Raw genomic sequence first — 57,671 nt, forward strand, 5'->3', positions numbered from 1 at the left:
GCCGTCAGCCCGGCGACGCCCGTCCCGACCACCACGAGGTCGGCTCTCGCCTCCCACTCGGGGTTCACTCGGCACCGCCGGGCTTGCCGATCTCGATCATCCGCTGCACGGCGCCGCGCGCCCGCGCCGCGGTCTCCGGGTCGACGTGGACCTCGTCGAGGCCGTCGCGCAGGCAGCGCAGCAGCGCGGCCGGGGTGATCATCTTCATGTACCGGCACGACGCCCGGTCGTTCACCGCGCGGAAGTCGATCTCGGGCGCGGCCCTGCGGAGCTGGTGCAGCATCCCGATCTCGGTGGCGACGAGGACGGTCGTGGCCCTCGTGTCGCGGGCGGCGGTGATCATGTCACCGGTGGAGAGGATCTTCACCTGGTCCGCCGGGACGGTGCCCTCGCCCGCGAGGTAGAGCGCGGAGGTCGCGCAGCCGCACTCGGGGTGGATGAACAGGTCGGCGCCGGGGTTGTCCGCGGCGCGCTGCGCCAGCTCGGGGCCGTTGATGCCCGCGTGCACGTGGCACTCCCCCGCCCACACGTGCACGTTCTCCCGCCCGGTCTCGCGCTTCACGTGCGCGCCGAGGAACTGGTCGGGCAGGAAGAGGACCTCGCGGTCGGCCGGGATCGAGGCGACGACGTCGACGGCGTTGGAGGAGGTGCAGCAGATGTCGGTCTCCGCCTTGACCTCCGCCGTCGTGTTCACGTAGGACACGACGACCGCGCCGGGGTGCTCCGCCTTCCACGCGCGCAGCTCCGCGCCGGTGATCGAGTCGGCCAGGGAGCAGCCCGCGCGCTCGTCGGGGATGAGCACGGTCTTCTGCGGCGCCAGGATCTTCGCGGTCTCCGCCATGAAGTGCACGCCGCAGAACACGATCGTCGAGGCGTCGCTCGCCGCGGCGATCCGGCTCAGCGCCAGCGAGTCCCCGGTGTGGTGCGCGATGTCCTGGATCTCGGGGACCTGGTAGTTGTGCGCGAGGATCACGGCGTCGCGCTCCTCGGCCAGCCGGAGGACCTCGTCGCGCCACGCGGCGTCCGGCGCCACACCGTCGTACGCCCCGTCCGAGATCCGCTCCACGAATGCGGTAGCGACCATGAGGTCTTCCTCCAGATCTCCGAAACAGGTTTTCGCCTATAGGTCGAAAACAGGGTGGATAGTATCAGCCGATGGGGCTGGCGGGGAACGAGGTACTGGCGGCGGTGCTCCAGGTGAGATCCGGATCACTGCGCGTGCTGCTGTGGCAGCGCGCTCGGGAACCGCACGCTCACCGGTGGTCGCTGCCGGGCGGCGGCCTGGGCTCGCGCGAGGACGTGCAGGAGTCGATCCGGCGTCAGCTCGCGGAGAAGGTCGACGTGCGGCAGCTCTCCCACGTCGAGCAGCTGTCGGTCTTCAGCGCGCCGGACCGGGTGCCGGGACAGCGCGTGGTCGCCACGGCGTTCCTCGGCCTCGTGCCCTCCGACGTCGATCCCGAGGTCCCCGCCGACACGGCCTGGCACGCGGTCGACTCGTTGCCCGACACCGCCTTCGACCACGAGGCCATCGTGCGGCGGGCGCGCGACCGGCTGGCCGCCAAGCTGTCGTACACGAACCTCGGCTTCGCCCTCGCGCCACCGCACTTCACCATCTCCGCGCTGCGCGAGCTGTACTCCGCGGCGCTGGGGTACCGGGTGTCCGCGACGAACCTGCAACGGGTCCTGTCGCGCCGCGGCCTGCTGGAACCGACCGGCGACACCGCGCCCCCCGGCCCCTCCGGCGGGCGTCCGGCGGCCCTGTTCCGTTTCAGCGCAAGAGGAATCCTGGTGACCGACCCGTTCGCCGTGCTCAAACCCCCCGGCGGCGGCCGACCAGCAGGGGTCGGCTCCACGCCGTAACGTGTTCGCCGTGGCCGAGACGCTCCCCCTGTTCCCCCTGGGCACGGTACTGCTGCCCGGAGCGTCGTTGCCCCTGCACGTGTTCGAGCCGCGCTACCGGCAGCTGACGGTCGACCTGGTCACCGGGGCGCTGCCGGACCGCTGCTTCGGCGTGGTGTCCATCAAGCAGGGCTGGGCGCCGGGCGACGACGACGTCGACTCCCTCCACCAGGTCGGTTGCTCCGCGCTGCTGCGCGAGGCCAGACGCCTGCCCGACGGGCGGTTCGACGTCGTCACCAGGGGCGAACGGCGCTTCCGGCTGCTGGAGGTGGACGACACCAGCGCGCCGTACCTCGTCGGCTCGGTGGAGTGGCTGCCGGACAGCACCCTCCCCCCGCGGGCGGTCGAGGTGATGCCGTCGCTGGCCGACGCCGCGCGCGCGGCCCACCGCCGCTACTGCGGCGCGGCCTGGCAGCGCGAGGACTGGTCGTCGCCCCCGGACGAGACGACGCTGGAAGAGCTGTCCTACGTGCTGGCGAGCGACTGCCTGCTGTCCCTGGAAGACCGTCAGCGGCTGCTGGAGGACACCTCCCCCGCCCGCCGGCTGCGCGAGGTGCGCCGGATGCTGAACCGCGAGGCGGGCATCCTCACCTCGCTGCGCGCCGTGCCCGCGCCGCTGTCGGAGTACGGGTACACCCCCCACCAGAACTAGACCGGCGCACGTCGCGAGGCCCGTCCCCGAATCCGGGGGCGGGCCTCGCGGCGTTGCTCCGGCCGGGGGAACCAGGAGATCGCCCTCTTGAAGGATTGTTCAACAATCCTCTACGGTGACGCACGACACAGTTCCCGCCACCCACACTGCGAGGTGCGACGTGAGCACCACACCGGCCACACCCGTTCCAGCGGTTCCGGACACCGGTCCGCTCGCCTGGTTCCGCGCGCTGGGCCGCGACGGACGACGCGCCTTCGTCGGCGCGTTCGGCGGCTACGGGCTCGACTCCTACGACTACCAGGTGCTCCCGCTCGGCCTGGTCGCGATCACGGCGTACTTCGGCATCACCACGGCCCAGGCCGGACTGCTCGCCACGACCACGCTGGTGGTGTCCGCGCTGGGCGGCGCCATCGCCGGAGTGCTGTCCGACCGGATCGGCCGGGTGCGCACGCTCCTCCTCACGGTCATCACCTACGCGGTGTTCACCGTGCTGTGCGGCTTCGCCACGAGCTACGAGACGCTGCTGGTGTTCCGGGCGCTCCAGGGCCTGGGCTTCGGCGGCGAGTGGGCGGCGGGCGCGGTCCTCGTCGCCGAGTACTGCGCGCCCCGCCACCGGGGCAGGACGCTGGCGTTCGTGCAGAGCGCGTGGGCCGTGGGCTGGGCGCTGTCGGTGCTCGTCTCGACCGCCGTGTTCGCGTTCGTGCCGCAGGACCTGGCGTGGCGGGTGCTGTTCTGGACCGGGGCGCTGCCCGCGGTGCTGATCCTCTACGTCCGGCGGGCCGTGCGGGACGCCCCGCACGCCGCCGAGCAGCGCGCGAACAGCGAGCGGCGCGGGTCGTTCGGCGCGATCTTCCGCGGCGGGCTGGGCCGCACCACGTTCTTCGCCGCCCTGCTCGCGACGGGCGTGCAGGGCGGCTACTACTCGCTGTTCACCTGGGTGCCGACCTACCTCAAGACCGAGCGCGGACTGACCGTCGTCGGCACCGGCGGGTACCTGACCCTCCTGATCTCCGGTGCGTTCGCGGGGTACGTCACCGGAGGCCACGTCACCGACCGGCTGGGGCGCAAGAAGACGTTCGCGCTGTTCTCCGTCCTGTCCGCGGCGCTGGTCGTGATCTACACGCAGGTCCCGGCCGGCGCGAACACCGCCGTGCTGTTCCTCGGCTTCCCGCTCGGGTTCTGCTCCTCCGCGATCTTCAGCGGGTTCGGCTCGTTCCTGGCCGAGCTGTACCCCGCCGACCTGCGCGGCACCGGCCAGGGCTTCACCTACAACTTCGGTCGCGGGGTGGGGGCGCTGTTCCCCGCCGCCGTCGGGTTCGCCGCCACGAGCTGGGGCGTCGGTGGCGCGATGGTGTTCGCGGCGCTCGCCTACGGCATCGCCGTGGTGTCGCTGACCGGACTTCCCGAGACCCTCGGCGAGGAGCTGCCGTGACGACCGTCCACGATCCGGCCGCGCCGGCGGCGTCCCGGCCGCCGTTCGCGACCACCCGCGCGCCGGGTCACGTGGTCGTCTCCGACGTCCCGGACGCCACCTGCCGCATCGACCGGGAAAGGGACTTTTCCGGCTGCACCGGTCTCCCGCGGGCCGGTGCGGCCTGGCTAGGCTCCCGTCGCATGGAACGCGACGACGCAGCCCTCACCGGCCAGGGCATCGACCTCGACCGGCCCAACCCCGCCCGGATGTACGACTACTACCTCGGCGGTGCGCACAACTTCGCGCCCGACCGCGCCCTCGCGGAGCAGGCCCTCTCGGTGATGCCGTGGATGCGGGAGGCCGTGCGGGCCAACCGCGCGTTCCTCGGCAGAGCCGTGCGGTACTGCTTCGACCAGGGCATCCGCCAGTTCCTCGACCTCGGCTCCGGCATCCCCACCGTCGGCAACGTGCACGAGATCGCGCAGACCCTCGACCCGCGCTCCCGCGTGGCCTACGTCGACAACGAGGCCGTCGCCGTCGCGCACAGCACGCAGATCCTGCGCGACAACCCCAACGCCAGCATCACCAGGGCCGACCTGACCGACTCGGCGACCGTGCTGTCCGCGCCGACGGTCACCGAGCTGATCGACTTCTCGCAGCCGGTCGCCGTGCTCGCCGTGGCCGTGCTGCACTTCCTGCCCGACGAGCGCGACCCGGCCTCGGTGGTCCAGGCCTACCGGGCGGCGATGGCGCCGGGCAGCTACGTCGTGCTCTCGCACGTCACCTCCGACCACGACCCGGAGGAGGCGGCGAACGCGAAGAACGTCTACCAGCGCTCGGCGAACCCGGTCCACACCCGCACCCACGCCGAGATCACCGCGCTGCTGCGCGGTTTCGACCTCGTCGAGCCCGGTCTCGTGGACGCCACCCGGTGGCGCCCGGACGAGTCGGCGGAGTTCGGCGAGAACATCGAGCACGCCGGTTTCTACGCCGCCGTGGGCAAGATCGGCTAACCCAGCCGCCTGCCGAGGTCGTCGAGACCGTTCCACGCCGCGCTGCACCCGTAGGCCAGCGCGGCGCCGAGCGGCCACCCCAGCACGGCCCACCACGTCTCCAGCTCGGGCGCCTGCACGATCACGTCGCCCACCCGCGCGGACTCCGGCAGCACGTGGGCGGAGGCGGCCAGGCCGAGCCCGACCCGCTGGGCCAGCAGGGCGGCGGCCAGCGACCCGAGGACCGCGGCCAGCACGACCACCGGGCCGCGGCGCTCGCGCAGCATCCACACCGCGACACCGGTGACGACACCGGCGGCCAGCCCCAGCAGCAGGAAGATCATCAGCGCGTCGAGCCGGTGGTAGCTCTCCCCCAGCACGGGCCGCGCGTCACCGCTCTCGACGACCACGGCGGTGCGCACGGGGGCCAGCGCCGCCCACAACCAGCCCACCGGCAGGCCCAGCACCGCCACGGTGCTCAGCACGTACACGGCGGGCAGCAGGTCCCGCCGCACGACGACGCGCGGGCGCGGGCGGGGGAAGTGCTCCACGAACACGGGGGCCGGGACGGCCGCGTCCTCGGTCACCGGAGCCACCCGTTCCACGGGCACCTCCACCGGTTGCTCCGCCACCCGACCTCCTCCACCCGTCGACGGGACGCACAGTACCGCTCACGGTGCCCGGACCTCCGGAGCCGGTGTCCGCGCCCGACATCCGCTCCCCGCCCGGTGTTCACCGGGATCTCCCACCGGGGCAACCGGGGAGAACTAGACAGTGCCGATGAGCGGAACCTCCTCCGGCGACCTCGGTCGTCGTCGTTTCCTCGGCGCCGTCTCCGCGGTCGCGAGCGCCGCCGCGCTGGCGCAGCTGCCCGTCGGCCGGGCCGAGGCCACCACGAGACCGGGCGGCGGCGAGTACCCCTTCCGGCTCGGCGTCGCGAGCGGCGACCCGACCTCGTCGGGCGTCGTGCTGTGGACCAGGCTCGTGCCGGACCCGTTCGCGCCCGGTGGCGGGATGCAGCCGCGCAAGGTGCCCGTGGAGTGGCAGATCGCCCGTGACGAGCGGTTCCGCCGGATCGTGGCCGCCGGATCGGCGTGGGCGCTGCCCGAACTGGCCCACTCGGTGCACGTCGAGGTGAACGGCCTCGCCCCGGACCAGGAGTGGTTCTACCGCTTCCGCTACCGCCAGGACGTCTCCCCCGTCGGCCGCACCAGGACCGCGCCCCGGCCCGGCGCCCGCGGCGGGTCGCTGGCCTTCGCGTTCGCCTCCTGCCAGGACTGGGCCAGCGGGTACTACCCGTCCTACCGGCACATGGCGCAGGAAGACCTGGACCTCGTGCTGCACCTGGGCGACTACGTCTACGAGGGCGCGATCCCCGCCGACGGCGGCTTCCGCGGCGTCACCACGCCGGACGTGCTGCGGACCGCGCCGCTGGACCTGGAGCGCTGGCGGATGCAGTACGCCCTCTACAAGAGCGATCCGGAGCTCCAGCTCGCGCACGCGCGCTTCCCCTGGATGGTCACCTGGGACGACCACGAGGTGCGCAACGACTACGCGGGCACCCGGCAGGAGGACGCCGGGGACATCGGCGAACTGCGCGCCGCCGCCTACCGGGCCTGGTACGAGCACCAGCCCGTGCGGCCACCGGCGGGACCGGGCCGCGCCGGCGGGCCGCGGGTGTACCGGCGGCTGGAGTGGGGCCGCCTCGCGCAGCTCGACCTCCTCGACGGCAGGCAGTACCGCAGCGTGCCGCCGTGCGGCTGGGGCGAGGCCGACGCCTGCCCCGCCGCGTACGCGCCCGACGTGACCATGCTGGGCTTCGAGCAGGAGAAGTGGCTGTACTCGGGCTTCGCCGCCTCCTCCGCGACGTGGAACGTCCTGGGCAGCAACGTGATGCTCTCCCGGCTCGACCACGACGGTCCCGACGGGCAGCGGCTGTGGCACGACGCGTGGGACGGCTACCCCGCCGCGCGCAAGCGCCTCACCGACGCGTGGCAGCGGCACGGCGTCCGCAACCCGGTGGTCGTCACCGGTGACTGGCACTCCACGTTCGTCAACGACGTGCACGGCGACTTCGACGCGCCGTCCTCACCCGTCGTGGCGACCGAGTTCGTCGGCACGTCGATCTCCTCCAACGGCGACCGCTCGGTCTACGGCCCGTACTACGGTCCGATGATCGAGCACAACCCGCACATCACGTTCTTCGACGGCGACCGCCGCGGCTACGTCCGCTGCCAGGTCGACGAGGCGCGCTTCCGGACCGAACTGCGGATGGTGAGCACCGTCAGCCGCGCCGACGCCCCCGAGTCGACCCTCGCGTCCTTCGTCGTGGAGCAGGGCCGCCCCGGAGCCCAGCGGGCCTGAGCGGAAGCGCGGCGGGGGTGCTCCCCCCGCCGCGCCCCTAGGTGGAGCTGATCTCGCCGTGACGGCTGCACCGCGCGGTCCAGCCCGCCGGGGTCACCTGGACCACCATGCGGCGCGCGCACTGCGCGCAGAACCGCGGCGGGTCGATCAGCTGGAGGCGGCGGGCGCACGCGGTGTGGTCCGCGGCGTCCGTCTCCCGGCCGCAGAACGAGCAGAAGGCGTTCACGGTGGCGGTTCCTAGAGGGTCTGGCTCAGGGCCTTGATCGGCATCTTCAGGTCGTCGAGCATCTCCAGGTCCTGCGCCGCGGGACGGCCCAGGTTGGTGAGGTAGTTGCCGACGATGATCGCGTTGATGCCGCCGAGCATCCCCTGCTTCGCCCCCAGGTCGCCGAACGTCAGCTCCCGGCCGCCCGCGAAGCGCAGGATCGTGCGGGGCAGCGCCAGCCGGAACGCCCCGACCGCGCGCAGCGCGTCCGGTCCCTCCACGACGGGGTAGTTCTCGTACGGCGTTCCGGGGTTGGGGATGAGGAAGTTCATCGGCACCTCGTCGGGCGACAGCGACGCGAGCTGCACCGCGAACTCGGCGCGCTGCTCCAGCGTCTCGCCCATGCCGATGATGCCGCCGCAGCAGACCTCCATGCCCGCGTCGCGCACCATCCGCAGCGTGTCCCAGCGCTCCTCCCAGGAGTGCGTGGTGACGACCTGCGGGAAGTGCGACCGCGCGGTCTCCAGGTTGTGGTTGTAGCGGTGCACGCCCATCTCGACCAGCTCGTCGACCTGCGCCTGCGTGAGCATGCCCAGCGAGCAGGCGATCTGGATGTCGTTGCCGTCCGCGCGGATGGCCGCGATGCCCTCGCGCACCTGCGACAGCAGCCGCGCGTCCGGCCCGCGCACCGCGGCGACGATGCAGAACTCCGTCGCGCCGGTCTCGGCGGTCTGCCGGGCGGCGCGCACCAGGCCGGGGACGTCCAGCCACGCCGACCGCACGGGCGAGGGGAACTGCCCGGACTGCGAGCAGAAGTGGCAGTCCTCGGGGCAGCCGCCGGTCTTGAGGCTCACGATGCCCTCGACCTCGACCTCGGGGCCGCACCAGCGCATCCGCACCTCGTGGGCCAGCGCGAGGAGGTCGGAGACGCGCTCGTCGGGGAGCTGGAGCACCCGGAGCACCTGCTCCTCGGTCAGTCCCTCGCCGCGCTCCAGGACCTGTTCCCGTGCCACCTCCAGCACGTCCTCCAGCACGTCACCGTCGGTATGCCGGTCGGTCCGTTCGGGCGCTGCGGTCAACGTCGTCTCCTTCGACTCCGGCTGCTGCTCGTCCGGGGGCAAGTCTGCCTCACCACCGGCGCGGCGGAAGACGAGAAATGTCACTGGATCGTCGCGAGCCCCGGTCAGCAGGCGTGCTGCGCCGCGAACGTCTCGGGGTCGAACGTGCCGCCGAACCACGGCGAGAGCGACTCGCGGGCCACGGCGGCGAAGTCGGCGGACGGCAGCGTCCCGGCCCCGCTCGGCAGGACGCCCAGCAGCGGTGCGCCAGCGGCTTCCGGCAGGTCGGCGAGGTTGCAGCGGGCCGCCAGGTCGGGATGCTCCGGCCAGCTGCCCACGACCACGCCCACGGTCTCCAGCCCGCGACGCAGGACGGCCTCCGCGGTCAGCGCGGTCGCGTTGAGGGTGCCGAGCCCGGCCTGCGCGACGATCAGCACGGGCGCGTTCACCGCCCAGGCCACGTCGGCGATGGTCGAGCCGGCGTCGTCGAAGCGCACCAGCAGCCCTCCGGCGCCCTCCACCAGGACCAGGTCGTGCGTCTCGTCCAGGAGCACGACCTCGGCGGCGATCTGGGCGGGGCTGAGCACCGGCAGCCCGGCGCGGCGCGCGGCGGTCGCGGGGGCCAGCGGGTCGGGGTAGCGGACCAGCTCGCGCGCGGTGACGTCCCCGGCGAGCCGCACCACCTCGTCCACGTCGCCCGGCTCTCCCGGCAGCAACCCCGTCTGCGCCGGTTTGAGCACGGCGACGCGACTGCCCCGCGCCGCGGCGACGGCGGCCAGCGCCGCCGTGACGACGGTCTTGCCGACCTCGGTGCCGGTACCGGTGATCACGAGAACGCCCACGACCGACGAGCGTACGGCGACACGCAGCGTGGCCGACGGCAGCTATCGTCACCGGCATGGGTGAGCAGGACATCATCGTCTACGGGGCCGACTGGTGCGGCGACTGCCGCCGCGCGAAGGCGTGGCTGCGCGAGCACTCCGTCCCCTTCACGGACGTGGACGTGGAGCACGACGACGCGGCGCGCGACCGGGCGGTCGAGCTGGCCGACGGCCGCAAGAACATCCCCGTCGTGGTGCTGTCGGACGCGGTGGTCCCCGGCGGGGCCGTGCTGGTGGAGCCGACGAACGTGCAGCTCGCGGAGCTGATCGGGCCCAGGTGATCAAGACCGGATGATCGGGCCCGGATGATCGGACCCGGCTGATCAGGACCGGCTGATCACCCGGCAGCGGCGGCGGCCACCACACCGGCGGTGACGGCGGCGACGTCGGCGTCGGTGCTGACGAACGGCGGCATCGTGTAGACGAGGTCGCGGAACGGCCGCAGCCACACCCCGGCCTCGACCGCGGCGGCCGTCGCGGCGGCCACGTCGACCTCGTGGTCGAGCTGCACCACGCCGATCGCGCCGAGGACGCGCACGTCGGCCACGCCGGGCAGGTCGGCGGCGGCCGCCAGCCCGGCGCGCAGCCCGGACTCGACGCGCCGCACCTCGGCGCGCCAGTCCTGGCCCAGCAGCAGGTCGATCGAGGCGTTCGCGACGGCCGAGGCGAGCGGGTTGCCCATGAACGTGGGCCCGTGCGCGAGGACGGGCACCTCGCCCCGGCTGATGCCGTCGGCGACCTCGGCCGTGCACAGCGCGGCTGCCATCGTGAGGTACCCGCCGGTCATGGCCTTGCCGAGACACATCACGTCCGGGCTGATCCCGGCGTGGTCAGCGGCGAACAGCTCGCCGGTGCGGCCGAAACCGGTGGCGATCTCGTCGAAGATCAGCAGCACGTCGTGCGCCAGGGTCAGCTCGCGCAGCACGTGCAGGTAGCGCGGGTCGTGGAAGCGCATCCCGCCCGCGCCCTGCACGACGGGCTCCACGATCACCGCCGCCAGCTCGTCGGCGTGCTGTTCGACCAGGTCGGCCAGGTGCTGCACGTGGGCGGTGTCCAGCTCGGCCGGGGGCGCGTCGGCGAACACCTGCTCGGGCAGGACGCCCCGCCACAGCGAGTGCATCCCGCCCTCGGGGTCGCACACGGACATCGGCTGGAACGTGTCGCCGTGGTAGCCGCCGCGCCACGTCAGCAGGCGCCGCTTTCCCGGCTTGCCGCGCGAGCGCTGGTACTGCAGGCACATCTTGACCGCGACCTCGACGGACACCGAGCCCGAGTCGCACAGGAACACGTGCCGCAGCGGCTCCGGCGTGATCTCGACCAGCCTGGACGCCAGCCGCACGGCCGGTTCGTGGGTGAGGCCGCCGAACATGACGTGGCTCATCCGGCCGAGCTGGGCGGTGACCGCCGCGTCCAGCGCGGGGTGCCGGTAGCCGTGGATCGCGGCCCACCAGGAGGACATGCCGTCGACCAGCTCGCGGCCGTCGTCCAGGCGCAGCCGCACGCCGCGCGCGGACTCCACGACGAGCGGGCTCGCCGTGCCGGGCATCGGCCCGTAGGGGTGCCAGACGTGCGCCCGGTCCAGCGCGAGCAGTGCGTCGTGATCCACGCGCGCCACTGTAGGCCGGACCCGGCGGGGCCCGGCCCACGGCGTGCGTCAGGACAGGCGGACCGGGAGGGTGTGCAGCCCGCGGATCAGGGTGCTCTCCCGCCAGCGCAGGGTCTCCGGCTCGGCGGCCAGCGCCAGGTCGGGGAAGCGCTTCAGCAGCGTGCCGACCGCGATCTCCCCCTCCAGCCGGGCCAGCGGGGCGCCCAGGCAGAAGTGGATGCCGTGGCCGAAGGCGACGTGGCCGCCCGGCTGCCTGGTGATGTCCAGCCGGTCGGGGTCGGCGAAGCGCGCCGCGTCGCGGTTGGCGCCCATCAGCGACACCACCACGATCTCACCGGCGGGGATCAGCACACCGCCCAGCTCGACGTCCTCGGTGGTGTAGCGCAGCGTCGCCTGGTTCAGCGGCCCCTCGTAGCGCAGGAACTCCTCGATCGCGTTGTGCAGCAGGCCGGGGTCCTCGCGCAGCAGACGCAGCTGGTCGGGGTTGCGCAGCAGCGCGAGCACGCCGTTGCCGATCAGGTTGACCGTCGTCTCGTGCCCGGCGACGAGCAGCAGGAACGCCATGGAGATGAGCTCGGTGCGGTCGAGGTTGTCGCCGTCGTCCTCGGCGTGGATCAGCGCCGAGAGCATGTCCTCACCGGGGTTCGCGCGCTTGTGCTCCACCAGGTCCGCGAGGTACACCGCCATGGCCTGCGACGCAGCTCCGGCCTCCTCCGCGGTGCTGGAGCTGGACAGCAGCGTGTTGGACCACGTGCGGAACTCGTCGCGCTGGTCCAGCGGCACGTCCAGCAGCTCGCAGATGACCGTGATGGGCAGCGGGAACGCCAGCGCGTCCAGCAGGTCCACCTCGTCCCGTTCCGCGACGGAGTCGAGCAGCTCCTCGGTGATCTGCTGGATGCGCGGGCGCATCAGCTCGACCCGGCGCGAGGTGAACGCCTTGGTGACCAGCTTGCGCAGCCGGGTGTGCTGGGGCGGGTCGCTGTTGAGCATGTGGGCCGACAGCGACTGGTCGAAGTCGCGCTGTTCCGCGCCGGGCGGGGAGTGCCGCTCGAACAGCTCCGCCGCCTCGGGCTTCTGCATGTCCTTGCCGAAGCGCGGGTCGGCCAGCGCCGTGCGGGCCTCGTCGTACCGGGTGACGAGCCAGGCCCTCAGCCCGCGCGGCAGCACCACCTCGGACACCGGCGCCTGCTCCCGCAACCGGTCGTGCACCGGGTACGGGTCCTTCAGGTACTCCAGGTCGAGACTCTCCACCCGAGCGGACGGTGCCCCCATGGGCGGTTCCTCCTCGCACGTTGTTCGGTTAACCCTGTTAACCGAACAACGGCCACGCCTGCGCGATGGTCCCCGGAAGCAGCGATCGCCACCCGATCGGAGCATCCGGACGGGGCGGACTACCCCAGGCAACCGGGACCGAGGAGCGCCTTCAGATCGCCCATGAGCGACGGCGACGGACTGACCCGCAGCGCGTCGTCCAGCTTCAGCGCGATCTTGCGGTTGCCGTTGACGAGGTTCAGGTGGACCTCGGTCGTGCCGGGGTGCGCCGCGAGCACCTCCTTGAGGGAGGTGACGATCTTCGGCGTGCACTTCGCGCCGAACATCTTCAGCTTCAGCGCCGCCGCGCCGATCTCGCTCAGGTCCGGCACCACGAGGTCGTTCGCGATGAGCGAGATGCGGTCGTCGCGCTTGGCGACCCGTGCCTTGACCAGCACGATCGCGTCCTCGATGACCGACATGCCGTGCACCACGAAGCTCTTCGGGAAGAACAGCACCTCGATGCCGCCGGCCAGGTCCTCCAGCATCGCCGAGGCCCAGGGCTCGCCGTTCTTGTTCACCCGCCGGGTGACCGTCGCGAGGATGCCGCCCAGGGTGATCTGCGTGCCGTCCGGCACGTCGCCCTCCAGGATGCGGGCGATCGTCGTGTCGGAGTAGGACTCCAGCACGTGCTCCACACCGTTGAGCGGGTGCCCGGAGACGTAGAGGCCCAGCATCTCCCGCTCCAGCGCGAGCTGGTGCTTGGGCTCCCAGAACTCCTGGGGGATCTTCACGTCGAACGCGCCGGAGGTGTCCTCGGCGCCGTCGCCGCCGCCGAACAGGTCGAACTGCCCGCGCGCCTCGGCCTTCTTCGTGTCCATGATCGCGTCGACGGCCTCGACGTGGATCATGTGCAGGCCCTTGCGCGGGTGGCCCAGCGAGTCGAACGCCCCCGCCTTGATCAGGGACTCGACCACCTTCTTGTTGCACGCCTGGACGTCGATCTTGCGCAGGAAGTCGGAGAAGTCGGCGAACTTCCCCTTCTCCTTGCGCGCCCGGATGATCGAGTCCACGACGTTCGCGCCGACGTTGCGGATCGCGCCCAGGCCGAAGCGGATGTCCTGCCCGATGGCGGCGAACTCGCGCTCCGACTCGTTGACGTCCGGCGGGAGCACCGTGATGCCCATGCGGCGGCACTCGGCCAGGTAGATGGCCGACTTGTCCTTGTTGTCGGAGTTCGTCGTGAGCAGCGCGGCCATGAACTCGGCCGGGTGGTTCGCCTTGAGGTAGGCCGTCCAGTAGGAGACCAGGCCGTACGCGGCGGAGTGCGCCTTGTTGAACGCGTAGTCCGCGAACGGGACGAGGATGTCCCACAGCGTCTTGACGGCGTCCGGCGGGAAGCCGTTGGCCTTCATGCCCGCCGCGAAGCCCTCGTACTCCTTGTCGAGGATCTCCTTCTTCTTCTTGCCCATCGCGCGCCGCAGCAGGTCCGCCTGGCCCAGCGTGTACCCGGCGAGCTTCTGCGCGATCGCCATGACCTGCTCCTGGTACACGATCAACCCGTAGGTCGTGCCCAGGATGTCCTCCAGCGCGTCCGCGAGCGCCGGGTGGATCGGGGTGATCTCCTGCTGCTTGTTCTTGCGCAGCGCGTAGTTCGTGTGCGAGTTCGCGCCCATCGGGCCCGGCCGGTACAGCGCGCCGACCGCCGAGATGTCCTCGAAGTTGTCGGGGCGCATCAGGCGCAGCAGGTCCCGCATGGGACCGCCGTCCAGCTGGAACACGCCCAGGGTCTCGCCCTTGGACAGCAGGGCGTAGGTCTTCTTGTCGGTCAGCTCCAGCGTGTCGAGGTCGACCGGGTCCTTGCCGTTGAGCACGATGTTGCGCAGCGTGTCGTCGATCGTGGTCAGGTTGCTCAGGCCCAGGAAGTCCATCTTCAGCAGGCCGAGCGTCTCGCACGTCGGGTAGTCGAACTGCGTGATGATCGACCCGTCCTGCGGGCGCATCCAGACCGGGATGTGGTCCATCAGCGGCTCCGCGGACATGATGACCGCGCAGGCGTGCACACCGGCGTTGCGGATCAGGCCCTCCAGGCCGCGCCCGGTGTCGATGATCTCCTTGACCTGCGGGTCGCTGTCGTAGAGCGCCCTGACCTCCGCCGCCTCCGAGTAGCGCTTGTGGGCCGGGTCGAACACCCCGGACAGCGGGATGTCCTTGCCCATCACGGCGGGCGGCATGGCCTTGGAGATCCGGTCGGCCACGGCGTAGCCGGGCTGGCCGTAGAGCACGCGGGCCGAGTCCTTGATCGCGGCCTTGGCCTTGATGGTGCCGAACGTGATGACCTGGGCGACCTTGTCGGAGCCCCACTTGTCGGTCACGTACCGGATGACGTCGCCGCGCCTGCGCTCGTCGAAGTCGATGTCGATGTCGGGCGGGCTGACGCGGTCGGGGTTCAGGAACCGCTCGAAGATCAGGCCGTGGGCCAGCGGGTCGAGGTCGGTGATGCCCATCGCGTAGGCGATCAGCGCGCCCGCGGCCGACCCGCGGCCGGGACCGACCCGGATGCCGTTGGCCTTCGCCCAGTTGATGAAGTCCGCGACCACCAGGAAGTACGACGGGAAGCCCATCTGGAGGATGACGCCGATCTCGAACTCGACCTGCTGGCGGTGCACCTCGTCCACGCCGCCGGGGAAGCGGCGCTTCATGCCCTCCCAGACCTGCTCGCGGAAGTAGTCGTTCTCCGTCTTGCCGTCCGGGATCGGGTAGCGCGGCATGAGGTTCTGGAACGCGAACATGCCGCTCGTGTCGACCTTCTCGGCGACCAGCAGCGTGTTGCGGCACCCCTCCTGCCAGGGGTCGGACGAGTCGACCGCGCGCATCTCCTCCGGCGACTTCAGGTAGTAGCCCGCGCCGTCGAACTTGAAGCGGCCGGGGTCCTGGAGGGTCTTGCCGGTCTGCACGCACAGCAGCGCGTCGTGCGCCTCCCGGTCCTCCTTGTAGGTGTAGTGCGAGTCGTTGGTCACCACGAACGGGATCTGGAGCTTCTTCGAGATGTCGACGAGGCCGTCGCGCACCCGCCGCTCGATCTCGATGCCGTGGTCCATCAGCTCGACGAAGAAGTTGTCCGCGCCGTAGATGTCCCGCCACTTCGCCGCGGCCTCCAGCGCGAGCTGGTCGTGCCCCAGGCGCAGGCGGGTCTGCACCTCGCCGGACGGGCAGCCCGTGGTCGCCATGAGGCCCTTGGAGTGCTCCGCGAGCAGCTCGGCGTCCATCCGGGCCCACTTGCCGAGCTGGCCCTCCGTGGACGCGCGGCTGGCGACCTTCATCAGGTTGTGCAGGCCGTCCACGTCGCGCGCCCAGATCGTCTGGTGGGTGTAGGCGCCGCTACCGGACACGTCGTCGGACTTCTGCCCCGGGTCGCCCCACAGCACGCGCTTCTTGTTGAACCGGGACTCCGGCGCGACGTACGCCTCGATGCCCACGACGGGCTTGATCCCGGCGGCCGTGGCCTGGCGGAAGAAGTCGTACGCCCCGTACATGTTGCCGTGGTCGGTGATCGCGGCGGCGGGCATCCCCAGCCGCTCGCACTCCGCGAACATGTCCTTGAGCTTCGCCGCGCCGTCGAGCATCGAGTACTCGGTGTGCACGTGAAGGTGAACGAACGAGTCGGACACCCGTGCCTCCCACAAGATCGAAGAAGGCGGGAGAACCCCCGCTCGGACTCGGAGAACCCTATCCCTCCGTCACCTCTTCGGCCCAGTCGCCCCACCGGGTGTCGGCCGACACGCCGGGGCGCGGTGATCCTTCCGACGGCCAGCCGCCGACGCGGTCGTCGGACCCGACCGGTAGCGTGCGGAGCGTGGTGGCTCCGGATCCCGTCGACGCCCGTCTTCTCGCCATGATCGCGGAGATGGGCCGTGCGGCCGTGCACGAGGTGGCCGCCCGGCTGGGCATGGACCCCCGCGAGGCGGCCTCCCGGCTGATCACGCTGTCCGGCAGCGGCCTGCCCCTGCTGGTGGGCGTGGAGTGCGACCCCAACGGCATCCGCAAGGCCCTGTCCAACAGCATGGCCTGGGGGAACTACGCGGGCCCGCCCGCGCAGAACACGCCGTCGGGCAACTACGCCGTCCGGCCGCCGACCGGCCAGCACCCCGTGCAGGGCGGGATGCCGTCCGGACCGCACCCGGCGCGTCCCGCGCCGCAGCAGTACCAGCAGCAGCCGCCCAGCACGCCGTTCCCGGTCCAGCAGCCCCCGACCGGCGAGCAGCCCGTCAGCACCTGGGGGCCGCCGCAGAGCGCCGGGTGGGCGCGCGGCGACACGCCCGTGTTCGGCGGCACGCAGGTACCGGCCGGCCAGCGGCGCGGCAGGGTCGGCACGGCGCTGGAGACCGAGGGCCTGGAGGGCGCGCGGTTCTCCATCCAGCTCGTCGAGGTCGTCGACCCGGCGGACTTCCTGTTCACCGCGGCCGGGTACAAGCTGGCCGACGGCGAGCGGGCCGTGGTCGTGCACACCGAGCTGAGCAACCGCGGCCAGGTGGCGTTCCACTCGCTGCCCGACATGTACCTCGTGCTGGTGACGAACACCGGCGAGACGGTCGCCAAGGCGCCCGTGTCGCTGTCGTCCCGTCCCCCGTACAAGATCGGCGTGCAGCCGGGCGAGACCGCGGGCGGGCACACGGTCTACGTGCTGCCGGAGAGCACCGACGTGGTCGCCGTGCGGTGGAGCGCCCGGCCGGAGCCGGACGCCCACAGCCTCCTGTGGTCGGTCGAGGACTGAGGTCCGCTCAGCCCTCGGCGCGCAGCCCCTCCAGCGCCCGAGCCAGGTCGTCGGGGTACTCGCTGGTGAACTCCACCCACTGACCGTCGGCCGGGTGGTGGAAGCCCAGCCTGCGGGCGTGCAGCCACTGCCGGGTGACGCCGAGGCGCTTGGCCAGCACCGGGTCGGCGCCGTAGGTCAGGTCGCCCACGCACGGGTGGTGCAGCGCGGAGAAGTGCACGCGGATCTGGTGCGTGCGGCCGGTCTCGAGGTGCACGTCCAGCAGGGACGCCGAGCGGAACGCCTCGGTCACCTCGTAGTGGGTGATGCTGGGCTTGCCGCTCGCCATCACCGCGAACCTGTAGTCGTGCTTGGGGTGCCGGTCGATCGGTGCGTCGATCGTGCCCCTGATCGGGTCCGGGTGGCCCTGCACCAGCGCGTGGTACAGCTTGTCGACCGTGCGCTCCTTGAAGGCGTGCTTGAGCGCGGAGTAGGCGCTCTCGCTCTTCGCGACGACCATCACGCCCGTCGTGCCCACGTCGAGGCGGTGCACGACGCCCTGCCGCTCCTCGGCGCCGGAGGTGGCGACCCGGTGACCGGCGGCGACGAGCCCGCCGACGACGGTGGGACCGGTCCAGCCGGGGCTGGGGTGCACGGCGACGCCCACGGGCTTGTCGACCACGATGATGTCGTCGTCCTCGTGCAGCACGACCAGGCCCTCGACGGCGACGGCCTGCACCCGGACGGGCTGCGGCGGCGCGGGGATCGTGACCTCCAGCGTGGAGCCGGCGATCAGGCGGTCGGACTTGCCCGCCGGGCGTCCGTCGAGCAGCACATCACCCGATTCGGTGAGGGTCGCCACGATCGTGCGGGACAGCCCGAGCAGCTTGGACAGGCCCGCGTCGACGCGCATCCCGTCGAGACCGTCGGGCACTGGCAGCGTTCGGTATCCGCTCACGCGGTCTTCTCCTCGTCAGCGGTCTTCTTCGGGCCCACCGTGCCGTCGTAGTCGCGCTGGAGCAGCGCGAGGAGCACGATGATGCCGCCGCCGACGCAGATCGCGGAGTCGGCGACGTTGAACACCGGGAACACCCGGCCGTAGGGGTCGAGCACCGAGAAGAAGTCGACCACGCCGCCGCGCATGACACCGGGGGCCCGGAAGATCCGGTCCACCAGGTTGCCCAGTGCGCCGCCCAGCACCAGCCCGAGGCCGAACGCCCAGCCGGCGGACCGCAGCTTGCGCGCGATCCACACGATGAAGACGACCACGCCCATCGCCACGGTGGCCAGCGCCACGGTCATGCCCTCGGCGAGCCCGAACGCGGCGCCCGTGTTGCGGATGAGCGGCAGGTAGAGCAGCCCGCCGAACAGCTCGACCGGCTCGCGGTTCTCCAACGTCGCCACCGCGATCACCTTCGTGACCAGGTCGACGGCGAACACGAAGGCCGCCACGAGCGCCAGCAGCAGCACCCGCCGCTTCGGCGGGACGGCCGGCTCCGGCTCCGCGGGCCCGCTCGACGCCGGGACGCTCCCGCCGGGTTCTGCGGCGGGGTCGGCGGCCCGGTCGGCCGGGTCCGGATCGGTGTTGGGCTCGGTGCTCACACCCCCATTGTCCAGCACGGCCTCAGGACAGGAACGGCGGCGGGGTGCGGGGATCGTTCTCGGGCTCCCAGCGACCGTCGACCTGGACGTAGTTCCACCGGGGCCCGTCCAGCACGAGGCTGCGCAGCGCCGCGACCAGCCGGTCCACGTGCTCGACCGTGCTGCCCAGGCCGAGGCTCGCCCGCAGCGCCCGCTGCTCGTGGCCGCCGACGCGGTCCAGCAGCCTGCCCACGGCCACGTGCGCGCAGAACGCGCCGTCGCGCAGGCCGATGCCGTGCTCGGCGGACAGCGCCGCGGCGAGGTACCCGGCGTCGTGACCGCCGACGGTGAAGCTGACGACGCCCACCCGGTCGCGGTCGCCGTCGAAGAGGGTCAGCTCCCGCAGTCCCGGCACGGTCGCGAGTCCGGAGCGCAGCCGCTCCAGCAGCACGCGCTCGTGCTCGACGGTCTGCTCCCAGTGCCGCGACAGCACGTCGCAGGCCACGGCGAGCGCGTGCACGCCCACGACGTTCGGCGACCCCGCCTCGTGCCGCTCCGGCACGGCGGACCAGGAGACGCCGAGGTGGTCGCCGTGATCGGTGACCCTGCGGGTCGCGCCGCCGCCGGCCAGGTAGGGCTCGGCGGCCTGCAACCAGTCCGACCGCCCGACGAGCACACCGGACCCGAACGGGGCGTAGATCTTGTGGCCCGACAGCACCGTGTAGTCGACGTCCAGCTCCCGCACGTCGACCGGACGGTGCGGCGCGAGCTGAGCGGCGTCCAGCACGACGCGGGCACCGTGGGCGCGGGCGACCCGCGCCAGCTCCGCGACCGGCCACAGCTCACCGGTCACGTTGGACGCGCCGGTGAGCACGACCAGGCGCGGGCCCTCCGGACAGCGGCCCAGCGCCTCGGCCAGCGCGGGCGCGGCGGCGTCGGCCGAGCGGGGCGCCGCGATCCGCTGCACGTTCGGGCCGCGCCACGGCAGCAGGGCGGCGTGGTGCTCGGTGTCGAACAGCACGACGGCCGCGTGCCGGGGCAGGCTGCGGGCCAGCAGGTTCAGCGCGTCGGTGGTGTTGCGGGTGAACACCACCGCGTCGCCGTCCCGCGCGTTCAGGAAGCGCCGCACCGAGGCCCGCGCCTGCTCGTGGACGCGGGTGGAGACCTTCGAGGCGAACCCCGCGCCGCGGTGCACGCTGGCGTACCAGGGCAGCAGCTCGTCCACGGCGTCGCGGACCTGCTCCAGGCACGGCGCGCTGGCCGCGTGGTCGAGGTTGGCGTAGCCGACCCGCTCACCGGTGACCAGCGGCACCCGCAGGTCGGCCCCGACCACGGCGGGCACGGCGGGCACGGCGGTGCGCGGCTGGGGAACGGGGTGGGAGTGAGCGAGCGTCATGCCGGTGCCCTCCGGGACAGGGGCCCGCAGGCCCGCGCTTGCCCGACGCACCTCGCGCCGGACCAGGTCCTCACCGAGGGCACCCCACCGCGGTAGGAGGGTTGCCGGCCAGCAAGCTCGGGCTTGACGCTGGCACTCATGACCTGGCGACGACGTTAGCGGAAGCGCCAGCCGAGGTCGACCTCGGCTCACATCGTGAGACCACCCGCACGAGTTGAGCGTTCCAGCACCACGAGTGGAGCGTTCCAGCACCACGAGTTGAGCGTTCGAGCACCACGAGTGGAGCGTTCGCGGTGCTCGGGCCGAGCGCCGCTACCCGTTGACGCCCTTCCAGCGGGCGAAGCGGCCCGCGCGGTCCACGGCCCGGATGCGCTGCTCGGCCGACGCCCTGGCGGCGTCGGTGACGACGACCAGGAGCTGGTCGCGCTCCTGGAGCCGGGTGGTGGGCTGCGGGGTGAACGGCACGTCGGCGCGGACCACGAGGCTGACGACCGCGCCGGGCGGCAGGCGCAGCTCCGACAGGTACACGCCGTGCAGCTGGGACCCGTGCCGGATGCGCACCTGGAGCAGCGCGGCGCCCAGTTCGTCGAGCGGGGCGGCGTCGACCTCCAGCTCGCGGGGCTCGCTGCTCGCCGTGAGCCCCAGCAGCCGCGCGAGGACCGGCAGCGTCCCGCCCTGCAACAGGGTGAACACCACGACCAGCACGAACACCGCGTCCACCAGCCGCTGCGCGCCGGGCACGCCCTGGATGACGGGGATGAGCGCGAACACCACCGGCACCGCGCCGCGCAACCCCGACCAGGACAGGAACACCTGCTCGCGCCACGGCACCCGGAACGGCAGCGCGGCGATCAGCACCGACAACGGCCTGGCCACGAGCAGCAGCACCGCACCGGCGACGAGCGCGGGCACCACCACGTCGAGCAGTCGGGGCGGCGAGGCGTACAGGCCCAGCAGCACGAACAGTCCGATCTGGGCGAGCCAGCCCAGCCCCTCGGCGAAGGACAGCGTGTCCGAGCGGTGCGGCAGACGCGCGTTGCCCAGCAGCAGAGCCGCCGTGTAGACGGCGAGGAAGCCGGACGCGTGGGCGAGGTCGCCGACGGTGTAGGCCAGCACGCACACCGCCACCGACGCCAGCGGGTAGAGGCCGGTCGCCGGCAGCGCCGCGCGCCGCAGTCCCCACGCGCCCAGCCGCCCCAGCGCCACGCCCACCACCGCGCCGGCGGCGAGCTCGTAGACCATCAGCAGCGGCGCGGTCCAGGTGACGGGATCGGTGGACGCGAGCAGCACCACGGCGATGTAGACCGGGGCGTCGTTGATGCCGGACTCCAGCTCCAGCGCACCGGTCAGCCGCTTGTTCACACCGATCGCGCGCAGGACGCTGAACACGGCGGCCGCGTCGGTGGAGGACAGCACAGCGCCCCACAGCAGCGCCATCCGCCAGTCCAGGTCCAGCAGGAGGTGCAGCGCGGCGGCGGTGACCGCGACGCTCACCGCGACGGACACTGTGGACAGTGCGATGCCCAGCCGCAGCACGGGCCGCACGTCGGACCACCGCGTGGTGAGCCCGCCCTCGGTGAGGATCAGCACGAGCGCCACCGTGCCGAGCGACCGGGTCAGGTCGGCGTCGTCGAAGTCGATGCCGAGGACGGACTCCCCGAGCAGCACGCCGATGCCGAGGTAGAGCAGCAGCGACGGCAGCCCCAGCCGGGTCGAGACGCGCACCGCGAACACGGACACCAGCAGCACCACCGCGCCGATCCCGAGAACGGTCGTGACGTCCGCCATCCGACCTCCTCGCTGAACGCTCCGCCGCGGTCATTGTCCCCGCCGTGTGCGAAGTGGACCAACCCGCGCCGCGCCGCGAGGGCCGTTCCGTGGGCCTCGTCACCGGAGCACGACCTGCGCGCGACCGCCGGAGGGGGACTGGGACACTCGTCAACTCCCCGCGCGGGGGTCTTCCCGGCCCCCGCTGGCGAACGGTTCAGGAAGGGGACGAACGAGATGGTGACCCACCCGTGCGGCCGGTCGTGATCTTGTCGCCACGACCGGACGACGAAACGGCGTTCGCCGCGTTCTACGACCGCGAACGCCTGCTGCTCGCGCGCTTCGCCGCGCTGATGTCACCGCACGCCGACCACGCCGCCGCCGTGCACGACGCCTTCACCCGCACGTGGCTGCACTGGCCGGACATCGATCCGACGCGGCGCAGGACGCGGCTCTACGACGAGGTCCGGACCCTGCTCGCCGAGCGGACGCCCACCGGCTCCGCCCTGCCGGAGCGCGACGACGAGGACGAGCCCGCCGAGACGCTCGCCGCGCTCAGCGCCCTGCCCGAGGAGCTGCGCGCCGCGCTGGTGCTGCGGACGTGGGACCTCGACGACGCCGCGATCGCCACCCTTCTGGGCTGCGAACCCGACGCGGTTCGCGACCGGCTGGTGCTCGCGTCGTCGATGATGAGGGAGTTGCTCGGCACGGAGGGAGACGACGGGTGAGCACGAGCGCGGTGTCCGAGGAGGACGACCTGGCCAGGCGGCTGGGCGATCTGCGCGACGCGCTGATCGAGGCCATCCCCGCCGACGGGGCTTCCGACGAGCTGGGGGCCGCGGCGATCGTGGCGCAGCGTCCCACCGGCGAGGCCCCCGCACCGGCGTCGTGGCGGGAGCTGGAGGGCTACGACCGGCACGCCCGGTGCCTCGTCGCCGCCCGCGAGGGTGATCGGGCCGCGCTCGACGCGCTCGTCGCGGAACTGACACCGCTGGTGTGGAACGTCGCGCGCGGCAACGGGCTGGACGTGCCCGCCGCGGAGGACGTGGTGCAGAACGTGTGGCTCGCGCTGCTGCGGCACCTGCACCGGCTGGCCGAGCCGCGCGCGCTGGTCGGCTGGCTGGTCGTGACGGCGCGGCGCGAGTCGCACCGCTCGTGGCGCGACTCGCGCGGCACCGCCCCGCTGCTCGACGACACCGCGGAGCAGCTGCCGAGCGAGATGTGGCTGCCGGAGGTCGAGACGCTGCGCGACGACCGCGACCGGCGGCTGTGGCGTGCCTACGGACGGCTGTCCCGGCGCTGCCAGGAGCTGCTGCGGCTGACGGTGCTCGCCGGGCGCGCGGAGTACCGGGCGGTGGCCGAGGCGCTGTCGATGCCGCGCGGCAGCATCGGGCCGACTCGGGGGCGCTGCCTGTCGGCGTTGCGGGTGGAGCTGGAGCGCGAGGGCGGGGCGTGAGGGCTGGACACGGGGGGTGGGCGTCCGCGGTGCGCAGTGCGTGGACGTCGATCGCCGTGTCCCCGGCCGCTCCTCCGGAGACGGCGGTTCGGGTGCTCTGATCCGGTCGTCTCCCGTCTCGCCGGACCACCTGCGGAGCGTGTGGTCCGGCGAGACGGCGCACGACCGGCGCACCCCCACGTGCTGCCGGGGCGCGCCGGTCGGTCTGATCGCTCCGTCAGCTGTTCGGCGACGGCGTGAGCGACCGGCGCGGCCCCACTTCGCGCCCACCTGCCGGGGGCGCGCCGGTCGTCCGGCTCACGCCCTTTCCACCAGCACCCGCACCTTCGCCCCGTCGCCCACGACGCCGTCCGAGCCCGTGCCGTCGCCGACCTCGGCGTGGGTCACCTCGTCCGCCAGGGTCTCCCCGGCCACGAAGTTCTCGAAGGTCCTCACCGCCTCCGCCACCTCGGCCGGGAGCTGGAGGGTCAGCGCGATGCGGTCGGAGACGTCCAGACCCGCGTCCTTGCGGGCCTGCTGCACCACTCGGACGAGGTCGCGCGCGACGCCCTCCGCCGCCAGCTCCGGCGTCACCGCCGTGTCCAGGACCACCAACCCGCCGCCGCCCGGCAGGGCGGCCGTCGCGGCCGGGTCCGTCGCCACGAGGCGCTGCTCGTACTCGCCGGGGAGGAGCTCGACGCCCGCCGCCTCGACCGCGCCCGACTCGGTGGTCCTCCACTCGCCGGCCTTGACGGCCCTGATCACCGTCTGCACCTCGCGGCCGATGCGCGGACCGGCGGCGCGGGCGTTCACGACGAGCTGGAAGTGCCCGTGCGCGTCCACGTCGGTGGTCAGCTCGACGTCCTTGACGTTGACCTCGTCGCGCAGGATGCCGGTGAACTCGGCGACGGCGTCGGCGTTCTCGGCGGCGATGACGAGCTTGGCCAGCGGCAGCCGCACGCGCAGCTTGTTCGCCTTGCGCAGCGACAGCGCGGTGGACGCCACCTGACGCACCGTGTCCATCGCCGTCACCAGCGCGTCGTCGGCGGGCAGGTCCTCGACGGACGGGAAGTCCGTCAGGTGCACCGAGCGACCGCCGGTCAGCCCGCGCCACACGACCTCGGTGGTCAGCGGCAGCAGCGGGGCCGCGACCCTGCTGACGACCTCCAGCACGGTGTGCAGCGTGTCGACGGCGTCGGCGTCACCCGCCCAGAACCGGTCGCGCGAGCGGCGCACGTACCAGTTGGTCAGCACCTCCAGGTACTCGCGGATGCTCGCGCACGCGCCGGCGATGTCGTAGGTGTCCAGCGCGGTCGTCGTGACGCGCACCAGGTCGTGCGTCTTCGCCAGCACGTACCGGTCGAGCACGTGCTGCGAGTCCGTGCGCCAGGTGCCCTCGCGACCGGCGGCGTTCGAGTAGAGCGCGAGGAAGTACCAGGAGTTCCACAGCGGCAGGACGGCCTGGCGCACCGCGTCGCGGATGCCGCGCTCGGTGACCACCAGGTCACCGCCGCGCAGGATCGGCGACGACATGAGGAACCACCGCATGGCGTCGGAGCCGTCGCGGTCGAACACCTCGTTGACGTCGGGGTAGTTCTTCAGCGACTTGGACATCTTGGCGCCGTCGTCGCCCAGCACGATGCCGTGCGCCGACACCGTGCGGAACGCCGGCCGGTCGAACAGCGCCGTGGCCAGCACGTGCAGGGTGTAGAACCAGCCGCGGGTCTGGCCGTTGTACTCGACGATGTAGTCGCCGGGGTAGTGGTCCTCGAACCAGTCGGCGTTCTCGAACGGGTAGTGCACCTGCGCGAACGGCATGGAGCCCGACTCGAACCAGCAGTCGAGCACCTCGGGGACGCGGCGCATCGTCGAACGACCGGTCGGGTCGTCCGGGTTGGGCCTGGTCAGCTCGTCCACGTGCGGCCGGTGCAGATCGGCCGGGCGCACGCCGAAGTCGCGCTCCAGCTCGTCGAGCGAGCCGTAGACGTCCACCCGCGGGTACGCCGGGTCGTCGGAGGTCCACACCGGGATCGGCGAGCCCCAGTAGCGGTTGCGGGAGATGGACCAGTCGCGCGCGTTCTCCAGCCACTTGCCGAACTGGCCGTCGCGGATGTGCTCCGGCACCCAGTCGATCTGCTGGTTGAGCTCCACCATGCGGTCGCGGAACTTCGTGACCGCCACGAACCACGACGACACCGCGCGCTGGATCAGCGGGTTGGCGCAGCGCCAGCAGTGCGGGTACGGGTGGTCGTAGGTCTCGTGGCGCAGCAGCAGACCGCGCTCCCGCAGGTCCCGCGCGATGGCCCTGTTGGCCTCGAACACGTGCACGCCCTCGTAGGGCGGCACCTCGCCGGTGAACTCGCCGCGCGAGTTCACCGGCACGACGACCTCGATGCCCGCGGCGTCGGTGACGGCCTTGTCCTCCTCGCCGAAGGCCGGGGCGATGTGCACGATGCCCGTGCCGTCCTCGGTGGTGACGTAGTCCGCGGCGAGGATCTGGTGCGCGTTCTCCCGGCCGACGAAGAAGTCGAACGGCGGCGTGTACTTCCGGCCCAGCAGGTCGGAGCCCGTGCAGCGCGCGACGACGTGGTCGGCGGCGTCCTCGCCCAGCTCGCGGGCGTAGTGGCCCAGGCGGGCCTCGGCCAGCAGGTAGCGCTCCCCCTCGTGCTCCACGGTCACGTAGTCCACGTCCGGGTGCACGGCGGCGGCGAGGTTGCTGGGCAGCGTCCACGGCGTCGTCGTCCAGATCAGCGCCAGCTCGCCGGTCTCCAGGCGCAGGCCGACGGTCACCGCGGGGTCCTGCCGCTCGCGGTAGACGTCGTCCATCTTCGTCTCGGTGTTCGACAGCGGCGTCTCGCAGCGCCAGCAGTACCAGAGCACCCGGAAGCCCTCGTAGATCAGACCCTTCTCGTGCAGGGTCTTGAAGGCCCACATGACGCTTTCCATGTAGTCCAGGTCGAGGGTCTTGTAGTCGTCGTCGAAGTCGACCCACCGCGCCTGGCGCGTGACGTAGTCGCGCCACTGGTCGGTGTAGCGCAGCACCGACGTGCGGCAGGCCTCGTTGAACGCCTCGATGCCCAGGGCGTCGATCTCGCTCTTGTGGGTGATGCCGAGCTGCTTCTCCGCCTCGACCTCGGCGGGCAGGCCGTGGGTGTCCCAGCCGAAGCGGCGCTCCACGTGCTTGCCGCGCATGGTCTGGTAGCGCGGGACGAGGTCCTTGACGTAGCCGGTGAGCAGGTGCCCGTAGTGCGGGAGGCCGTTGGCGAACGGCGGGCCGTCGTAGAAGACGAACTCGTTGGCTCCGTCGGCGCCGGCGGGGCGGTTCTCGACGCTGGCCTGGAACGTCCCGTCGGACTTCCAGAAGTCGAGGACACCCTCTTCCAGCTCCGGGAAGGACGGCTGGGCCGGCACAGCGCTGTTCCGCACTGCGTCCTGATCGCCAGCCTTGGGGTAGGCCATCTCACTGCTCCTCGCGGTTCGTCCTGCTCGCACGGGTGCACGCACCCACACGGGGACGACGCGCCCGCTTCGGGCACACCGCGGTACCACCCCGTTTGCCGCCGCTGGTGGAGCTGCGACGACCTCTCGTGACGGCTGTGACGGGCCGCTCCCGTCCGGTTCTACTGAGGCCGCGAGGCCCGTTCTTCCGGAGGCTCCCCGGTGATGGCCGGATCAACGCCCTGCTGGCACCAGGGTAACGCCTCGGGGCAAACCGGTTGCCCGGAGGACTTCCCCCCGTGACGGCACGGCCGAGCACCGGAAGGGTGGGCTCCGCGCCCGGACCCGCCGGGCGAGAGATGAGGAGATGAGCATGGAGCACCGCCTCGCACTCGCCGCGCTCGCCGCGGCGGTGTCAGCACTCGTCCTCGCACCTTCCGCGTCCGCCGACGACGCGCTGCGGACGCTGACCTTCACCGCCGAGAACGGCGCCGTCCCGGTCAGCGGACAGTCCGCCGACTGGGCGTCACCCGATCAGGAGGTCTTCGTCCAGGAGCTGCGCACCGGTGTGCTGCGGATCGACGCCACGAGCGACGGCGGGGACGGCTTCGCCCTCGAGGTGGCGGCGCCCGGCGGGGCGCGGCTGAGCGAGGGCACCTACTCGGGGGTGCGGCAGTTCCCCACGGCCACCGCTCCCGGTCTGCGGGTGATCTCCCACGGGAGGACCTGCGCGGACCCGCGCGGTTCGTTCACCGTGTCGGGGATGCGCCGCGGCACCACCGGCACCCTCCACGGGGTGACCGTGACGCTGGAGCACCGCTGCGGCAGCGACACCGCTCCCGCCCTGCGCGCCACGGTCTTCCTGGACACCTGGATCTGACCGCTGGACGACACGACGAGGCCCACCCCGCCGGGTTCGCGGGGTGGGCCTCGTCGTGTCGTCAGGTGCGGGCCGCCCGGTGGCGGGCCGCCAGGGTCTCGTCCGGACGGCAGCCGGCGCACGGGGTGAACCCGAGCTGCCGGGCCTCCGACACGGGGAGCCCCAGCGTCGGCCGCGCGTCCAGCCAGGTGCAGGTGCCGAGGTGGTAGCGGGGCCGCTCGTCGAGCACCCTGACCTCGTCGGTCAGGTCGGTCACCGTCAGCAGGTCGGCCGCGTCGGTGTCCTCCTCGGCGGGTTCTTCCGCCGAAGGGGTGACACGGGACACGACCGAGTGCGCAACAGCACCCTCGGCGACGGCCTCGTGATCATCACCGCTAACCTGATCTTCATCGGGTCGACGAGGTGGACCACCGGCGCCGGCGGCCCGCCCGCGATCCCCCGTGCTCGACCGGCGGCGGAACCACCAGTCGAGCGCCAGGACCGCGGCGGCAGCGGCGCTCGCCCCCACCGACGACCACGCCCACGTGGGGTCGGCCGTGGTCAGCGCGGGGACGAGCAGCCCGAGAGCCGCCAGCACCAGCAGAAGAACGATGTGCAGCACGTCACGCACCCCAACCGGAGCTACCGGCCACGCACGTCAGCGACGAACCGTCGATCAGCCGGCCTCGGCGCGAGCGCCGAAGCTGTACCCACCGGTCTGCTGCCCCGCACGACTGCCGTCGGACGGTGCGGCCGGAGCGCGGTCCTGCAGATCGCGCAGGGACGACTCCAGCATGGTCTTGAGACGCGTGCGGTACTCCCGCTCGAACGTCTGGAGCTTGTCGATCTGCTTCTCCAGCGCGTTCTTCTCCTGCGTGATGCTGCCCATGATCTCGGCGTGCTTGCGCTGGGCGTCGCGGTCGAGCGCACTGGCCTTCTCGCGGGCCTGGCGCTCCAGCGTCTCCGACCTCGTGCGCGCGTCGTTCAACATGGTCTCGGCACGCGTGCGCGCCTCGTTCACCATGGTGTCCGTCTTGGCACGGGCCTCGGACAGCAACTGCTCGGACTTCGTCCTGGCCTCCGACAGCATGCCGTCGGCCTCGGCCTTGGCCTCACCGGTGAGCCGGTCGGCCATCTCCTGGGCGAGACCCAGGACCTTGGCCGCCTGCACGTGGTGGTCGCCACCACCACCGGGCGTCGTCTGCTCCATGACCGACGGCGGGGGCACCGGCGCGAGGCGACGGGGCTCCTCGACACGGCTGGGGCCGACGGGGCCGGACGCGGCCTTCGCGCGGGCGTCGTCGAGGTCGGCACGCGCGGTCTCGACCTGCTGGTCGAGCTGCTCGACCTGCTGGCGCAGGTCGTTGTTCTCCTCGATCAGGCGGGCGAGTTCGCCCTCAACCAGGTCGAGGAACGCGTCCACCTCGTCCTCGTTGTAGCCCCGCTTGCCAATCGGCGGCTTGCTGAACGCGACGTTGTGCACGTCCGCGGGGGTCAACGGCATCAGATCACCTCACGCACTCCTGGGGCTGTGGTCATCCCGGTTCCCCGTCACCTGGGATCCGCTACTTGCATCAAAATGATAACGAGCAGCCACAGCACGATAATGGACAGGTCCAGTCCGACGCCCCCGATGCGCACCGTCGGTATCAACCGGCGAAGCAGACGGATGGGGGGATCGGTCACTGTGTAGACGGTCTCCAGCGTCACTGCAACCCCACCGGCCGGCCGCCACTCCCTGGCGAACGTCCGAACGAGTTCCACGACGACACGCGCCGTGAGCAGCAGGGAGAAGGAGAAGATCAGGTAGTAGACGATCAACAGGAGGGGCTCCACGACTCAACTCTGCCACTTCTCAGCTGTGGTTGAGGAACCCGCCCTCGGCGAGCCTCCGGCGGTCCTCCGCCGTCACGTCGATGTTGGGAGGTGAGAGAAGGAACACCTTGTTCGTCACCTTGTCGATGGACCCGCGCAGCGCGAAGGCCAGCCCGGCCGCGAAGTCCACGAGCCGCTTGGCGTCCGCGTCCTCCATCTCGGTCAGGTTCATGATCACCGGCGTGCCGTCGCGGTAGTGCTCTCCGATCGTCCGCGCCTCGTTGTAGCTGCGCGGGTTGAGCGTGGTGATCCGGCCCAGCGAGTGCCCGGCCGGCTCCTGAGCCGGGCGAGGCCTGCTGACCGGCTCGCGCTGCGGCTCGACGGCCAGCGCCCCGTGCACCGGGGCCTCCGGGGTCCAGCTGCGACGTGCGCGGGTGCGCGCGTCGGGCTCGTACTCGTCGGACTCGTCCAGCTCCGTCCGGTACTCGGAGCGGCCACCGGCGAACAGCTTGCGCCGCCCACCCCGCTCCGGGTACGGCTCGTAGTCGTCCGCCTCCGCCGCGTACTCACCGCGGTAGTCGGGGTGGTACCGGCCGCGCTCGTCGTCGTACGCGGGGTCGTCGGCGTACTCGGCGGGAACCATCCCGAAGTAGGCCTTCAGCTTGTGGAACCCACTCATGCCCAGCCCTCCTCCGGTTCCCCACCTGCGGGGATGGCGCGAACGATCCCCACTGCGTCGACAGCTACGGCAAGGCTAGTGGCCTGCCACCCAGCAGTGCAGTTCCGACACGCACGCACGTGCTTCCGTGCGCGATCGCATCTTCCAGGTCGCCGCTCATCCCCGCTGACAGTTCAACGGCAGTGGGATGATCATCACGCACACGGGTTACCGCAGTCAGCAGTGCGGCAAACGCGCTGGCAGGGGGCATTTCCCTGGGAGCGACAGCCATCACACCCCGAAGGACAAGTTCACCCGATCCAGCTACAAAATCCGCCAGTTCGGACAACGCCGGAAGGGGGCACCCCCCGCGTGCGGGGTCCCCGTCGACGCTCGCCTGGAGGAGAACGGGCAACGGATCGACCCGCGCGCCCCCGGCGCGCGCGGCCGCGACGGCCTTCGCCAGCGCCGCGGCCAGCCGCGGGGAGTCGACCGAGTCCACCGAGTCCGCCCAGCGGACGACCGAGCGGGCCTTGTTCCGCTGGAGGTGACCGACCATGTGCCACGTCGCGGCCGCGTCCGGGCGCAGCCGCGCGAACTCGGCCGCCTTGGGTCCCGCCTCCTGGTCGCGGTTCTCCGCGAACTCCGTCAGCCCCAGGTCGGACAGCAGCGCCACGTCGGAGGCGGGGAAGGTCTTGGTCACCGCGAGCAGGGACACCTCGTCCGGTGAGCGTCCCGCCGCGGCGCACGCGGCGGCGATCCGCTCGCGCAGCCCGGCCAGCGCGGCGGCCAGCTCCTCGACCCGGCTCACGCGTCGACCCACACGACGGAGGCCAGTCGTCCGGTCGTGCCCTCCCGGCGGTGGCTGAACAGCGAGCGCTCCTCCACCGTGCAGCGCGGGTCGATCCCGATCTTGCCGACCCCGGCGTCCGCGAGCTGCGCCCACAACCCGGCGCGCAGGTCCAGGGCCGGCTTGCCCGCGCGACTGGTGGCGGCGCTGCCGGGCAGGTGCGCCTCCACGTCGGCGCGCATGGCGGCGGGCACCTCGTAGCACTTCCCGCACACCGACGGCCCGAGGAGCACCTCGATCCGGTCGAGCCGGGCACCGGCGCCGACCATCGCGCGCAGCGCGGCGGGCACCACGCCCACCCGCGCGCCGACCCGCCCGGCGTGCACCGCGCCCACGACGCCCGCGGCGGCGTCGCCCAGCAGCACCGGCACGCAGTCGGCCGTGAGCACCACCAGCGCCAGCCCGGGCTCCGCGGTGACCAGGGCGTCGGTGGCCTCGACGGGCCCGTCCTGGGGGCCGTCGACGACGCCGACGGTCCGGCCGTGCACCTGCTCCATCCACACCAGGCGGTCCGGGGACAGGCCGATCCCGGCGGCGAGGCGCTCGCGGTTGGCCGCGACGGCACGCGGGTCGTCGCCGACGTGGTCGCCGAGGTTGAAGGACTCGTGGGGCGGGGAGGACACCCCGCCCTCGCGGGTGGTCACCACTCGCCGGACGCGCACAGCCAGATCGCTCACGCCGCCAGTTCTACACGGCGTTCCAGCACCGCGTGCGGGTGAGCCACCCACCGCGAACACGCGTGCGGCCCCTCCGGCCGAGCCGGAGGGGCCGCACGACGCGCGTCGGACGTGATCAGCGCCGCATGAACGGCGGAACGTCGACCTCGTCGTCGGGGTCGTCGTCAGCCGGAACGGCCCTGCCGCTGGTCGGCAGGGTGCCGCTCGCGCTGGCCAGACCGCTCTGGTGCAGCGGACGGGTCACGCTCGGCGGCGGCGGGTAGCCGTTGCCCTGCTGGTGCAGCGGCTGCGGCGGCACGGTCGTCGCCGGACGCGGAGGCGCCTGCTCCACCGGAGCCTGGACCGGGGCCGGCACGGGGGGAGCCTCCACGACCTGCGGCTGCTGCTGCGGAGGAGGCGGCGCGACCTGGCCCGCCTGACCGGACGCCGTGGTGCCGCGGTTCGGGCTCTGCAGCGCCTGCGGCTCCAGCTTCTTGTGCGTCGGACCGCCGCTGTCGAAGCCGGCGGCGATGACCGTGACCCTGACCTCGTCGCCGAGGGAGTCGTCGATCACCGTTCCGAAGATGATGTTCGCGTCGGGGTGTGCCGCTTCCTGGACCAGCGACGCCGACTCGTTGATCTCGAACAGCCCCAGGTCGGAACCGCCCGCGATCGACAGCAGCACGCCGTGGGCGCCCTCCATGGACGCCTCCAGCAGGGGCGAGTTGATCGCCTTCTGCGCGGCCTGCACCGCTCTGCCCTCACCGCGTGCCGAGCCGATGCCCATGAGGGCGCTGCCCGCACCGGACATGACGCTCTTCACGTCGGCGAAGTCCAGGTTGATCAGACCCGGCGTGGTGATGAGGTCCGTGATGCCCTGGACACCGGACAGCAGCACCTCGTCCGCGGAGCGGAACGCGTCCATCAGGCTGACCCCGATGTCGCCGAGCTGGAGCAGCCGGTCGTTCGGGATCACGATGAGCGTGTCGCACTCGTTGCGCAGCTCCTGGATGCCGTCCTCGGCCTGCTTGGCGCGGCGCTTGCCCTCGAAGGAGAAGGGCCGCGTGACCACACCGATGGTCAGCGCGCCGAGCTTGCGGGCGATGGAGGCGATCACCGGAGCGCCGCCGGTACCCGTGCCGCCGCCCTCGCCGGCGGTCACGAACACCATGTCGGCGCCCTTGAGGACTTCTTCGATCTCTTCGCGGTGGTCCTCGGCGGCCTTGTGCCCCACCTCGGGGTTCGCGCCGGCGCCGAGGCCGCGGGTGAGCTCTCGGCCGATGTCGAGCTTGACGTCGGCATCGGACATCAACAGTGCCTGGGCATCGGTGTTGACCGCGATGAACTCGACGCCCTTGAGCCCGACCTCGATCATGCGGTTGACGGCGTTGACGCCGCCTCCACCGATACCGACGACCTTTATCACCGCGAGATAGTTGTGCGGGGGCGTCATCGGATCCGCCTTCCTGATCGTGGCTCGTGCTGTGGTGCTGGGTGGGCTTCCGGATCGGGCAGCGAGGACCCCGCCGAGGGTCCCACCCGGATTGAAACCCTCAACCAGAGGTTCAGAGTTATGTCAACCCCGTCTGTTGGTGGAGGACGGTATGCACCGTCCTCTGGTTGGTCCAGTTGCCACGCCGCGTGTCGCCGCACTATCAGCACGGCGTGCGACCACCACTCTCCGGTCGCGCCGTCCAGCAGTTCGCGCACGACGTCCAGGCGCCCCGCGTGCCGTGCGGTCTCCTCGACCACGTGCAGCAGCACCCGGCGCACCGATGGCGTGCGGTCGCCGCGGAACCCGACCTCGTGGTCGAGGTCCGGCCCGGTGACGATCTCACGACCCACCGCGCACTGCGCAGCGTAGTCGGCCAGCAGATCGGCGATCTTCTCGCCGTCCTCGATCCACCGGTCCGCGTCCGGATCTTCCTCCGAACGGGGCACTGCGTCGGTGCGACCGTCGAGCACGCCGCCGAACCGGTGGTTCTCCACCCGGCGCGGTCGCTCGACGACGCCCGCAGCCGTGAGCAGCGGAGACGGCAGCAGCGACCGGGTGGCCGACGCCGTGGGCGGGCCCGCGCACCTCAGCTCGACCGTGCCGCGGTGGTGGTCCGGGGAAGCTCTGGAGCGGGGTGCGCCCGGCACCGGTGCGCGGAGACCGGTCCTGTGGTCAGCAGCGGTCGCGCGGGTGGTCTGGACGGTCCACCGGCGGAGCACGCGCGGTCTTCGCTCAGGACACGGTGGGCAGCTGGGGACTGGAGACGTCGAAGACCTTGCCCTCGCGGGTCAGCAGGACCATCAGCACCGCCCCCTTGCGCGGGGTCTCCGTCAGGTCGCCCCAGCGGACCTCGCGGCCCAGGGCGAGGGTCAGCCGGACGTCCCCGCCGGTCTTCGCGGTGGCGGAGATCACCTCCGGCCGCAGCTGCTCCGGCAGACCGGTCAGCACGCCGACCACCGCGACGGTGGCCGGGTCGTCCTGACCGGGGTTCTCCAGCACCAGCTCCGGCATCCCGGCCGGAGCCTCGGCCAGCACGGCGTAGTCCTTGCCGGTCACGTCGACCAGGTGCGCCCCGTCCGCGGCCCTCACGTACCCCACGGGCGTCCGCTCGGTCACCTGGAGCAGCACCGAGCCGGGGAACGACCGCTGCACCTCCACGGAGCTGACCCGCGGCAGTTCGCGCACCCGCGCGGCGACGCCCTCGACGTCGAGCCGCACCAGGGGCGTGCCCCGCTCGATCGCGGCGACCTCGCGGACCTCGTCGGCGGACAGCTCCTCCACGCCGCTGACGTCCACCGAGCGCACCCCGATCATCGGGGTGAACCACACGCAGCAGAACAGCCCGACGACGGTCAGCAGCGACAGCAGGGCGACGGCCCGCCTGCGCAGGATGACCGGGTCGAGCTTGCGGCGCTTCGGACGACGCGCCGGACGGCGAGCACGGGCCCGGTCCGCGGCCGGGCCGCGCGCCGGACGCGACCCCCGCCCGCGGACCGGGGTGCTCACGATTCCCGCTGCTGCAACGCGGTGACGATCTCGGGGCCGAGCATCGTCACGTCACCGGCGCCCATGGTCAGCACCAGGTCGCCGGAACGCGCGAGACCGGCCACGAGCTCCGGCACGCGGTCGAACGACGACTCGCGGTGGACCCGCTCGGGCGGCAGGGGCACGGCCTCGGCGACGAGCTCGCCGGTGACGCCGGGCTCCGGGTCCTCGCGCGCGCCGTAGACGTCCAGCACCACGACCTCGTCGGCCAGGCCCAGCGCCGCGCCGAACTCCGTCGCGAAGATCCGGGTGCGGGAGTACAGGTGCGGCTGGAACACCACGATCAGCCTGCCCTCCCCCGCCACCGGACGCGCCGCGCGGAGCTGCGCGTCGACCTCGGTGGGGTGGTGGGCGTAGTCGTCGTAGACGCGCACGCCGTCGGCGCGGCCCCGGAACTCGAACCGCCTGCGCACACCGCCGAACGCGGCCAGGCCCTCCAGCAGCCCGGCGCGGTCGGCGCCCAGCTCCAGCCCGGCCAGCAGCGCCGCGACGGCGTTGCCCGCCATGTGCTCGCCGGGGACCGCGACGCGGACCTCGATCTTCTCCACCTCGCCGTGCTCGTCGGTCAGCTCGACGCTCGCCAGGCCGCCGCCGTCGTCGGGCCGGTGCTCCAGCAGGCGGGCCGCGCCGGGCCCGCTCGCGGTGCGGCCGTAGGGACGGACGCGCACGCCGCGCTCCGCCGCGCGCCGCGCGAGCGCGGCGGCACCGGGGTCGTCGACGCAGGCGATCAGCACGCCGCCGGGCTCGACGCGCTCCACGAAGCTGTCGAACACCGCGACGTACGCCTCGACCGTGCCGTGGTGGTCGAGGTGGTCGGCCTCGACGTTGGTGACCACGGCGATCGACGGGCTGAAGAACAGGAACGAGCCGTCGCTCTCGTCGGCCTCGGCCACGAACACGCCGCCGGAGCCCTGGTGGGCGTTGGCTCCGGACTCGTTGAGGTCGCCGCCGATGGCGAACGACGGGTCCACGCGGCAGTGCTGGAGCGCGACGGTGAGCATCGACGTGGTCGACGTCTTGCCGTGCGTCCCGGCCACGCAGGCCACCCGGTGGCCGTCCATCAGCGCGGCGAGCGCCTCGGCCCGGCGCAGCACGACGATCCCGCGGCGCCTGGCCTCGGCCAGCTCCGGGTTCTCCTCGCGGATCGCCGTCGACACCACGACGGCCGTGGGGCCGCCGTCGACCTGGTCGAGGTTGGCGCCGTCGTGGCCCACGGCGACGTGCGCGCCCTGCGCCCGCAGCGCGAGGACCGTGCGCGAGTCCTTCGCGTCGGACCCGGACACCGCACCGCCGCGGGCGAGCAGGATGCGGGCGATGCCGCTCATGCCCGCCCCGCCGATGCCCACCAGGTGGACCCTGTCCAGAACACCGCTCACTTGCGGATCACCTCCAGCACCATCTGAGCGAGGATCTCGTCGGCCTCGCGGTGGCCCGAGCTCTGCGTGGCCCTGCTCATGGACTGCAACCGCGCGCGGTCCGCGACCAGCGGCACGACCTCGCTGATCACCCGCTGCGTCGTGAGGTGCTCGTCCAGGATCATCAGCCCACCACCGGCGGAGACCACGGGAGCCGCGTTGTGCGCCTGCTCGCCGTTGCCGATGGGCAGCGGGACGAACACGGCGGGCAGGCCCACCGCGGACACCTCGGCCACCGTCATCGCGCCCGAGCGGCACAGCACCGCGTCGGCGGCGGCGTAGGCGAGGTCCATCCGCTCCAGGTAGGGCACCGGCACGTAGGCGGGCGCTCCCGGCACGGACTGCACGGCCAGCGTGTTCTTGGGCCCGTGGGCGTGCAGCACGCCCACACCGGCCTGCGCGAACGCGCTCGCGGCCCCGGACACGGCGTTGTTGATGGACCGCGCGCCCTGCGAGCCGCCGAAGACCAGCAGCGTGGGGGCGTCGGGGTGCAGCCCGAAGTGCGCGCGGGCCTGCGCGCGCAGCGCGGCGCGGTTCAGCGTCGTGATGGAGTGGCGCAGCGGGATGCCGATGATCTGCGCGTCCGGCAGGCCCGAGTCGGGCACGGCCGCGGCGACGCGCTCGGCGAACTTCGCCCCCACCTTGTTGGCCAGACCCGCCTTGGCGTTGGCCTCGTGCACGACGATCGGCACCCGGCCGCGGGCGGCGAGGTAGGCCGGGAGGGCGACGTAGCCGCCGAAGCCGACGACCACGTCGGCGTGCACCCGGTCGAGCACCTCCCTGGTCCGCTTGACCGACTCGCGCACCTTCAGCGGCAGCTTCAGCAGGTCCGGGGTGGGCTTGCGCGGCATGGGCACCGGCGGGATCAGTTCGAGCTGGTAGCCGCGAGCGGGCACCAGCGTGGTCTCCAGGCCCCGCTGGGTCCCGAGCGCCACCACGCGCGCGTCGGGTCGCAGCCGCATCACGGCGTCCGCGAGGGCGAGGGCCGGCTCGATGTGTCCCGCGGTGCCGCCTCCGGCGACGACCACGCACGGTCCGCTCTGCTGGATGGCACGGTCCTGCCCGGTCACCCGGGTCCTCCTTCTATCGGTGAACTTCTGCTGACGAGCACTCCGGCCCGCTACCGCCCGTCACGGGTTCGTCGTGCGCGGGCGGACCGGTCCTGTGCTGCTCTGCGGGATTCGCGGCGACGGTACTCCGACGGCGGAGCGGAGCGACCGGCCACACGGCGTTCTTCGCCCTGGGGGGCGGTGCCGCGACCGGCCGCGCCCCGTCCGGTGGACGGGGTGCGCTTGGCCGGCGCGCGCGGCGGGGCGGACGGGCGACCGGCCCGGCGCCTGGCCGGTGGCCGGTACGCCACCGGCGCGGGCAGCCGCAGCAGGCCGCCGACCCGGCCGGGGCCGATGGAGCGCAGCGCGGCGACGGCGTCCGGCTCGTGCCGGGCGCAGTTCGCGAGGATGCCGAACACGATCATGGTGGTGACGACGGACGTGCCGCCGGAGGAGATCATCGGCAGGGTGATGCCGGTGACGGGCAGCAGCTCCACGACGTAGCCGATGTTGATGGCGGCCTGCGCGACGATCCAGACCGTCAGCGTCGCGGCGACCATGCGGATCCACGGGTCGGTGTTGCGCGCGGCGATCCGCAGGCCGACGAACGCGAGCAGCCCGAACAGGCCGAGCACGACGCCGCAGCCGATGAAGCCCAGCTCCTCGCCGACGACGGCGAAGATGAAGTCGCTGTGCACGTTGGGCAGGTAGTCCCACTTGGAGCTGGCCTGCCCGAGCCCCTTGCCGAAGATGCCGCCCTCGGCGAGGGCGAACCGCGCCTGGCGGATCTGCATCCCGTCGCCGTTCGGGTCGAGGTCGGGGTCGAGGAACACCGCCACGCGGTCGAGCCGGTACGGGGCGGTGACGGCGAGGATCGTGGCCCCGGCCACCGCGCCGACGAGGATCAGGGCGAAGATCCGCATCGGCGCGCCGACGAACCACAGCATGCTGAGCAGGACGACGCCGAGGGTGATCGTGCCGCCCAGGTCGGGTTGGAGCATGACGAGCGCGAACAGGCCCAGCGCCACGGGCACGACCGGTACGAGCAGGTGCCGGTACTGGTCGAGCAGGGCGCGCTTGGTCACCAGCACGTGCGCTCCCCACAGCGCGAGCGCGAGCTTCGCGGGCTCGATGGGCTGGAACGACAGCGGGCCGACGGTGAACCAGCCCTGCGCGCCGCCGGCGGTGGTGCCGATCGGGGTGAGCACCAGCACCAGCAGCAGCACGGAGACCAGCATCGCCGGGGCGCTGAACTCGCGGAACTTGCGCAGCGGCAGGCGCAGCACGATCCAGAAGGCCACCGCGCCGAGCACGACGAAGATCAGCTGCTTCTGGAAGACCGAGTAGGCGGACTTCTCCTGACCGACCTCGCCCGCCGCCGAGGCGGAGAGCACCATCACCAGGCCGATCGCCGTGAGCAGGCCGAAGACGGCGAGGACGAGGTGGAAGTCCGCCAGCGGGCGGGAGAGCCAGGCGGTCAGCGAACCGCGCGTCACCACGACCCTCCTGCCCTTCGCGCGCCGCTCCCGGCGCGGGCGGTCCACCACCGTCACGTGTCCGCCCGATCCGCTCCGAGCAGGTCCCGCACCGCCTCCGCGAACGCGCGGCCCCGGTGGGCGTAGTCGCTGAACATGTCCATCGACGCGGCGGCGGGTGCGAGCAGCACCGCATCGCCCGATCGCGCCATCGCGCCCGCCGCGCGCACAGCTGCCGTCATGGCTGCATCGTCTCCCGCGTCAACCACTCGAACGGGGACATCCGGCGCGTGTCGCGCGAGCGCTGCGGCGATCACGTCCCGATCGCGGCCGAAGAGCACCACGCCGCGCAGCCGGTGCGCCACCTCGGCCACCAGCTCGTCGACCGACGCGCCCTTGAGCAGGCCGCCCGCGAGCCACACCGCGGAGTCGTGGGCGCGCAGCGAGGCCGCAGCGGCGTGCGGGTTGGTGGCCTTGGAGTCGTCGATCCAGCGCACGCCGCCGGACTCCGCGACCACGACCGAGCGGTGCGCGCCCGGCACGAACGTCTCCAGCCCCTCGCGGACGGCGCTCGCGGACACGCCGCGAGCGCGGGCGAGCGCCGCAGCGGCGAGCGCGTCGGCGATGCCGGTCGGGCCGCCGGGACGGACCCGGTCGGCCTCGATCAGCACCTCGCCGTCCGCACCGCCGAACGCGCGGTCCAGCAGCACCCCGCCGGACACGCCGAGCTGTCCCCGCGCCGGCTCGCCGAGGGTGAAGCTCACCCGCAGCGGCGCCCGCGCACCGGCCAGCAGCTCCGCGACGAGGTCGTCGTCGGCGTTGCCGATCGCCACGTCGCCGTCGAGCACCTGCGCCTTGGCCTGCGCGTACGCCTTCATGCCGCCGTGCCAGTCGAGGTGGTCCTCGGCCAGGTTCAGCAGCGCACCGGCGCGCGGACGCACCGACGGCGCCCAGTGCAGCTGGAAGCTGGACAGCTCGACGGCCAGCACCCGGTGCCCGGCCAGCAGCGCGTCGACCACGGGCAGACCCACGTTGCCGCACGCCACGGCGGAGGCGCCGGCCGCGCGCAGGATCGACTCCAGCATCCCCACGGTGGTGGTCTTGCCGTTGGTGCCGGTGACGGCGAGCCACTCCGGCGGGTCGGCCAGCTCGGCGCTCAGGCGCCAGGCGAGCTCGACGTCCCCGATCACCTCGACGCCCGCCGCGGCGGAGGCGGCGAGCAGCGGGTTGTCCGGACGCCAGCCGGGGCTGGTGACGACGAGGTCGGTACCGGCCGGGGGCTCGGCGAGCCCCGGCGCGAGCCGGACCTCGCCGAGCCGCGACTCCAGCTCGCGCAACCGCTCAGCCGACCCGTCGGTGACCGTGACCAGGGCACCGGCGGCCAGCAGCGCTTCCGCCGCCGACCCGCCGGTGACCCCGGCGCCGGCCACCAGCACGTGGCGGCCGGCGAGGTGCGTCTGCCCGCTCATCGTCAGGACCCGGCCGCGTCGAGCCACTCGCTGTAGAACAGGCCGAGACCGAACATGCAGCAGATCCCGGCGAGCAGCCAGAACCGGATGATGACCGTGGTCTCCGCCCACCCGGACAGCTCGAAGTGGTGGTGGAACGGCGCCATGCGGAACATGCGGCGGCGAGAGGTGCGGAACACCGCGACCTGGAGGACCACCGACAGCGCCTCGACGACGAACAGACCGCCGATGACGACCATCAGCAGCTCGGTGCGGGTGGTGATGGCCAGACCGGCCACCAGACCGCCGAGCGCCAGCGAGCCGGTGTCGCCCATGAAGATCTTCGCGGGCGCGGCGTTCCACCACAGGAAGCCGATGCAGCCCGCCATCGCCGCGGCGGCGATCACCGCCAGGTCCAGCGGGTCGCGCACGTCGTAGCACCCGGCGCTGATGTTGGTCTCGCAGTTCCAGCGGAACTGCCAGAACGAGATCACCACGTAGGTGCCGAACACCATCGCCGACGAACCGCCGGCGAGACCGTCCAGGCCGTCGGTCAGGTTCACCGCGTTGGACCAGGCGCTGACGGCGGCGTAGCAGAACACCACGAAGCCGACGACGCCGAAGGACACCACGGCGATGTCGCGGATGAACGACAGGTTCACCGACGCCGGGGTGAGGCCCCGCTCGTTCGGGAAGCGCATCACCAGGACCGCGAAGACGATCGTCGCGATGAACTGGCCGACGAGCTTGGCCGTCTTGTTCAGGCCCAGGTTGCGCTGCTTGCGGATCTTGATGAAGTCGTCGAGGAAGCCGACCACGCCGAGCGAGGTGGTCAGCAGCAGCACCAGCAGGCCCGACGCGGTGGGCGTCTGCTCCGACGCCGAGGCCGACATCGAGTTCACCAGGTGCGTGACGAGGTAGCCCGCCCACATCGCGACCAGGATGGCGACGCCGCCCATGGTCGGCGTGCCGCGCTTGGTCTTGTGGCTCTGCGGGCCCTCCTCGCGGATCTCCTGGCCGAAGCCCTGCCTGGAGAAGATCTTGATCAGATAGGGGGTGAACATGATCGACACGACCAGCGCGACGGCGGCCGCGATCAGGATGCTCTTCACGCGTCACCCTCCAGCAGGGCGTCGGCGACGCGCCACAGCGCGGCGAACTTCGACGCCTTCACCAGCACCACGTCATCTCCCCGCAGCTCCTCGCGCAGCAGCGCGATCGCCGCATCGACGTCCGGCACCAGCACCGACTCCTCTCCCCACGAGCCCTCCAGGCTCGCTCCCTGGTGCATCGGCCTCGCCTGCTCGCCGACCACAACCAAACGACTGATGTCCAAGCGGACCGCCAAGCGCCCGACCTCGTCGTGCGCGGCGACGCTGTCGTCCCCCAGCTCGCCCATCGGCCCCAGCACCGCCCACGCGCGCCTGCGCGGGTTCCCGGCACGGGCCATGGTGGCGAGCGTCTTCAGCGCGGCGTTCATCGACTCCGGGTTCGCGTTGAAGGAGTCGTTGACCACCGTCACGCCGTCGGCGCGCGTGGTGACCTCCATGCGGCGCTCGGAGCGGCGCTGCGCCCGCGAGAGCCACTCCGCGACCTGCTCCGGGGTCGCGCCGACCTCCAGCGCGACCGCGGCGGCGGACAGGGCGTTGCCCACGTGGTGCGCACCGTGCAGACCCAGCGCGACCTGCGCGCTGCCCGACGGCGTGACGAGGGTGAAGTGCGCCCTCGCCTGCTCGTCCAGCCGCACGTCCTCCGCGCGCACCTGCGCCGACGCCGACTGACCCACCAGCACGACGCGGGCGCGGGTGCGCGACGCCATCGCGGCGACGAGGGCGTCGTCGGCGTTGAGCACGGCGACACCGCCCTCGTCGGCGCTGGGCAGCTCCTCGACCAGCTCGCCCTTGGTCAGGGCGACCGCCTCGCGCGAGCCGAACTCGCCGAGGTGGGCGCTGCCGACGTTCAGCACCACGCCGATGCGCGGCGGAGCCGTGCGGCACAGCGCGGCGATGTGGCCGGGACCGCGCGCGGACAGCTCCAGCACGAGGTGCCGGGTGTCGGCACCGGCGCGCAGCGCCGTCCACGGGTGGCCGAGCTCGCTGTTGAACGAGCCGGGCGGCGCCACCGTCTGCCCGAGCTGCTCCAGCAGCTGGGCGACGAGGTCCTTGGTCGAGGTCTTGCCCGAGGAACCGGTGATGCCGACGACCGTCAGGTTCCCCGAGGTGGAGAGCTCGTCGACGACGTGCCGGGCGAGCGAGGCCAGCGCGGCCAGCACCGCCGCCCCGGAGCCGTCGCGGTCGCCGAGCAGCGCGACGGACCTGGTGTGCGCCTGCGACACCGGCGGGACGATCACGGCGGGACCGTCCACCTCGCGCGCGGCGAGGACGCCGACGGCGCCGGCCGCGACGGCCGCCGCGGCGAAGTCGTGCCCGTCGACGCGCTCACCGGGGAGCGCGACGAACAGGCCGCCCCCGGTGACCTTCCTGGTGTCGAACTCGACGGAGCCGGTGACCACCGGCGTGCCGTCGGTCGCGTGCAGCCTGCCGCCGACGATCTCTGCGATCTCGGCGAGCGTCAGGGCGATCACCTGGTGGCCGCCTTGATCGCGGCGGACAGCTCGTCGCTGTCGGAGAACGGGTGAATCACTCCTGCGACCTCCTGGCCGGTTTCGTGTCCCTTGCCCGCGACGACGACGACGTCGCCCGGTTGCGCCTGCGCCACGGCGTGGCGGATCGCGCGACCCCTGTCCCCGATCTCGACGACCTCGCCGCGCTCGTCGTCCGGCACCGCGAGGGCGCCGGCGAGCATCGCGGCGCGGATCGCCGCCGGGTCCTCGCTGCGGGGGTTGTCGTCGGTGACGACCAGCAGGTCGCTGCGACGGGTCGCCTCCTCGCCCATGAGCGGGCGCTTGCCGGTGTCGCGGTCGCCACCGCAGCCGAGGACCACGATCACCCGGCCCTCGCTGCGCGCGCGGACGGCGTCCAGCGCGAGCGCCACGGCGGCGGGCTTGTGCGAGTAGTCGACGACGGCGGTGAAGTCCTGACCCTCGTCCACGCGCTGCATCCGGCCGGGCACCTGCACCGCGGCGAGGCCCTCGGTGATCGCCTCCGGCGCGACGCCGCGGGTGTGCAGCGCGCCGATCGCGAGCAGCGCGTTGGCGACGTTGAACGAGCCGGGCAGGCTGATCCGCACCGGCAGCCGCAGGCCGTCCGGCCCGTGCGCGGTGAAGGTCTGCTCGCCCGTCGCGGACACCGTCGCGCCGGTGGCCCTCCACGTGGCGTCGCCGGTGGTCGAGACGGTGGTGGTGCCCGGCTTCACCAGGCGGCGGCCCCACTCGCCGTCGACGCAGACGACCTCCGTGCGCGCGCGCCCGTCGAACAGCGCGGCCTTCGCCCGGAAGTAGTCCTCCATCGTCGGGTGGAAGTCGAGGTGGTCCTGGGAGAGGTTGGTGAACGCGGCGAGCGCGAACTCCACCGCGCCGACGCGGCCCAGTTCCAGCGCGTGGCTGGAGACCTCCATCACGACGTCGGTGACGCCGCGCTCCGCCATGACGGCGAGCAGGGCCTGGAGGTCGGGCGCCTCCGGCGTGGTGAACGCGCTGTCGAGGCGCTCGCCGGCGATCCGGGTCTCCACCGTGCCGATCAGGCCGGTCCGCCGGCCAGCGGCGCGCAGGGCGGACTCGATCATGTAGCTGGTGGTGGTCTTGCCGGACGTGCCGGTGACGCCCCACACGCCGACCGCGGCGGAGGGGTTCCCGTGGACGCGGGACGCGAGCGCGCCCAGCACCCGGCGGGGGTCGTCGTGGACGAGGACGGGCACGTCGGTGTCGAGCAGGGACGGGGACCGGGCGCCCGCTGGGTCGGTGAGGACGGCGACGGCACCTGACTCCAGTGCGGCGTCGACGAACTCGACGCCGTGCACCCGTGCTCCCGGCAGCGCGGCGAACAGGTCGCCGGCCACGACGTGCTGGGCGCGCAGGGTCACCCCGGTCACCGCCACGTGGGCGTGACCGGGTGCGGTCAGGTGCGCGTCGACCAGCGAGGCGAGCTCGGCAACGGCAACGGGCTTGGTGTGGGAAGGGCGAGGCGGGGCGGTCGCGACCTTGCCCTCTAGCTTGGCAGGCACGCGCGGAAGGCTACCGGCGCACGCAGAGTGCCCGGAGGTCGCGTGGCCCTTTTCCCCATGATCAGCGGAGATCGCCTTCTCCTTCCCGCGGAACGGGCGTTCGAGCACGGTGAGTGGGGCGTGCGAGCACCACGGACTCCACAGTGGATTCTCCGTGCGACGCACGCCACTCGCGCACGTGCGTTTCCGTGCGCGCCAACGTTTGCGCGCCCGCGCGTCACCCGGTTCAGCGGGTGAGCGTGACCACCGGCGACTGCTCGGCCGACATCGGGATCTGGTAGCGCTGCGTCAGGTAGGACGCGATGTCGTGGAACAGCGGGGCGGCCGATCCGCTGTACGGCGTGCCGGTCGGCGCGTCGAGCATGATCGCGACCACGAAGCGCGGATCGTCCGCCGGGAGGATGCCCGCGAACGTGATCCAGTACTCGGAGTTGCTGTAGCAGGCGCAGGTCTCGTCGATCTGCTGCGCCGTACCGGTCTTGCCCGCGATCTGGTAGCCGGGCAGCGCGGCGGCCTTGCCGGTGCCGGACTGGCCCGGCGCGTCCTGCACCACGGCGCGGAACACGTCCCGCACCGTGGCGGCCGTCTCCGGGCTGACCACCCGCACGCCGTCCGGGCGCTTCGCCTCCGTGCGGGTGCCGTCGTCGTCGATCTGCGCGCGGACGACGCGCGGCGGGACGCGCTCGCCGTCGTTGGCGATGGCCTGGTAGATCCCGGCCATCTGGAGCAGGGTCATGCTCAGCCCCTGGCCGATGGGCAGGTTGCCGAACGTGCTGCCGGACCACTGGTTGCGCGGCGGGACGTAGCCGGACTCCTCGCCCGGCAGCCCGGAGTCGCCGCGCACGCCGAGACCGAACTTCGTCAGCAGGTCGGCGTAGGCGTCCTCGCCGACCTTCTCCGCCGCCATCAGCGTGCCGACGTTGGAGGACTTGGCGAAGACACCGGTGAACGTCATCGTCGTCGTGTCGTGCGGCCACGCGTCGCGCACGACCCGGTCGGCGACCTGCGTGCTGCCGGGGACCTGGAGTTCCGTCTCGGGCTCGTAGTAGCCGTGCTCGATCGCGGCGGCCGCCGTGATGATCTTGTTCACCGATCCGGGCTCGAACACGTCCGTCACGGCCGCGTTGCGCAGGTCCTCCGGCTTCGCGGAGCCGATGTCGGTCGGGTCGTACACCCTGTCGTTGACCATCGCGACGATCTCGCCGGTGGAGCTGTCCAGCACGACGGCCGACCCGCTCTTCGCACCGCTCTTGGCCGTGTAGTCGGTGATCATCTTCTGGAGCTCGTGCTGCGTGTCGACGTCGATGGTCAGCTCGATGCTCTTGCCCGGCACCGCGGCGGCGACCTCCCGCTCCCGGCCGGGACCGGGGATGACGACGTCGTCGCCCTGCACGGTGTCGACGATCTTCTTGCCCGAGCGTCCGGCGAGGACGTTGTTCTCCGAGTTCTCCAGCCCGGTCAGCCCGCCGATCGACGCGGGCGTCTGGTCCTCGCGCCAGTTCGCCGCGCCGATGATGTTCGACGCGAGCGGGCCGTTGGGGTAGACCCGGACGGCCCGGTACTCGGAGATGACCTCGGGGAACTCCTCGACGATCGCCGCGGCCTTCGCCGGGTCGACGTCGTCGACGACCTTCACGTACGACGTGTCCCGCGAGATCGTGTCGAGGATCGTCCGCTCGTCGGTCCTCTGCCCGCGCACCTCGTCGCCGAGGGTCTGGTGCACGAAGGCCGCCAGCTCCTCCAGGTGGTCCTCGTAGCTGCCGATGTTCGGTTCGGCGGCGAGTCGCGTCGCCCAGTCCTGGGCGGCCTTCTGCGGCAGCACGGCCAGCGAGCGCGCCTCGACGCTGAACGCGAGCTGGTTGCCGTTGCGGTCCAGGATCGCGCCGCGCTCCGCGGGGATCTCCACCGGCGTGGCGCGCTGCTGCTCGGCCTGGCGCGACAGGGCCTCCGCCTGGAAGCCCTGCACCTGCACGAGCTTGCCGCCGGCCAGGACGAGCGCGCCGATCAGCAGCACCCGCCCGACGAGCAGGCGGAGACGGTTGTTCGCACCGCGCCGCTTCGCCGCCGGACGCCCCCGCTGCACGGACAACGGGCGGCGGGACGACGGGCGGCCACCGCGGCTCGACCCCGCCATCACCGCTCTCCTGGCACCGACTGCTGCTGGTCCGCGGACCCACCGGCCTGCCGCTGGGCGTCCTGCTGGTCCTGGTCGCGCTGCGCCGGGGAGGCGGAGGGCGGCGGCGGAGCGGCGGGTGCCGGCGTGCCGAACTCCTCCACCGAACCGTCCGGGTTCTGCTTGAGCCGAGCCGGGTCGTCCGGCTGGACCATGCCCAGCCGCTCGGCCTGCTCGCCCAGCATCGTGGGCGACTCCATGTACGCCACGTCCTGCTTCAGCTGCTCGACCCGCCGGGCCAGCTCCGTGGCCTGGGCGCGCGCCTTCTCCAGCTCGTAGGAGTCGGTGGCGGCCGACGTGGACAGCCACATGATGCTGGCCAGGCCCACGCCGAGCACGGCCATGACCATGACGACGAACGGCGCCCTGGACGCGGTCGACGGCTGACGCGCCGGAGCGCGGTTGCCGCGCAGGTCCTGCGCGCGCTGCGCCCTGCGGGCGTGGGCGCGCTCCGCCGCGGCCGACCTGGTGCGCGGCGCACCGGTGGCGCGTGAGGTGCCCTCGGGGACGGCCTTGAGCGAACGCTCCCTGGACGAGGACCTCCTGGCGGGGGTGGACGACGGATCGCCCACGCGTGCGGGTGCCGTCATGACGCCTCCCCGATCCTCTCCGCCGCCCGCAGCCGCACCGGAGCGGCTCGCGGGTTCTCCTCGATCTCCTGCTCGTTCGCCACCTCCGCGCCCCTGGTGACGAGCTTCAACTCCGGGCCGTGCCCCGGCAGCTCCACCGGCAGGCCCTGCGGTGTCCTCGACGTGGCCAGCTCGACGAGCGCGCGCTTGACCATGCGGTCCTCCAGCGACTGGTAGGACTCCACGACGATCCGGCCGCCCATCGCCAGACTCGCGATGGCGGCGGGCAGCGCCAGCCGCAGCGACTCCAGTTCGGCGTTGACCTCGATGCGCAGAGCCTGGAAGGTGCGCTTGGCGGGATGACCGCCGGTGCGCCTGGTCGCGGCGGGGACCGTGGAGTACAGCAGCTCGACGAGACGGCCGCTGTTCGTGAAGGGCTCCCGTTCGCGCTCCCGCACGACGGCTCCGGCGATCTTCTTCGCGAACCGCTCCTCGCCGTAGTCGCGCAGCACGCGCGCGAGGTCGCCGACGGAGTAGGAGTTGAGCACGTCGGCGGCCGTGGGACCGGTGCCGACGCTCATCCGCATGTCCAGCGGGGAGTCCCGCGAGTAGGCGAAGCCGCGCTCCTCGGCGTCGAGTTGCAGGGACGAGACGCCCAGGTCCATCAGGACGCCGTCGACCCGCTTCAGACCGAGTCCGGCCAGCGCGTCGCGGATGCGGTCGTAGGTGACGTTGACGAGCTTCACCCGGTCGCCGAAGGGCGCGAGCCGCTCACCGGCGAGCGCGATGGCCTGCGGGTCGCGGTCGAGACCGACGACCGTCAGCTCGGGGTGGGCCTTCAGCAGCGCCTCGGAGTGACCACCGAGACCGAGGGTGGTGTCGACGAGGACGGCCGGACGGCCGGTGAGCGCGGGAGCGAACAGGCCGAGGACGCGGTCGAGCAGCACCGGTACGTGCCGCGGTCGTTCCGCCATGACGGCCCCTCACTCTCTCGCACTCACCACCTCTCCCACGTCGGAACACCACCGGTGCACAGGCGCCCGGACCCCGTCCGGGGTCGGATGTCGTCAGGTCCCCGCCCGCCCGTCGGACCTGGCGCCGGGGAAGGTGCGCCAGGGCCGATAGCCGAGCGGACCGAGGCCTCACGGCACCCGAGTCGCGCTGCGTGGTCGCGGCCGATCTCTCTAGAAGACTCCCGGCAGGACCTCCTCAGCCGCCTCGGCATAGCTCTCCTCGTGCTCGTCGAGGTAGCGCTGCCACGCCTGGGCGTCCCAGATCTCCAACCGGCTGATCGCACCGATGACCACGCAGTCCTTGACCAGGCCCGCGTAGCGCCGCAACTCCGGCGCGACCGTGACGCGGCCCTGTCCGTCCGGACGCTGCTCGTCGGTGCCCGCGAACAGGTACCGCTGGTAGGCGCGAACGGCCTCGTTCGTGAACGGAGCCTCCGCGACCTTCCGCGCCATCTGCTCGAACTCGGCTCGCGGGAACACGTAGAGGCAGTGGTCCTGGCCCTTGGTGACCATGAGACCCCCCGCCAGCGCGTCCCGGAACTTCGCAGGCAGCGTGATGCGGCCCTTGTCGTCCAGCTTGGGGTGGTGCGTACCGAGGAACATCGGCTCCCACCTCCCCACCGACCCTTGGGGACCGGTAGTGGAGCCCCCGTCTGCCCCACCGGCCGCCACAGTACCCCACTTTTCTCCACAGTCAACGCTGAAACGGCTGTTTTCTTGATGCCTACTGCGGCATATTTGCTGTTCAGAGGCCCTCTCGTAACACGGTTGCGTGGTGGGGGAAGAACGACGTCCGCACCGTCCCGAGTGAGCCTGACAGGCCCGAACGTCACTCGGACGGAGTAGTAAAAACATGAAAAAACGGGCACGTGAGCGCCGTGGTGGGGGATCGTGGGACGACGCGGGCGGAGCGTCCGCCGAGCACGCCCGTGGAACGTGAAGACGAGAGCGTGTTCAATCGAGGGGTGGGCACTTCGCCCCGGTTTGACACACTGGGTGACACGCTCGCCTCCTCCGGCGTCGACCGGGGCGCGGCGGGTCCGCGAGCGCTGCGCCGCCGATGCGAGCGCCGCCCGCGCGGTCGCCGAGAACACCAGGAGGTCGAGTGACGCCGAGTACCCAGCCAGCCGCGCTGCCCGACCAGACCCACGGCGCGGGCCGCGCCCCCGAGCCCCAGCGCGCGGACGACTCGCTGGCCGAGCTGCACTCGGTCGCCGGGCGCATCGCCGCCAACGTGGAGCGCGTCCTCGTCGGCAAGCCGGAGGTCGTGCGGATCGCGCTCGTCACCCTGCTGGCCGAGGGACACCTGCTGGTCGAGGACGTGCCCGGTGTCGGCAAGACGTCGCTGGCCAAGGCGCTGGCCCGCTCCATCGACTGCACGGTGAGCCGCCTTCAGTTCACCCCGGACCTGCTGCCCAGCGACATCACCGGCGTGTCGATCTACAACCGGCAGGACAACGACTTCGAGTTCCGCCCCGGCCCGGTGTTCGCGAACATCGTGATCGGCGACGAGATCAACCGCGCCTCCCCCAAGACGCAGTCCGCGCTCCTGGAGTGCATGGAGGAGCACCAGGTCACCGTCGACGGCAACACCTACCCGCTCGGTTCGCCGTTCATGGTCGTCGCCACCCAGAACCCGGTGGAGATGGAGGGCACCTACGCGCTGCCCGAGGCGCAGCGCGACCGCTTCACCGCCCGCGTGTCCATCGGCTACCCCGACCCGCAGGCCGAGCTGGCGATGGTCGACGAGCACGCGGGCACCAACCCGCTCGACGACCTGCGGCCGGTCTCCGACGCGGCGCAGGTGCTGCGGCTCGTGCAGGCCGTGCGCCGGGTGCACCTGTCTCCCGAGGTGCGTCGCTACGCCGTCGAGCTGGTCAGCGCCACGCGGCGCCTGCCGGAGCTGCGGCTCGGCGCGTCGCCCCGGTCGACGCTGCACCTCGTGCGCGCCGCACGGGCCCAGGCCGCCCTGGCCGGACGCGACTTCGTCGTGCCGGACGACGTGCACGCCATCGCCGTGCCGGTGCTCGCCCACCGCCTCGTGCTCAGCGCGGAGGCCCAGGCCGCGCGCCGCACGGCCGCCGACCTGGTGCGGGCGCTGCTCCAGCGCGTGCCGGTCCCGCAGCCGACGGCGGACCCGACCGGCCAGCGCGCGCCGCACAACGGTCAGCAGCCGGTGCCGCAGCCGAACGGCCAGCACCCCGTCAACCAGCAGTACCGCACCAACGGGACGAACCGCTGACATGCGCACAGCCCTGTCCGGCCTGACCACCAGGGGGCGGTGCCTGCTGGCGGCCGGGTTCGCCGCCGGGCTGTGCGCCCTCGTGCTGAACGAGCGCGACCTGCTGCGGGTGGCGGCGTTCGTCGTCGCCCTGCCCCTGCTCGCCGCGCTGCTCGCCACGCGCGCCAGGGTGGGACTGCACGCCGCGCGCTTCCTGCACCCCGGCCGGGTGCCCGTGGGCGCGGCGGCCGAGGTGCGCCTCGACCTGCACAGCACGGGGCGGCTGCCCACCGGCGGTCTGCTGCTGGAGGACGGCGTGCCCCACTCGCTGGGCAGCCGTCCGCGCTTCGTCGTGGAACGGCTGCCCCGCACGAGCACCACGGCGCTGCGCTACCCGCTCAAGCCCGTCCTGCGCGGCGTCCAGCAGGTGGGCCCCCTGATGGCGAGGATCACCGACCCGTTCGGGCTCGCCGAGTTCGACCGCGAGCTGGCCGGGCGCAGCCGCCTCGTCGTCGTGCCGCGGGTGGTGCCGCTGTCCGGCCTGCCCAGCGGCTCGGGCATGGGCGCGGGCGACGACGGCTCGATCCGGCTGCGCGCCGGGCAGGGCGAGGACGACGCCGTGGTGCGGCAGTACCGGCACGGCGACGACCTGCGCAAGGTGCACTGGCGCTCCACGGCGCGGCGCGACGAGCTGATGGTGCGCGTCGAGGAGCGGCCGTGGCGCGGCGGCACGACCGTGCTGCTCGACCGCAGGCAGAGCGCGCACCGGGGCAGCGGACCGACGTCCAGCCTGGAGTACGCGGTCTCCCTGGCCGCCAGCGCGTGCCTGCACCTGCACCGCTTCGGCCACCAGGTCCGCCTGGTCGCCGAGGACGGCGCGGTGCTCGCCGGCGGGAGCGCCGACGGCGGCCACAGCGACACCGTGGTGCTCGACGCGCTGGCCGCGCTGACCCCGTCGCACCGCCGCGAGCTCGCCGGGGGCACCGACCCCGGCGCCGGGCAGGAGGTCGTGGCCGTGCTCGGCGGCTCCTCGGCCGAGGACGCCGCCGAGCTGGTCCGGTTCCGGCCGCGCGGGATGCGCAGCCTGGCCGTGCTGCTCGACGTGCGCGCCTGGGCCGGTGGCACGGCCGAGTCGCAGGGCGACCGGGCGCCGGACCCCGCTGACGCGCGGCGGCTGCTGACCGCGGCGGGCTGGGGCGTGGTCGTGGCCACGCCCTCGACCCCGATGAACCAGATCTGGCAGGAGCTCTGCCACAGCGCCGGCAACCGCGGGCCCGTGGTGCGCACGGAGGTGGGCTGACCGGTGACCGCGAGACCTCCCGCTCCTCCGCGCGACAGCGCCTGGTCCGGTTCCCCGACACCGTGGGTCGCCGCCCTGGCGGTGGTGTGCTCGGCGACGGCGCTGTCCGGGGTGATCTCCGGGCTCGTGTGGCTGGTGCACGTGACGGTCGCGGTGGCGGTGATCACCGCCACCGGCGTCGGCGTGCGCGCGACCCGGCTCCCCCTGTTCGTCGTGCCGATCGCGCAGCTCCTCGCGCTGGCGTGCCTGCTGGTCACGATCTTCACCAGGAGCGGCGTCCTGCTGGTCCTGCCCGGCCCGCGGGCGGTGGACGACCTGCTCGCGCTGCTGGGCGACTCGATCACCGAGGTGCAGTCGGGCGTGCCCCCGGTCGCGAGCACCCCGGCGATGACGTGCCTGATCCTCGTCGCGATCGGCCTGGTCGCCGTCCTGGTCGACAACCTCGCCGTGAGCACGGCCGCGCCCGCCGCGTCCGGCCTGGTGCTGCTGTGCGTGTTCGCGGTGCCCGCCTCGCTGGCCGAGGAGATGCTGCCGGTCTGGACGTTCGTGCTCGGCGCGGCGGCGTTCGCGCTGCTGCTGGCCGTGGACGGGCAGCACCGGCACCGGGCGTGGCGCGGCCGGGGCGGCGGCGTGTCCACCGGTTCCGGCCCGGCGGCGACCTCCGTCGCGGCCGTGGCCGTGGTGATCGCGCTGCTCGCGGGCGCGAGCCTGACCTTCGTCGGCACGGTCGGGCGGCTGCCCGGCGCCGACAACGGCATCGGGGTGGGCAACGGCGGCATGGGCATCAAGCCGATGACCAAGCTGCGCGGCCTCCTCGACCAGGGCGAGAACGCGGAGCTGTTCCACGTGCGGGGTCTGGAGGACCCCACGTACATGCGGGTCAGCACGCTGCGCGAGTACGTGCCCGGCGAGGGCTGGATCGTCGGCCCGCTGTCGGCCGACAGCGTTCCCGCCGGTGGTGACCTGCCGCTCCAGGCCGGTGACCCCGGCGGTGGTGAGGTCACCCGCGTCGACATCGACCCGATCGGCTGGCTGGACAACTGGCTGCCCACCTACGGGCGGCCCCGGCGGGCCGAGAACCTCGACGAGAACTGGCGGTTCGACCCGTCGCGCGGCGTGGTCTTCAGCGAGCGCGCCCGCAGGGCCGAGGCGTTCAGCATCGAGACGGTGCTGGAGCAGCCCAGCGCCGACGAGCTGCGCGCCGCCAACGGCACGGCCGACGTGGAGCGCGGGTACTCCGAGGTCGACGGCGTGGACGACCGGATCGTCGAGCTGGCCAGGAACCTCACCCGCGACGCGGGCAACCAGTTCGACCGGGCCGCGGCGCTGAGCGACTTCTTCACCGACCCGGTCAACGGCTTCACCTACAGCACCGAGACGAGCGCCCCGGTCACCTCGGACGCGCTGACGGACTTCGTCCTCGACGGCAGGACCGGCTTCTGCGAGCAGTACGCCTCCGCGATGGCCGTGATGGCCCGCGTGGTCGGCCTGCCCTCGCGGGTCGCGGTGGGCTTCACCTCCGGGTACCCCTCGGCGGACTACCGGACGATCACCAACCAGGACGCCCACGCGTGGGTCGAGGTCCACTTCCCCGGCCACGGCTGGACCGTGTTCGACCCGACGCCCCTGGGCGACGGGCGCGGTGTGACCCCGCCGTACATGCGGACCGGCCCGGTGGAGGAGGACGAGGCGCCGACCGGCTCCAGCGCCCCGACGACGACCGCAGCGCCCGGCGGGGGCAGCTCCGCCGCCCCGACCACGTCGGCGCGGGCGCAGGACGCGCCGCGGGCCGAGCAGGACGAGGGCGTGCCGCCGGTTCACGTGTGGGTGCTGGCGGTGACCGGCGCGCTGGCGCTGATCGGCACCGTGCTGCTCCTGCTCGCGTCCCGCTCCGGCGCGTCCTCGCCGCTGCGGCGGCGCTGGGTCCGGCCGCTGCTCACCGGCGTCGTGGCGGTGCTGTGGATCGTGTTCGCGGCGAGCCTCGTGGGCCTGGTGTCGTGGTGGCTGGCCGTACCGCTGGTGCTCCTGGTGCTGGCCGCCGCCCCGGCCGCCCTGCGGACGCTGCGGCGGCGCGAGCGGCTGCACGCCGTGGCCGCGCTGGGGCCGACGGCGGCGGACGCGGCGTGGCAGGAGCTGGTGGCGGAGTCCGTGGACCGCGGCACCCGGATCGCCAGGACCGAGACGGTGCGCTCGGCGGCGCGGCGGCTGGTCCGCGAGCACAACCTGGACGAGCGGGGCCGCGACGGCCTGCGGTCGGTCGTGGGCGCGGTGGAGCAGTCCTGGTACAGCGCTCGCCCCGGCACCGACCCGGCGCTGCCGGCCGCGGTGGACGAGGTGCGGCAGAGCATGGCGCGCAACGCGCCGCTGGCGCTGCGGGCGAAGGTGCTGCCCCGGTCGGTGCTCCAGCCCGCAGAACCCGAACGGTTCTCGGACTGACACCGCGCGAACACGAACGGTCCGCCTGCGAGCAGGCGGACCGTGTTCGTGTTCTCCCGTGGTGCCGGGCTGCTGCTACTCGTCCTCGAAGCGGCGGCGGAACCGCTCCTCCATGCGCTGGGAGAAGGAGCTCCGCGTTCGACCGGGCCGCCCGCCTCCCCCGTCCTCCGCAGGCTCCTCGGCCTGATCACCGCGACGCATCGTCGTCAGGGTGAGCAGAGCGCCGAGGAACATGAACAGGAAGCCGACGATGCTCACCACGGGAATCCCGGCGAGCTTCGGCAGCATCACACCAGTGACGAGCAGAGCGACACCCAGCACGAACAACGCGATGCCCTGGATGCGCCGCCTCCGGGACGGCCGGCGCAACTTGGCGCCGCGCACGGTGGATGCGAACTTCGGGTCCTCGGCGTAGAGCGCGCGCTCGATCTGGTCGAGCAGTCGCTGCTCGTGCTCGGAGAGTGGCATGGCTCCTCCTCCGGCACAGTCGCGGGCGCCGGGTGTTCACGGTTGCCGCCGGTCCCGGCGGATGTCCCACCCAGGGGGCATCACAACCAGGATACGATCCGCGCGGCTCGGCGACTACCCGGTCCGCCCTGTGAAGCGGTTGGTTCTGTCACCATCATCCTCATGGGGCAGCCGTCAGGCCACCGTGAGGTCCCGCGAACACCGTGTGCAACCTCCCCCGACGCGGGCCGGCGCGCTCGCGCCCCCGATGACGCGAGCGGACCGGCCAGGTGGTCCGCGGTGGAGACGATCAGAGGCGCACCAGCTTGTTCCTGCGCGCCGCCGGTCCGAGTTCGGCGGAGGAGGCGCGCTCCGGCATCCCGGCGATGTCGGCGTCCTCGTCGTCGAAGACGCTCTCGGCCCGCTGGAGCAGGTGGCGGCGCGCTGTTCGGACGTCGCGCCAGGAGTCCGCGACCGCCACGAGGCTCGCGGACAGCACGAGCGCCGTGGCCACCGCGAGCACTCCTCCGATCCGGAGCTGGGTCACCACGGCGATCGTGGCCCAGGCCTGCACGGTCGTGAAGACGATCGTCACGGCGACCCGCTCCGTGTAGCGGCGCTGCGCGCGGACGAGTTCGGAGCGGCTGTCGCTGTACCGGGTTCGGCGGTTGGTCATGTCGGGTGACTCCTCGGCTGCTCAGCGGCGACCGCCCCGCTCGCACGAGGGAATCGCCCGGACCTGGAAGGGACGCGGTTCAGGTCTACCGAGACGCGCGGCGCGGGTCTGCGTCACCTGACGCAGAACCGGAAACCGCGCGCGACGTTCATCCGTACGCCCGGTCCTGGCAGGTCACGAGCCCGCGAGCACCCGCAGGCGGTCGGGGCGCAGGACGGTGATCCGCCGGCGGCCGGTCCGCACGACGCCCTGCTCCCGCAGATCGCGCAGCACCCGCACCAGCGACTCCCGCGACGTGCCGGCGATGCCGGCCAGTTCCTCCTGGCTCAGCGCGATCGTGGCGATCAGGTCGCCGGAGGACCCCGTGCCGCGCGGGGAGGCCACGTCGACCAGCGCCGCGGCGACGCGCTGCGTGGCGGTGCCGCTGATCCGCTGCCGCTGCCGGTCCAGCTCGCGCTGGCGCGAGATCACCACGTGCAGGACGGCCCACGCGACGTGGGGGTGCTCCCGGCACAGCGCGGCGAACGCCGACGCGGGCAGCACCAGCGCGCCCACCTCGTCCACGGCGTGCAGCGTCGCCATCCTGGGCCCGCCGTCGACCGCGGACAGCTCGCCGAGGATCTCCCCCGGCCCGCGCACGGCGAGCACGGTGCTGCGGCCGGCCGAGGAAGCGCTGGTGACCACGATCCGTCCCCGGTGCACGACGAACACCCGCTGGGAGAACTCCCCCTCGGTGCAGATGACCGCCCCGGCCCGGTAGGCCCGCAGGACGCCCTGCCGCAGCAGCGCGGCGCGGTCCGCGGGCCCGAGCAGGCCCCAGAACGTGTCCGGCTCCACCGCGTGCGGCTCCCGCTGTTCGTCCACGACCACCGCCCCGGGGAGCTCCTCGTCCCAGGTTGCCCTGCCGCGGGCGAAACCGCAGTGCTCCGGACGGGGGGTGGATGCCGCCGTCAGGGGTGATCTGGTCGCGGTGCGGGTTCGCCCGAGCGCTCCGGGGCGGCGGACAGCAGCGACGCGGGTCGCACCGCCGCCGAACCGAACTTCGAGCGCGCCTGGTCCGCCGCCTGCTCCGCCTCGCGCCACCCGCGCTCGGGAGCGTCGAACATCAGCTGCTCACCGGTGTCGTCACCGGCCACGAGCTGCTCGACGCGCACGCCGATCAGCCGCACCGCGCCGGGCGGCACGTGCTCGTCGAGCAGGGTGCACGCCGTGCCGAAGACCTCGCGGGTCACGTCCGTCGCGACGGGCAGCGTGCGGGAGCGGGTGATCGTCGTGAAGTCGGCGAAGCGCACCTTGATCGACACCGTGCGCCCGCGCAGCCCCCTGGCCCGCAGCGTCCCGGCCGACCGCTCGGACAGCCGCAGCAGCTCGCGCCGCAGCACGCCCCGGTCGTGGTGGTCGGTCTCGAACGTCTCCTCCGCGCCGACGGACTTCTCCCGCGACTCCGGCTCCACCCGCCGGTCGTCGCGCCCGCGGGACAGCGCGTGCAGGTGCTCGGCCTGCGCGACGCCGAGCACCCGGCGCAGTCGCGGCAGCGGGGTCGCGGCGATGTCGGCGACCGTGTCCAGGCCGATCCGTTCGAGCTGCTCGGCGGTGCGCTTGCCGACGCCCCAGAGCGCGGACACCGGCAGCGGGTGCAGGAACGCCGTGACCTCGGCGCGCGGGACGACCATCATGCCGTCGGGCTTGCACATGCCGGACGCGAGCTTCGCGAGGAACTTCGTCGGACCGACGCCCACGGAGCAGGTGATGCCGTGCTCGGCCTCGACGCGGGCGCGGATCTGCGCGCCGATCGCGGCCGGTGTGGTGCGCAGCCGGCGCAGCGACCCGCTCACGTCGACGAACGCCTCGTCCAGGCTCAGCGGCTCCACCAGCGGCGAGATGTCGCGGAAGATCTCCATGACCCCGCGGGAGATCTCCTGGTAGAGCCCGAACGAGGGCGGCAGGAACACGGCGTGCGGCGCGAGTCTGCGGGCGTGGGCGGTCGGCATCGCCGAGCGCACCCCGAACGTGCGGGCGAGGTAGTTGGCCGAGCAGACGACGCCGCGGTGGCCGACGCCGCCCACGACCACCGGGACCTCCCGCAGCTCCGGCCGCTCGCGGATCTCCACCGACGCGTAGAAGGCGTCCATGTCGACGTGCAGCACCGGACAGCCGGTGTCGTCCGGCCACCGGCCGTCGACCGCGCGGAACCGGTCGGCGAGCCCGCGCGGCAGCCCGGCACTGCGTCCCACGAGCCACCCCCCACCCCGAACTGGTGTTCGACGCGGCGAGTCTAGCCAGCGGCACCGACGGTGTCCGCGAGGCGGAGCATCACGACCGGGAGCCGCCGGGACCGAGCACGGTCCGCAGCTTGGCCAGCGCGCGGTGCTGGGCGACCCGCACCGCTCCCGGCGTCGACCCGACCGCGGCGGCCGTCTCCTCGGCGGAGAGCCCCACGACGACCCGCAGCACGACGATCTCCCGCTGCTTGTCCGGCAGCACCCGCAGCAGCTTGGCCATCTGCTCGGACAGCTCGCCCTGCACGGCGCGCTGCTCGGGACCCGCGTCGACCTCGGGCCCGTCGGGCACCTCGGCCACCGGCTCGGAGCGGTTGCGCGCGGCCGAGCGGTGCGCGTCGGCGACCTTGTGCGCCGCGATGCCGTAGACGAACGCGAGGAACGGCCGTCCCTGGTCGCGGTAGCTCGGCAGCGCCGTCAGCACCGCCAGGCACACCTCCTGGGCGACGTCGTCCGCCGAGGCGAACGACCGCTCCTG

Annotated in this window: 52 protein-coding genes and 1 riboswitch (2 of these 53 only partly in view); of the genes, 13 read left to right on the plus strand and 39 right to left on the minus strand. The window is 72.8% G+C overall.

Going from position 1 to position 57,671, the window contains the following annotated elements; translation table 11 throughout:
• Together IMZ35_RS01060 and nadA are read right to left on the minus strand one after the other, a co-directional pair.
• On the minus strand, positions 1-68 hold the 5' end (the start) of the coding sequence (locus IMZ35_RS01060; protein WP_199438951.1) for an L-aspartate oxidase. Its footprint begins 1,558 nt before the window's first position; the window shows 68 of its 1,626 coding nt (coding positions 1-68); its start codon is at positions 66-68; its stop codon lies beyond the left edge, outside the window.
• On the minus strand, positions 65-1,084 hold the full coding sequence (gene nadA, locus IMZ35_RS01065) for a quinolinate synthase NadA (protein WP_199438952.1): 1,020 nt from the start codon (positions 1,082-1,084) through the stop codon (positions 65-67). The genes IMZ35_RS01060 and nadA overlap by 4 nt, the downstream gene beginning before the upstream one ends.
• Positions 1,085-1,155: 71 nt before the next feature.
• Here nadA and IMZ35_RS01070 point away from each other — a divergent pair, with 71 nt between their 5' ends.
• The 4 genes from IMZ35_RS01070 to IMZ35_RS01085 all read left to right on the plus strand — a co-directional run bounded on the left by IMZ35_RS01070 (position 1,156) and on the right by IMZ35_RS01085 (position 4,978).
• The gene (locus IMZ35_RS01070; RefSeq protein ID WP_199438953.1) at positions 1,156-1,860 is read left to right on the plus strand and encodes an NUDIX hydrolase; all 705 of its coding nucleotides are present in this window, start codon (positions 1,156-1,158) and stop codon (positions 1,858-1,860) included.
• 10 nt (positions 1,861-1,870) lie between these two features.
• Positions 1,871-2,551, plus strand: coding sequence for an LON peptidase substrate-binding domain-containing protein (locus IMZ35_RS01075; protein WP_199438954.1), 681 nt, complete (start codon positions 1,871-1,873; stop codon positions 2,549-2,551).
• Positions 2,552-2,711: 160 nt separating this feature from the next.
• Positions 2,712-3,983, plus strand: coding sequence for an MFS transporter (locus tag IMZ35_RS01080; RefSeq protein WP_199438955.1), 1,272 nt, complete (start codon positions 2,712-2,714; stop codon positions 3,981-3,983).
• Positions 3,980-4,978: an SAM-dependent methyltransferase gene (locus IMZ35_RS01085; protein WP_307867634.1), complete on the plus strand. Its 999-nt coding sequence runs from the start codon at positions 3,980-3,982 to the stop codon at positions 4,976-4,978. Before IMZ35_RS01080 ends, IMZ35_RS01085 begins: the two co-directional genes overlap by 4 nt.
• Here IMZ35_RS01085 and IMZ35_RS01090 read toward each other — a convergent pair.
• A complete protein-coding gene (locus IMZ35_RS01090; protein ID WP_199438956.1) occupies positions 4,975-5,589 on the minus strand; it encodes a DUF2567 domain-containing protein in 615 nt (204 codons plus the stop codon). The genes IMZ35_RS01085 and IMZ35_RS01090 overlap by 4 nt on opposite strands.
• Positions 5,590-5,737: 148 nt before the next feature.
• Between IMZ35_RS01090 and IMZ35_RS01095 the strand changes: the two genes are divergently transcribed.
• The gene (locus tag IMZ35_RS01095; protein WP_199438957.1) at positions 5,738-7,321 is read left to right on the plus strand and encodes an alkaline phosphatase D family protein; all 1,584 of its coding nucleotides are present in this window, start codon (positions 5,738-5,740) and stop codon (positions 7,319-7,321) included.
• 37 nt (positions 7,322-7,358) lie between these two features.
• Here IMZ35_RS01095 and bsaP read toward each other — a convergent pair whose 3' ends face one another.
• The 3 genes from bsaP to bioD form a co-directional block, all read right to left on the minus strand.
• Positions 7,359-7,547: a biotin synthase auxiliary protein BsaP gene (gene bsaP, locus IMZ35_RS01100; RefSeq protein WP_199438958.1), complete on the minus strand. Its 189-nt coding sequence runs from the start codon at positions 7,545-7,547 to the stop codon at positions 7,359-7,361.
• Positions 7,548-7,558: 11 nt separating this feature from the next.
• A complete protein-coding gene (gene bioB, locus IMZ35_RS01105; RefSeq protein WP_199438959.1) occupies positions 7,559-8,605 on the minus strand; it encodes a biotin synthase BioB in 1,047 nt (348 codons plus the stop codon).
• Between the two features lie 104 nt (positions 8,606-8,709).
• Positions 8,710-9,426, minus strand: a complete 717-nt coding sequence (gene bioD, locus IMZ35_RS01110) for a dethiobiotin synthase (RefSeq protein ID WP_199438960.1) — start codon at positions 9,424-9,426, stop codon at positions 8,710-8,712.
• Between the two features lie 56 nt (positions 9,427-9,482).
• Between bioD and IMZ35_RS01115 the strand changes: the two genes are divergently transcribed.
• On the plus strand, positions 9,483-9,746 hold the full coding sequence (locus IMZ35_RS01115; RefSeq protein ID WP_199438961.1) for a glutaredoxin family protein: 264 nt from the start codon (positions 9,483-9,485) through the stop codon (positions 9,744-9,746).
• Positions 9,747-9,802: 56 nt separating this feature from the next.
• Here IMZ35_RS01115 and IMZ35_RS01120 read toward each other — a convergent pair whose 3' ends face one another.
• The 3 genes from IMZ35_RS01120 to dnaE all read right to left on the minus strand — a co-directional run bounded on the left by IMZ35_RS01120 (position 9,803) and on the right by dnaE (position 15,993).
• A complete protein-coding gene (locus IMZ35_RS01120) occupies positions 9,803-11,071 on the minus strand; it encodes an adenosylmethionine--8-amino-7-oxononanoate transaminase (protein ID WP_199438962.1) in 1,269 nt (422 codons plus the stop codon).
• A 48-nt stretch (positions 11,072-11,119) separates the two neighbouring features.
• Positions 11,120-12,343 carry a cytochrome P450 family protein gene (locus tag IMZ35_RS01125; protein ID WP_199438963.1) on the minus strand — a complete coding sequence of 408 codons (1,224 nt, stop codon included), beginning with the start codon at positions 12,341-12,343 and terminating at the stop codon, positions 11,120-11,122.
• Positions 12,344-12,462: 119 nt separating this feature from the next.
• On the minus strand, positions 12,463-15,993 hold the full coding sequence (gene dnaE, locus IMZ35_RS01130) for a DNA polymerase III subunit alpha (protein ID WP_199438964.1): 3,531 nt from the start codon (positions 15,991-15,993) through the stop codon (positions 12,463-12,465).
• Between the two features lie 185 nt (positions 15,994-16,178).
• Between dnaE and IMZ35_RS01135 the strand changes: the two genes are divergently transcribed.
• Positions 16,179-17,096 (plus strand): AsnC family protein, encoded by a 918-nt coding sequence (locus tag IMZ35_RS01135; RefSeq protein ID WP_199438965.1) that lies wholly within the window; start codon positions 16,179-16,181, stop codon positions 17,094-17,096.
• A gap of 7 nt (positions 17,097-17,103) precedes the next feature.
• Here IMZ35_RS01135 and IMZ35_RS01140 read toward each other — a convergent pair whose 3' ends face one another.
• The 4 genes from IMZ35_RS01140 to IMZ35_RS01155 all read right to left on the minus strand — a co-directional run bounded on the left by IMZ35_RS01140 (position 17,104) and on the right by IMZ35_RS01155 (position 21,840).
• A complete protein-coding gene (locus IMZ35_RS01140) occupies positions 17,104-17,988 on the minus strand; it encodes an RluA family pseudouridine synthase (RefSeq protein WP_199439570.1) in 885 nt (294 codons plus the stop codon).
• 41 nt (positions 17,989-18,029) lie between these two features.
• Entirely contained in the window at positions 18,030-18,677 is a 648-nt protein-coding gene (gene lspA / locus IMZ35_RS01145; RefSeq protein WP_307867635.1) for a signal peptidase II, read from the minus strand.
• Between the two features lie 22 nt (positions 18,678-18,699).
• The gene (locus IMZ35_RS01150; protein ID WP_199438967.1) at positions 18,700-20,052 is read right to left on the minus strand and encodes an aminotransferase class V-fold PLP-dependent enzyme; all 1,353 of its coding nucleotides are present in this window, start codon (positions 20,050-20,052) and stop codon (positions 18,700-18,702) included.
• A gap of 29 nt (positions 20,053-20,081) precedes the next feature.
• Positions 20,082-20,196, minus strand: a riboswitch (SAM riboswitch).
• Positions 20,197-20,364: 168 nt separating this feature from the next.
• A complete protein-coding gene (locus tag IMZ35_RS01155) occupies positions 20,365-21,840 on the minus strand; it encodes a potassium/proton antiporter (protein ID WP_199438968.1) in 1,476 nt (491 codons plus the stop codon).
• A gap of 248 nt (positions 21,841-22,088) precedes the next feature.
• Here IMZ35_RS01155 and IMZ35_RS01160 point away from each other — a divergent pair, with 248 nt between their 5' ends.
• Together IMZ35_RS01160 and IMZ35_RS01165 are read left to right on the plus strand one after the other, a co-directional pair.
• Complete coding sequence (locus tag IMZ35_RS01160) at positions 22,089-22,547, plus strand: RNA polymerase sigma factor (protein ID WP_199438969.1); 459 nt, start codon at positions 22,089-22,091, stop codon at positions 22,545-22,547.
• Between the two features lie 119 nt (positions 22,548-22,666).
• Positions 22,667-23,275: an RNA polymerase sigma factor gene (locus tag IMZ35_RS01165; RefSeq protein WP_199439571.1), complete on the plus strand. Its 609-nt coding sequence runs from the start codon at positions 22,667-22,669 to the stop codon at positions 23,273-23,275.
• Between the two features lie 297 nt (positions 23,276-23,572).
• Here IMZ35_RS01165 and ileS read toward each other — a convergent pair whose 3' ends face one another.
• The gene (ileS, locus tag IMZ35_RS01170; protein WP_199438970.1) at positions 23,573-26,713 is read right to left on the minus strand and encodes an isoleucine--tRNA ligase; all 3,141 of its coding nucleotides are present in this window, start codon (positions 26,711-26,713) and stop codon (positions 23,573-23,575) included.
• A 352-nt stretch (positions 26,714-27,065) separates the two neighbouring features.
• Here ileS and IMZ35_RS01175 point away from each other — a divergent pair, with 352 nt between their 5' ends.
• Positions 27,066-27,572, plus strand: coding sequence for a hypothetical protein (locus tag IMZ35_RS01175; RefSeq protein WP_199438971.1), 507 nt, complete (start codon positions 27,066-27,068; stop codon positions 27,570-27,572).
• Positions 27,573-27,633: 61 nt separating this feature from the next.
• Here the strand turns inward: IMZ35_RS01175 and IMZ35_RS01180 are convergent, their stop codons facing one another.
• The 20 genes from IMZ35_RS01180 to mraZ all read right to left on the minus strand — a co-directional run bounded on the left by IMZ35_RS01180 (position 27,634) and on the right by mraZ (position 48,437).
• Positions 27,634-28,173, minus strand: coding sequence for a hypothetical protein (locus tag IMZ35_RS01180; RefSeq protein ID WP_199438972.1), 540 nt, complete (start codon positions 28,171-28,173; stop codon positions 27,634-27,636).
• A gap of 54 nt (positions 28,174-28,227) precedes the next feature.
• Positions 28,228-29,055 carry a DivIVA-like cell division protein Wag31 gene (gene wag31, locus IMZ35_RS01185; RefSeq protein ID WP_199438973.1) on the minus strand — a complete coding sequence of 276 codons (828 nt, stop codon included), beginning with the start codon at positions 29,053-29,055 and terminating at the stop codon, positions 28,228-28,230.
• A 47-nt stretch (positions 29,056-29,102) separates the two neighbouring features.
• On the minus strand, positions 29,103-29,387 hold the full coding sequence (locus IMZ35_RS01190; RefSeq protein WP_199438974.1) for a YggT family protein: 285 nt from the start codon (positions 29,385-29,387) through the stop codon (positions 29,103-29,105).
• Between the two features lie 19 nt (positions 29,388-29,406).
• Positions 29,407-30,045: a cell division protein SepF gene (locus IMZ35_RS01195; RefSeq protein WP_199438975.1), complete on the minus strand. Its 639-nt coding sequence runs from the start codon at positions 30,043-30,045 to the stop codon at positions 29,407-29,409.
• A 64-nt stretch (positions 30,046-30,109) separates the two neighbouring features.
• On the minus strand, positions 30,110-30,835 hold the full coding sequence (locus IMZ35_RS01200) for a YggS family pyridoxal phosphate-dependent enzyme (RefSeq protein ID WP_199438976.1): 726 nt from the start codon (positions 30,833-30,835) through the stop codon (positions 30,110-30,112).
• A complete protein-coding gene (pgeF, locus tag IMZ35_RS01205) occupies positions 30,832-31,536 on the minus strand; it encodes a peptidoglycan editing factor PgeF (RefSeq protein WP_199439572.1) in 705 nt (234 codons plus the stop codon). The genes IMZ35_RS01200 and pgeF overlap by 4 nt, the downstream gene beginning before the upstream one ends.
• A gap of 130 nt (positions 31,537-31,666) precedes the next feature.
• Positions 31,667-32,983, minus strand: coding sequence for a cell division protein FtsZ (gene ftsZ, locus IMZ35_RS01210; protein WP_199438977.1), 1,317 nt, complete (start codon positions 32,981-32,983; stop codon positions 31,667-31,669).
• The gene (locus IMZ35_RS01215; RefSeq protein ID WP_307867636.1) at positions 32,980-33,744 is read right to left on the minus strand and encodes a mycothiol transferase; all 765 of its coding nucleotides are present in this window, start codon (positions 33,742-33,744) and stop codon (positions 32,980-32,982) included. Before IMZ35_RS01215 ends, ftsZ begins: the two co-directional genes overlap by 4 nt.
• A gap of 13 nt (positions 33,745-33,757) precedes the next feature.
• Complete coding sequence (locus tag IMZ35_RS01220) at positions 33,758-34,531, minus strand: cell division protein FtsQ/DivIB (RefSeq protein WP_199438979.1); 774 nt, start codon at positions 34,529-34,531, stop codon at positions 33,758-33,760.
• Positions 34,528-35,946, minus strand: coding sequence for a UDP-N-acetylmuramate--L-alanine ligase (murC, locus tag IMZ35_RS01225; RefSeq protein ID WP_199438980.1), 1,419 nt, complete (start codon positions 35,944-35,946; stop codon positions 34,528-34,530). The genes IMZ35_RS01220 and murC overlap by 4 nt, the downstream gene beginning before the upstream one ends.
• Positions 35,943-37,055, minus strand: coding sequence for an undecaprenyldiphospho-muramoylpentapeptide beta-N-acetylglucosaminyltransferase (gene murG, locus IMZ35_RS01230; RefSeq protein ID WP_307867637.1), 1,113 nt, complete (start codon positions 37,053-37,055; stop codon positions 35,943-35,945). Before murG ends, murC begins: the two co-directional genes overlap by 4 nt.
• Positions 37,056-37,105: 50 nt before the next feature.
• Positions 37,106-38,587: a putative lipid II flippase FtsW gene (ftsW, locus tag IMZ35_RS01235; RefSeq protein ID WP_199438981.1), complete on the minus strand. Its 1,482-nt coding sequence runs from the start codon at positions 38,585-38,587 to the stop codon at positions 37,106-37,108.
• A complete protein-coding gene (gene murD / locus IMZ35_RS01240) occupies positions 38,584-39,978 on the minus strand; it encodes a UDP-N-acetylmuramoyl-L-alanine--D-glutamate ligase (RefSeq protein ID WP_199438982.1) in 1,395 nt (464 codons plus the stop codon). Before murD ends, ftsW begins: the two co-directional genes overlap by 4 nt.
• 2 nt (positions 39,979-39,980) lie before the next feature.
• Complete coding sequence (gene mraY, locus IMZ35_RS01245) at positions 39,981-41,069, minus strand: phospho-N-acetylmuramoyl-pentapeptide-transferase (protein ID WP_199438983.1); 1,089 nt, start codon at positions 41,067-41,069, stop codon at positions 39,981-39,983.
• A complete protein-coding gene (locus IMZ35_RS01250; RefSeq protein WP_199438984.1) occupies positions 41,066-42,541 on the minus strand; it encodes a UDP-N-acetylmuramoyl-tripeptide--D-alanyl-D-alanine ligase in 1,476 nt (491 codons plus the stop codon). Before IMZ35_RS01250 ends, mraY begins: the two co-directional genes overlap by 4 nt.
• Positions 42,538-44,079 (minus strand): UDP-N-acetylmuramoyl-L-alanyl-D-glutamate--2,6-diaminopimelate ligase, encoded by a 1,542-nt coding sequence (locus IMZ35_RS01255; protein ID WP_199438985.1) that lies wholly within the window; start codon positions 44,077-44,079, stop codon positions 42,538-42,540. The genes IMZ35_RS01250 and IMZ35_RS01255 overlap by 4 nt, the downstream gene beginning before the upstream one ends.
• Before the next feature lie 226 nt (positions 44,080-44,305).
• A complete protein-coding gene (locus IMZ35_RS01260; RefSeq protein WP_199438986.1) occupies positions 44,306-46,213 on the minus strand; it encodes a peptidoglycan D,D-transpeptidase FtsI family protein in 1,908 nt (635 codons plus the stop codon).
• Positions 46,213-46,842 carry a cell division protein FtsL gene (ftsL, locus tag IMZ35_RS01265; RefSeq protein WP_199438987.1) on the minus strand — a complete coding sequence of 210 codons (630 nt, stop codon included), beginning with the start codon at positions 46,840-46,842 and terminating at the stop codon, positions 46,213-46,215. The genes IMZ35_RS01260 and ftsL overlap by 1 nt, the downstream gene beginning before the upstream one ends.
• Positions 46,839-47,795: a 16S rRNA (cytosine(1402)-N(4))-methyltransferase RsmH gene (gene rsmH, locus IMZ35_RS01270; protein ID WP_199438988.1), complete on the minus strand. Its 957-nt coding sequence runs from the start codon at positions 47,793-47,795 to the stop codon at positions 46,839-46,841. Before rsmH ends, ftsL begins: the two co-directional genes overlap by 4 nt.
• A 210-nt stretch (positions 47,796-48,005) precedes the next feature.
• The gene (mraZ, locus tag IMZ35_RS01275) at positions 48,006-48,437 is read right to left on the minus strand and encodes a division/cell wall cluster transcriptional repressor MraZ (protein ID WP_199438989.1); all 432 of its coding nucleotides are present in this window, start codon (positions 48,435-48,437) and stop codon (positions 48,006-48,008) included.
• 502 nt (positions 48,438-48,939) lie between these two features.
• Here mraZ and IMZ35_RS01280 point away from each other — a divergent pair.
• The 3 genes from IMZ35_RS01280 to IMZ35_RS01290 are packed head-to-tail and all read left to right on the plus strand — an operon-like array spanning position 48,940 to position 53,791.
• Positions 48,940-50,076 carry an AAA family ATPase gene (locus IMZ35_RS01280; RefSeq protein ID WP_438816804.1) on the plus strand — a complete coding sequence of 379 codons (1,137 nt, stop codon included), beginning with the start codon at positions 48,940-48,942 and terminating at the stop codon, positions 50,074-50,076.
• Between the two features lies 1 nt (position 50,077).
• Positions 50,078-51,355 (plus strand): DUF58 domain-containing protein, encoded by a 1,278-nt coding sequence (locus IMZ35_RS01285; RefSeq protein ID WP_199438990.1) that lies wholly within the window; start codon positions 50,078-50,080, stop codon positions 51,353-51,355.
• 3 nt (positions 51,356-51,358) lie between these two features.
• The gene (locus IMZ35_RS01290; protein ID WP_199438991.1) at positions 51,359-53,791 is read left to right on the plus strand and encodes a transglutaminase TgpA family protein; all 2,433 of its coding nucleotides are present in this window, start codon (positions 51,359-51,361) and stop codon (positions 53,789-53,791) included.
• Positions 53,792-53,866: 75 nt separating this feature from the next.
• On the opposite strand, the gene IMZ35_RS01295 is transcribed toward IMZ35_RS01290, so the two are convergent.
• The 5 genes from IMZ35_RS01295 to IMZ35_RS01315 form a co-directional block, all read right to left on the minus strand.
• Complete coding sequence (locus tag IMZ35_RS01295) at positions 53,867-54,259, minus strand: SCO2097 family morphological protein (protein WP_199438992.1); 393 nt, start codon at positions 54,257-54,259, stop codon at positions 53,867-53,869.
• 289 nt (positions 54,260-54,548) lie between these two features.
• Positions 54,549-54,914 (minus strand): hypothetical protein, encoded by a 366-nt coding sequence (locus tag IMZ35_RS01300; RefSeq protein WP_199438993.1) that lies wholly within the window; start codon positions 54,912-54,914, stop codon positions 54,549-54,551.
• Positions 54,915-55,088: 174 nt separating this feature from the next.
• Positions 55,089-55,784 carry a Crp/Fnr family transcriptional regulator gene (locus IMZ35_RS01305; protein ID WP_307867639.1) on the minus strand — a complete coding sequence of 232 codons (696 nt, stop codon included), beginning with the start codon at positions 55,782-55,784 and terminating at the stop codon, positions 55,089-55,091.
• 80 nt (positions 55,785-55,864) lie between these two features.
• Entirely contained in the window at positions 55,865-57,148 is a 1,284-nt protein-coding gene (locus tag IMZ35_RS01310; protein ID WP_199438994.1) for a DNA polymerase IV, read from the minus strand.
• A gap of 79 nt (positions 57,149-57,227) precedes the next feature.
• Positions 57,228-57,671, minus strand: partial view of a sigma-70 family RNA polymerase sigma factor gene (locus IMZ35_RS01315; RefSeq protein WP_438816818.1) — the 3' portion only. Its footprint extends 132 nt past the window's final position; only the last 444 of its 576 coding nucleotides appear in the window; its start codon lies off the right edge, out of view; the stop codon is at positions 57,228-57,230.

The sequence above is a fragment of the Umezawaea beigongshangensis genome, assembly GCF_016464305.1.
GTDB classification, from domain to species: domain Bacteria; phylum Actinomycetota; class Actinomycetes; order Mycobacteriales; family Pseudonocardiaceae; genus Umezawaea_A; species Umezawaea_A beigongshangensis.

Excerpts from the sequence above, each read along its gene's own strand:
- IMZ35_RS01300 (WP_199438993.1), bottom strand. The coding sequence starts at position 54,914 with ATGACCAACCGCCGAACCCGGTACAGCGACAGCCGCTCCGAACTCGTC.
- IMZ35_RS01175 (WP_199438971.1), top strand. The coding sequence starts at position 27,066 with ATGGAGCACCGCCTCGCACTCGCCGCGCTCGCCGCGGCGGTGTCAGCA.
- mraZ (WP_199438989.1), bottom strand. The coding sequence starts at position 48,437 with ATGTTCCTCGGTACGCACCACCCCAAGCTGGACGACAAGGGCCGCATC.
- IMZ35_RS01295 (WP_199438992.1), bottom strand. The coding sequence starts at position 54,259 with ATGCCACTCTCCGAGCACGAGCAGCGACTGCTCGACCAGATCGAGCGC.
- ileS (WP_199438970.1), bottom strand. The coding sequence starts at position 26,713 with ATGGCCTACCCCAAGGCTGGCGATCAGGACGCAGTGCGGAACAGCGCT.
- IMZ35_RS01285 (WP_199438990.1), top strand. The coding sequence starts at position 50,078 with ATGCGCACAGCCCTGTCCGGCCTGACCACCAGGGGGCGGTGCCTGCTG.
- ftsL (WP_199438987.1), bottom strand. The coding sequence starts at position 46,842 with ATGACGGCACCCGCACGCGTGGGCGATCCGTCGTCCACCCCCGCCAGG.
- wag31 (WP_199438973.1), bottom strand. The coding sequence starts at position 29,055 with ATGCCGTTGACCCCCGCGGACGTGCACAACGTCGCGTTCAGCAAGCCG.
- murD (WP_199438982.1), bottom strand. The coding sequence starts at position 39,978 with ATGAGCGGGCAGACGCACCTCGCCGGCCGCCACGTGCTGGTGGCCGGC.
- IMZ35_RS01115 (WP_199438961.1), top strand. The coding sequence starts at position 9,483 with ATGGGTGAGCAGGACATCATCGTCTACGGGGCCGACTGGTGCGGCGAC.
- IMZ35_RS01140 (WP_199439570.1), bottom strand. The coding sequence starts at position 17,988 with ATGCGCGTCGACGCGGGCCTGTCCAAGCTGCTCGGGCTGTCCCGCACG.
- IMZ35_RS01155 (WP_199438968.1), bottom strand. The coding sequence starts at position 21,840 with ATGGCGGACGTCACGACCGTTCTCGGGATCGGCGCGGTGGTGCTGCTG.
- IMZ35_RS01150 (WP_199438967.1), bottom strand. The coding sequence starts at position 20,052 with ATGACGCTCGCTCACTCCCACCCCGTTCCCCAGCCGCGCACCGCCGTG.
- ftsZ (WP_199438977.1), bottom strand. The coding sequence starts at position 32,983 with ATGACGCCCCCGCACAACTATCTCGCGGTGATAAAGGTCGTCGGTATC.
- nadA (WP_199438952.1), bottom strand. The coding sequence starts at position 1,084 with ATGGTCGCTACCGCATTCGTGGAGCGGATCTCGGACGGGGCGTACGAC.
- rsmH (WP_199438988.1), bottom strand. The coding sequence starts at position 47,795 with ATGGCGGAACGACCGCGGCACGTACCGGTGCTGCTCGACCGCGTCCTC.
- IMZ35_RS01260 (WP_199438986.1), bottom strand. The coding sequence starts at position 46,213 with ATGGCGGGGTCGAGCCGCGGTGGCCGCCCGTCGTCCCGCCGCCCGTTG.
- IMZ35_RS01095 (WP_199438957.1), top strand. The coding sequence starts at position 5,738 with ATGAGCGGAACCTCCTCCGGCGACCTCGGTCGTCGTCGTTTCCTCGGC.
- IMZ35_RS01125 (WP_199438963.1), bottom strand. The coding sequence starts at position 12,343 with ATGGGGGCACCGTCCGCTCGGGTGGAGAGTCTCGACCTGGAGTACCTG.
- IMZ35_RS01195 (WP_199438975.1), bottom strand. The coding sequence starts at position 30,045 with ATGAGTGGGTTCCACAAGCTGAAGGCCTACTTCGGGATGGTTCCCGCC.
- IMZ35_RS01070 (WP_199438953.1), top strand. The coding sequence starts at position 1,156 with ATGGGGCTGGCGGGGAACGAGGTACTGGCGGCGGTGCTCCAGGTGAGA.